Source organism: Anaerococcus senegalensis JC48 (assembly GCF_000321005.1).
Classification (GTDB): domain Bacteria; phylum Bacillota; class Clostridia; order Tissierellales; family Peptoniphilaceae; genus Anaerococcus; species Anaerococcus senegalensis.
In genome coordinates, this window is record NZ_HE578907.1 from 501,272 (window position 1) to 547,544 (window position 46,273).

Sequence of the window (46,273 nt, forward strand, 5' to 3'; positions counted from 1 at the left end):
TTGTATCACGGTATAAAGAACCAAAATCTTTCATATTTTCTATCATAAATTTTCCTGTTGTTTCTATTAACTTTTCTTTATCATAAGAATCATCAAGAAAATCATCCCAAATTTTTCTTGGTGGATAGCCAAGATAAGATTTTGGATCAAGATTTGGCTTTTTTATTTTATATTCTTTTAGGGTTTGGTAAAATGCTTTTTCGTAAATTTTATCACTTTTATGGATAGTTCCATCAAAGTCAAAAATTATTTTCATATAAGATCCATTAAATTTGCCATTTCAATTGCTGATATTGCAGCATCACTTCCCTTATTTCCTGCTTTTGTTCCTGCTCTTTGAACAGCTTGTTCTATTGTATCTGTTGTAACAACTCCAAAAATAATTGGCTTTCCGCTTTCAAGTGATACATTTGCAATTCCTTTTGAAACTTCTGAGCAAACATAATCATAATGAGAAGTATCTCCTCTTATAACTGCTCCCAAACAAATTACAGCATCATAATCCTTACGTGCTAGTTTTTTGGCTGCAAGAGGAATTTCAAAAGCACCTGGAACTCTAACAAGTTCTATTTCTTCATCTTTTACATCATGTCTTTTTAGTGTATCAAGGCAACCTTCTACTAGCCTATCTGTTATAAAATGATTAAATCTTGCAACAACAATTGCATATTTTTTTCCATTTGATACTAAATTTGCACTGTACTCTTTCATTTAAATCTCCTTAAATTCTCTTAAATCATGTCCCATTCTATCAGCTTTTGTTTTTAAATAAACCCTATCAATATGGTTTGAATGAATTTCTATTGGTACTCTTTTATTTACTTTTATATTGTATTTTTCAACTTGTTCGATTTTATCAGGATTATTTGTCAACAAATCAATTGATTTTACTCCTAATTCCTTTAACATAAGACAAGCAATTTTATAATTTCTCAAATCAGGTGCAAAACCAAGTTTTATATTTGCATCTACAGTATCGTAGCCTTCTTCTTGAAGGTGATAGGCTTTTATTTTATTAAATAAACCAATTCCTCTTCCTTCTTGTCTAAGATAAAGGATTATTCCTGATCCATTTTCATCAATCATCTCCATTGCCTTATGAAGTTGATTTCCACAATCACACCTATTTGATGAAAATACATCTCCAGTTAAGCATTCTGAATGAATTCTAGTTAGTATATTTTCACCATCAACCTTTCCTTTTATCAAGGCTAAATGCTCTTTGTTTTCAATTTTGTCATAAAAACTTATAGCTTTAAATTTTCCATGGTCTGTTGGAAGGTTAATTATATTTGTTTTTTCCAAAAAATCTTCTTCAGTTTTCGAAAAGTCTATCTTATTTTCTTTTATATATTTTTTAATTTCAGCAACACTGGTCATTTTCATACCAAGTTTTTTTGCAAGTTCAATTACTCCTTTACCTTTAAGCATGTGGCCATCATCAGCCATAATTTCACAGCATAGGCCTATTTCTTTTAAATTTGCGATTTTCATCAAATCTATCGTAGCTTCAGTGTGACCTTCTCTAACTAATACTCCCCCATCTTTTGCAATTAATGGAAATACGTGACCTGGCCTTCTAAAATCACTAGGTTTTGTATTATCATTTGCAAGAGCTCTAACGGTTTTAGCTCTTTCAAATGCTGATATTCCGGTTTCTGTACTAACATGGTCAATTGAAACTGTAAAAGCTGTTTCGTGATTATCTGTATTATTTTTAACCATCATATCAAGGTCAAATTGTTTGGCAATATTTTTTCCTATTGGTGTACAGATTAAACCTCTAGCATATTTCGCCATAATATTTATCATCTCACCAGTTACATTTTCACCGGCACAAATCATATCGGCTTCATTTTCCCTATTTTCATCATCAGTTACTATAATTATCTCGTTATTTTGTAATGCTTTTATTATTTCTTCCATAATTTTTTAAAAACCATTTTCTAACAAAAAGTTTTTATCCAACCTTTCTTCTTTTTTATAAGCCATAGATTTTTGTATAAACCTATTTATGATGTCCGTTTCAATATTTATTTCATCGCCTATTTTTTTGTATTTAAAATTTGTTCTTTCTATTGTTTCAGGTATAAGCGCAACCTCAAAACTCGTATTATTATCATCAGAAACTGTAAGAGAAATTCCATCAAGAGCAACTGAGCCCTTCTTTACAATCAAAGAGCAAATTTCTGGACTTGCTGAAATTGTAAATATATTTTTTCTTATATTTTTAATCTTACCAACTCCATCAACATGACCTTGAACTATATGGCCATCAAGCCTATCTGAAAGTCTTAAAGCTCTTTCTAGATTTACTTTTTTATTTAAGTATGAACTATCAAATTTAGTCATCTTCAAACTTTCATTCATAAGATCCGCCTTGTAAGTTTTATCAGTAATTTCTGTTACTGTAAGACAAACTCCATCAGTCATAATTGAATCCCCAAGTTTTGTATCTTTTAATACAACACTCGCCTCAATTTCAATTTGTACATGATCATTTATCTTTTTAAAAGATAAAATCTTACCCATTTCTTCAGATATTCCAGTGAACATTTTTAGCCTCAATCATAATATCATCATCAAATCTTTTTACATCTTCAATTTCAAACTTATATCCATCTTTAATTTTATCAACACCTCTTCCATAAAAAGGTGATTTTGAATTAAAGCCACCAATTATTTTGGGTGAAATAAATTCATAAATTTTATCAACTATATCTTCTTCTAAAAAACCGTAATTTAGAATTGATCCACCTTCAATCAAAATTGATCCTATATTCATTTCGTATAATTTATTTACTAAATCTTCTAGGTCAACATGATTATTTTTCATCTTGCATTTAATTAAATTTAAATCAGGATTGTCAGTGTCTTTACAAGTCGCTATATAAGTTTTTTTATCACTATTTAAATAAAAAATCTTGTAATCCTTATAATTTTTTTCTATTTCTAGATTTGTATCAACAATAACTCTAACAGGATCAATTCCATTTTCTATCCTTGAATTTAAGGAAGGATTATCGTGAATCAAGGTGTTTTTTCCTACAATTATTGCATCATAATCATTTCTTAGTCTATGGACATATTCTCTAGAAAATTCATTTGATATCCATTTTGAATCATTTGTATTTGAAGAAATTTTTCCATCCAAAGTTTGGGCATATTTTAATGCTATAAGAGGTCTATTATATTTTATGTTAAAGAAAAATTTTTCATTTAGTTTTTTACCTTCATCTTCAAGTAAACCAGTAACAACTTCAATATTATTATCTCTTAACTCTTTAAGACCATCGACTTTTGGATTTGTATCAACATTTGAAATTATAACTTTTTTTATATTTCTTTTAATAATTTCCAAAGTGCAAGGACCTTGTTTGCCCCAATGAGAACAAGGCTCCAAATTTACATACAAAATCGCTCCATCACAATCACTTTTTAAATTATTAAAACAATCAACTTCTGCATGAGTTTTTCCATATTCATGATGAAAACCCGTAGAAATAATCTCGTTATTTTTTACAAGTACTGCACCAACTAAAGGATTTGTTAAGGTTTTTCCTCTTGCTTTTTTAGCAAGTTCGAAACACTTTCTCATATAATATTTATCATTCATCTTGCCTCCTCCACAATTCTAGGCAAAAGAAAAAGTCCCCTTTCAGGGACTTAAATTATTCAAAAGAAAAATCAAAATATCTTCTCTCATCCAGACTATACTGTCGGTATAGGAATTTCACCTATTCAGCAAAAAGCTCGCGGACTTTACCGCCGGTGGGGAATCACACCCCGCCCTGAAGAATTGTGTTATTTTATTTACATTTTTATTATAATACAAATTTTATTTTTGTCAATCGTTTACATGATTTTTTTTAAAAACTTTTAAGCCAATAAAAAAAGACCCTATTGGGTCTTAAATTACTATTTTCTTCTTTTTTTTCTCTTTGCTGCCTCAGATTTCTTTTTTCTCTTAAGGCTTGGCTTTTCGTAGTGTTCTCTTTTTCTGTATTCTGTTAGAACACCGGATCTTGCGCATTGTCTTTTGAATCTTTTAATTGCACTATCAATTGATTCGTTTTCTCCAACTCTGATCTCTGTCATTTCTATCCCCCCTCTCGTATCACACATTAAGTTTGAAATCAACCTGGTGGCCATTGTAAGGACCTTTGTGCTAAAACATGAAAATGCATGTGTTTAACAGTTTGTCCTCCATCTTCTCCTGTATTGTTGACTATTCTATAGCCATCTTCGGCTACATTTAGATTTTCAGTTATTTTTTTAATAACCATAAAGATATGAGAAACAATATCTTTATCTTCTTCATCTAACTTCGCCAAACTTTCTATGTGTTTTTTTGGTATTACAAGAAAATGGATAGGTGCTTGTGGATCTAGATCATTAAATGCAATTACTTTTTCATCTTCATAGATTACATCTGATGGTATTTCTCCATCAGCGATCTTGCAAAATACACAGTCCATACTTCACCCCCATTGATAAATATAATATCATATTTTAATAAAAAGGTAAAATTTTTTTATAATTTTTACAAACTTATTTGTTTTATCTTATCTTTTTTTATAACAATTATTATTAAAGCTAAAATAAATCCTATAATTACTGGCATCACCCAGCCGAACCCTAGATTAAATCCTGGTAATATTGACTTAGCAAAGTTCAAAATATTTTGAATATAAATGGTTTTTGTAATATTTGCTGGTAGTGCTTTCAAAAAGTCAAAAATAGCAAAAATTGATGTAAAAAATATTGTAAAATTAAAAATAATCTTATTTCTACCTATTAAAGGATATAATAATGATAAAAATATCAATACTATAGCAAGCGGATATAAATACATTAATACTGGTATTGAAAGACTAATAATATTTTGTAAACCTAAATTTGCTATTAAAAATGAAATTGAGGTGAAAATAATAGCGTAAATTTTATATGATAATGAATTTGGATACATTTGTATAAAAATTTCAGAACACGCTATAATTAGGCCAATTGCAGTTTTTAAGCAAGCTATTATTACAATTGCTGCAAGTAAAATTTTCCCAAAATTTCCTAAATAATAAAAAGAAATATTAGATAAAATAATTCCACCATTATTTCCTAATTTCATAATTTTTACTGATGAAGATGACATAAAAGCTAATGATACATAAACAGTACTCATTGCAAATAGACAAATTATTCCACTTTTTAATGTTTCTTTTGCAATTTGATTTGAATCCTTTACTCCTAGTTTTCTAATACTAGAAATAATAATTATTGCAAACGCAAGGCTTGCCAAGGCATCCATTGTATTATAGCCGTCAAGAATTCCAACAAATAATGGATTATTTTGATATTTTTGTCTAGGTTTAATTTGTCCTAGTGGTCCCATAGGTTTTACAATTGCAAGAATAACTAAAACTGAAAGCAAAATCAAAAAAGTTGGTGTCAAAATTTTTCCTATATTATCCATTACTTTTCCTGGTTTTAGAGCAAAAGCTAAAACTGTTATAAAAAATACTAAAGAAAAGATAAGCAAAAATAATTTAGTATTTTTTTCCGAAATATTTGGCGTGATTCCAACTTCGAAAGCAACAGTAGATGTTCTAGGAATTGCAAAGAATGGTCCTATTGTTAAATACAAAGCTGTAGTAAATATATAAGCAAATTTATCACTAACTGTCTTTCCCATTTCAAATAAACTATCATTTTTTGATATTGCACTAGCTACAACTCCTAATAACGGAAGTCCTACTCCACTTATAATAAATCCTAAAACAACTTTGTATAAATTATATCCGGAATTTTGTCCAAGTTCTATTGGAAAAATTAAATTACCCGCTCCAAAATATAATCCGAAAAGAAGTGAACCTATAAGTAATGTTTGACTAAAATTTAGTTTCTTTTTCATAATATTCCCCTATTTTTTTATTAATATTTATATAAAATTTCCTAAATTTATACAAAATGTTTATATGAGAGATTATAACATAATATAAAAAATATTAAAATCAAATTTTTTAATAAATATAAAATTTTTATAATTAAAAATGCTGATAAAGATCAGCATTCAAAGAATTTAATATTAAGATTTATTTTTAACTATAATTTCTAAAAGTGATTCATAGATTGGTTCATTATGAAAATTCTCAGCCACTAGATATGAAATAAATGATACTATAACAATTGGCAAGAAAAAGTCTATTCTTCCACCAGTCATCTCTATAATTAAAAACATTCCTGTAAGCGGAGCGCGTACAATAGATGAAAAATGTGCAGCCATAGCAAGCATTGAAAAAATAATTATTTCACTTTCCCCAACCAAATTCAAATCAAATAAAACAGATCCAAAAAAATTTCCTAACAAAGAACCCATAGCAAGTAGTGGGAAAAATATTCCTCCAGGAATACCAGAACAAAAAGCTATTAACAAAAGTAATAATTTCATGAAATAAAAATAAATTATAACAGAAATACCAACATTTTCTCCTCCTGCAAGAGATATAAAATTTTCACCACTTCCCAAAAGTCTTTTATCAAAAAGTAAAAATAAGCTTGTAATAAAAAAAGGTATAACAGATTTTATTGTTTGACTTACTGGTAATTTTTTATACATTTTTTTACCATACAATATTCCCTTATTGAATAATATAGATGAAAAACCTACCAATATTCCTAAAAAAATTAAAAATATCCAAAATTTTAAAGATAAGTTTAAGGAATTTTTTACTATTATAACAGGATCATTTCCAATAACTAGACTAGTTACAATACTTGATGAAATAATAGTACTGGTTATGTAAATAAAATTATACCTAGAAGTTTTTTTCATTAATTCCTCAAGCGCAAAAGCCATTGCTGAAATCGGTGCAGTAAAAGCACTTGTTATACCACAAGCAGAAGATGCAATAATCATAGTTTTAGTATCTTCTTGATCTAATTTAAATTTTTTTGCCAATACTTCTCCTAGAGATCCACCAATTTGAACAGATGGGCCTTCTCTTCCTAAAGTTAAACCTGAGCCTATAGAAACAAGTCCTCCAATTATTTTATTTATCAAACAAGAAAGAGCACTATAATCTAATTTATTATGTAATTTTCCAGCTATTTGAGGTATGCCGCTGCCTCCGATCATTGGCTCTTTATTAACAGAAATTGATACAAAAAATCCAAGAAAAATAAAAATTAATACAAAAATTATAGAATTGATTATATTTTCTTGACCAAAAATTATAAGATTTCTTATCAAACTCATAATTTTTGGAATAATAAGCCTAAATAAACTAATAACCAATCCAGAACAAGCACCAATAATAATGGATATTAATAATAATTTATAAGATATTTTTTTTATCATTTTAACCCCTTTAATAAACTAACCAAATATTTACAATCTGATCCTTAATTCTCCCATAAGACCAAGTTTTTTCAGAATTTTTCATAGAATTAGGATCATTAATAATAAATCTACCAAACTGATAAGAATCTATTACTAAAATATGACCAAACAAAGTAAAATTACCTTTTTTTACTGAAACTATTAAACTACCTGTATCCAAAGCATCTAAAATTGAACTTTTATTATTTTCTATGCTTTGAATATTATATCCATACCTTTTCGCTTCATCAGAAAAAAATTTCCACTCAATTCCACTTGAGCTCATATAAGATTGAGCATCATTAGCTATATCGATTGGACTTATATCTAAATTTGGATCTAATCTTTTTAATACCATTGTCATAGAGGTAGGTCCACAACCAGCAAATCCAATATTAGAATCACCTAGCATATTATAAGCCCACCTGTTATCCCATTGAAGAAAGTATGGAGTCTTTCTACCATAATCAACACTTACACCTGGATAATAATCAAAATTTACTTTATTATTTCTTAAATTGTAAATAAATTCGCTAGCATCTATATCATTTCCAACAAGATACTTGTCTTTATCTTCTAAATTTTCAAAATTTTCGTACATCCACATAGTTTTTTCATTGTCGTCTTTATGTTTTTCAACATTTCTATAAAGAATTTCCATATCATCTGTTTTTTCTTTAGTAAAAATATTATCAAAAAAATTCAAACCTCCACCTTCATTAGAAAAAGATTTAAATGAAAATAAGAGCATTACTACAAAAATTATAGAAAATATAATATTAATTAACTTTTTCATATAGTAATGATATCATAAAATAAGAAATAAAAAAAAGTCGTAAAAATTTACGACTTTTTTAATAATCTTTTAAATCTTCAATTGAATCAATTTCCATATATGATGGAACTACAAATCCAATTTTTGCATTTTTTAAGTTTGGACCTAAATCATCAACCATATCGCCATATTTATCCATATAATTTTTATGAGTTAAAGGAAGCCAGGCTGACGCTGTTACATCTGCTGATCCATAAGCAATAGCTGCAAATAAAGGACCAACTTCTACTGCCATCATTCTAACTTCAAATCCATAATCTTCTAAGATAGCTTTTAAAACATATGCACTACAAAGTTCACTATCCCAAATAACATGAGCAAGGCTTATAACTTCACCATTGGATCTGTCAACTCCCTCATACATTTTTTTAACTTCATCTTGATGACTATCTACCCATTTTCTGGCTGCATCTTTTACATCCATTCCATCATTTAAATCTACTAATACTTCTTGCATATCATCAACTGTCCAATTAAAATTATCAAGTAATTTATATGCATTAGGCTTATCTTCTTTTAGTCCCTTTCTTGCAAGAGTATGAATTTCTTCAGGTTTTCCAAATGAACCTTTTGGATCATCTAAAAATTTCAAATCATATTTTGCAAATTTCCAATGGGGTGTCCAACCTGTTACAACAATTGATGCTTTTTCTTTTATAGCATCTCCCAACATTTGAGTCATAACAGCAGAAGAGCCTGAAGTCAATTTTTGTTTTAATCCATAATCTTTCATAGCGTTATTTGCCGCATCCATTGCTCCAGCTCCAGGTTCAATGCCAATAATATAATCATTTGGAGCATAATCAAAATCAACTTCTTCTTTCTCATTATCTTTTTGATTAGAACTGCATCCTACAAGTACAAAAGCAAGTATAGTTATTATAGAAAATAATTTTTTCTTAATCACTTTATCACCTACTTATCTATTATTTTTTTTACTTAGAGCTTGAGTTAATCTATCAAGAATAACAGCTAAAATAACAATAGCAATTCCTGATGCAAATCCTACTCCTACATCATTTCTTGAAACTGAAGTATAAATTACATTTCCAAGTCCTGGTGCTCCTATCATTGATGCAACTACAACCATTGAAAGAGTAAGCATTAATGTTTGGTTAATTCCAGCCATTATTGATGGTTTTGCCATAGGAAGTTCAAGTTCAAATAATTTTTGTCTTGGAGTTGATCCGAATGAATCAGCTGCTTCAACTAAATCATTAGGAACTTCTTTTATTCCTAAATTTGTCATCCTAACAGCCGGTGGCATGGCAAAAATAACTGAAGAAATTACTCCAGGCGCCATTCCTATTCCAAAAAATGAAACTGCTGGTATTAAATATACAAAAGCAGGCATTGTTTGCATAAAATCAAGTAATGGCATAATTACTTTTTCTACTCTTTTACTTTTAGAAGTCCAGATTCCAAGAGGAACTCCAATTATTATTGCTATTAATGCTGATGTTACAACTATAGAAAGTGTAATAATCATATCATCCCAATAACCTAAATTCCATATTAGCAATAAGGAAAGAATTGAAAATATTGTTATTCCTTTTATTTTTTTTGTTAAATAATAAGCCAAAAATGCAATAATAACAATAAAAAGTAATGGTGGAAAAATTGAAAATATTTTTATAAATAGTTCAACAGTGAAATTTATAAAATCTCTTATTGGATTAAATATGAAACTTGCGTGAACTCTTAACCATTCTACTAAATTATCAATAAAATTAACTAAGGGTATAGTAGGTATATTATTCATCTTCCACCTCGTCTTTCGATAATGCTGCAAGAACTGTACCTTTTATTATAATTCCTTTAAATACATCTCCATCTACTACACAAATAGGAATTTTAGCATCTTGAATATCACTAACAATATCTTCTAATGGATAATCCATATTAATCTTTAGCATATCATTTCTCATTATTTCTTCAAGATTTTTTTGTCCTTTTGCATATGCATTTGAAGCATCTTCTGCAAGAACATATCCTAAAAGTTCTCTTTTATTATTTACAACGAAAATACTTGAATTTCCACTCCTTAGCATTTTTGATAAAGCAGCTTTTGGTCCGTGTCTATGAATATTAATAGTATCTGGTCTTATCATTACATTTTCTGCCGTTAATACTTTTGACCTATCAACATCTTGAACAAACTCTCTAATAAATTCATTTTTAGGATGTGATAGAAGTCTTTCAGGAGTGTCTACTTGAAGAAGGGATCCATCTTTCATAACTGCAATTTTATCACCAATTTTTAAAGCCTCATTTAAATCGTGAGTGATAAATAATACAGTTTTTTTCATCTCACTTTGTAAATACACAAGTTCATCTTGCATTTCTTTTCTAATTAAAGGATCAAGTGCAGAAAAAGCTTCATCCATTATTAATATATCTGTATCAGTTGCAAGAGCACGAGCAAGGCCTACTCTTTGTTGCATACCACCAGATAATTGATCAGGATATTGATCTTCATACCCTTCAAGACCAACAAGTTTTAATGCTTCCATAGCTTTCTTATTTGCTTTTTCACTTTTACCATTTTTAATTGTCAATCCATAAGCTGCATTTTCCAAAATTGTATAATGAGGAAAAAGTGCAAAATTTTGAAAAACCATAGACATTTTTTCACGTCTAGCATTTCTCAAATCTTCTTCATTTAGGTCAGAAATATTTTCATCATCAATAAAAATATCTCCATATGTAGGCTCTATCATCCTATTAATTAATCTAATTAATGTTGATTTTCCTGAACCTGATAGTCCCATTATTACAAATAATTCACCATCTTCAACTTCAAATGAACATCTATTAACCCCAACAGTCAAACCAGTTTGATCCAAAATTTCTTTTTTAGATTTTCCTTCTTTTAAAAGCTTAACTGCTCTTTTTGGATTATGTCCAAAAATTTTTGTCAATTCTCTAACTTTTATTTTTTTAGACAAAATACCTCCTAACATTTATTTATGTCACATATTACATTTTAGTTATACTATTTATAATTAATAATCGCAAGATATTTTATAATCTATTAATTTTATTTTATAACTAATTACTAGCTTTTGGTAGATAAATTTCTATATGTTTTTTCAATATTTCTATATCACATGGAAGTTTTCCATTTACTTCCCCATCCATATCTAGCTCAATTTCCTTATCTTCTAAATTTTTAATTGATATTTTTTTACAAGTAAATGATTTTACATTTTCATTTTCATCAACTTTCCCAAAAAGCATATCTTTTGCTGCATTTACTTTTGACATTAAACCTTCTTCGGTCATTATAAAAACATTTAAATCTCCATCGCTAAGATCTCCGTCATCGTTTGAAAATTCTAAATTCCCAATCTTATTTACAGTCATTATATAAACTAATGATGCATTACATTCAAAAGTATTATCTTCATAAGATATTTCTATTTTTACATTTTCATCATTTGGAATAGTTTTTAAAACATTTTTTACATATGCAAATCCACCTAACTTTTCTTTTTCTGATGAATCTGTTGATGTTGTAGCTTCTATTAATTTTCCAAAACATACATAATAAGAAAAATAACTGTCATTGCATTTTCCAATATCAACTTTTTTTGTCTTTTCAAATGATAAATTATCTATTGCCTCTTTTAAATCATTGGAACCACCTATTAATTGCATATAAGTATTATTTGTTCCGCCAGGCAATAAACCTACTTTTGGTCTATAATCCATCTTAGATATACCATTTATTACCTCATTAAATGTTCCATCTCCTCCAACTACAAAAATAGAATCAAATTTTTCATCACATGCTCTTTTAGAAAAATTTTCACCATCATTTTCTTTTTCTGTCTTTTCATGAACTACTTGGTCAAATTCTTGGTTTAATTTTTTGTTTAATATATCCATAAATTCATCATTATTAGCTTTTCCTGAATTTGGATTTTCAATAATCATACATTTTTTCATAATATCTCCTAGTAAAATAAAAATGGTACTTAACAAGTAAATACCAAATCGTTTGAATTTTAAAATTTATCTTCAATAATTTTATACCCAAACAGAATAAAAAAGAACAGATTTTTCTGTTCTTTTTTTAATAAATTATATATCAATACTCATAAAAATTGGAGTATGATCTTGTCTATCTCCAGAATCTATCATATCTGATTCTTTAATTTTTTCCTTTAATCTATCAGAAACAATAAAATAATCAATTCTCCAGCCAGAATTATTTATTTTACTTGTTTTTACTCTTTGGGCCCACCAAGTATATTTACCCTCAATATCACCATGTAAATATCTAAATGTATCGACAAAGCCTTTATTTAATAAATTTGTGAATCCATTTCTTTCTTCATCAGTAAAACCAGCTGATCTATGATTATTTTCCGGATGTTTAAGATCTATTTCTTTGTGTGCGACATTGAAATCCCCACAAGCAATTACTGCTTTATCTTGATCTAATCCTTCTAGATAACTCGCAAATTTTTCATCCCAAATTTGCCTTAAAGCAAGTCTATTAAGTCCACTACCAGCATTTGGAGTATAAACTTGTGTTAAATAAAAATCATTAAATTCTAATGTAATTATTCTCGCTTCATTATCCATTGTATCTGGTGCACCTAAAATTGGAAAAGTAATTTTTGGTTCAAGTTCTTTTTTATAAATTGTTAAACATCCAGCATAAGATTTTCTTGCAGGTTCTTGAGAACTTACCCAAGAATAATCATATTGTGGAAAATATTTTTCTAGTATTTCTTTGTGTTTTTTACTAGGACCTGTTCTTGGTAATTTTGTCTCTTGCAAACAAATTATATCTGCATTCTCATCAATTATGGTATTTAAAACATCTCTAGACATTTTCGCCCTATTAGAATCACTTGTCAAGGCTGCATTTAGAGAATCTATATTCCATGAAATAAATTTCATTTTAACTCCTTTACGTTCTTATCATTAAAAATACTTTACCAATTTTAATATTTTTAGCAATTGTTGGAAAATTTAAATTGATTTAGGGTATCATAAGAATAGAAAATAATTTGGAGGTTAAAATGAAATGGAAAAATAGACGTAAAAGTTCTAACGTAAATAGAGGTTCAAGTGCACCAGTTGTTTTTGGCGGCGGAATCGGTGGTTTAGTATTGATGTTAATATTTTATTTCTTAGGAGCAGATCCTTCTGTAATTAATGATAGAAATATTGATCAAAAACAAAATAGCCAATATGAAGAAAAAATTTCAGAAGGTCAAAAAGAATTAGAAGATTTTTTATCAGTTGTACTTGCTGATACCGAAGATATGTGGCATGAAAAATTTAACGAATATAATAAAACTTATACTGAACCAAAAATGACTCTTTATACTGGATCCACAAAATCTGCATGTGGAGTTGCTCAATCTGGTATGGGACCATTTTATTGCCCGCTAGATCAAGCTGTGTATATTGATGTTTCTTTTTATGATGAATTAAAAAATACCTTTGGAGCTGGAGGAGATTTTGCTTTTGCATATGTTTTAGCTCATGAGATTGGTCACCATGTACAAAATGAATTGGGAATACTAAACCAAACTCAACAATTACAAAAACAATTATCAAAAACTGAATATAATAAATATTCTGTAGCACAAGAATTACAAGCAGATTACTTTGCAGGTGTATATGCATATTACTCAAAAGAAAAGGGATATCTAGAAGCTGGCGATATTGAAGAAGCAATGAAAGCAGCTTCATCCATAGGCGATGATAAAATTCAACAAATGTCTGGTTCAAATATAAATCCAGATAAATTTACTCATGGATCAAGTAAAGATAGAAAAAATGCATTTGATATGGGATATAAATATCATGATATAGAGCATTCTATGGAATTCTTTGAAAATCTTGATTACAAAATAAAAATAAATATATAAAATAAATTGGTGCAAAAAGAAGATTTTTGCACCTTTTTTTACAAATTTTTCCCCTTTAAAATTACATTATATAAAAATTCACTCAGCTTATTTTCATCTGCCTCATAAAACATTTCTTTTCCCTCTCTTTTAGATTTAATTATCCCTGAAATTTTTAGTATTTTTAAATGATGACTAACAGCTGGTGATGACATATCCATGATTGCAGCAATATTTAATACGCATTCTTTTCTATGGCACAATAGCCAAAAAATTTGAAGTCTTTTGGGATCTCCTAATTGTTTAAAAGCTTTTGAAATATTATCAGATATTTCTTCTTCTAATAAAAAATCAATTTTGTCATCATCTTTATAATGTTTATGTGGTAATTTCATATTTCTCTCCTTGTATATACTTTACCACAAATTGTTGTTAATTTAATAAATGTTTAATCGTTGACTTTTCTTTAAAATAATTGTATTATGATTTTAGAACAATTAAATATATGTTTAATCGAAAATTTAAAGGAGTTAATTATGAAAAAATCTTATAAAATCGAAGTAGATTGTCCATCTTGTGCAAACAAAATGGAAATTGAAGCAAAAAATACTCAAGGAGTTATCGACTGTAGTATAAATTTTATGATGTTAAAAATGAAAGTTAATTTTGAAGATGGTGTAGATGAAAAAGAAGTTATGGAAAATGTTTTGAAAAACTGCAGAAAAATCGAAAAAGATTGTGAAATTTATTTTTAGGTAAAATTATGAATAAAAAACAAAAAAAATCTTTAACCAAAATTTCTATTTCTGCTCTACTTTTAATTATTTTACATTTTGTTAGCTTTAATAGATACATTGACTTTATCTTATATATGATTTCTTATCTTTTAGTTGGATATGAAGTTTTACTTGAAGCTTTTAATGGAATCAAGAATAAACAAGCATTTGACGAATCATTACTAATTTCAATTGCAACTATTGGAGCAATAATTCTTGGACTTTATACAAACAGTGGTGATTATGTTGAAGCCGTTGCTGTTATGCTTTTTTATCAAATTGGAGAATTTTTCCAATCCTACGCTGTAGGAAAAAGCAGAAAGTCAATCGCAGATCTTATGGATATAGCTCCAGACTATGCTAATTTAGAAGATGAAAATGGAAAAATAATAGAAGTCGACCCAGATGAAGTAGAGATTGGATCTATTATTGTAATCAAACCTGGTGAAAAAGTTCCTTTGGATGGAGAAGTTGTTGAAGGTAAATCTTCTCTTGATACCAAGGCTTTAACTGGTGAATCAATTCCAAAAGATGTAAATGAAGGATCTATGATTTATTCAGGTTCTATTAATCTAAATGGTTTAATAAAAGTTAAAACAACAAAGGAATTTGGAGAATCCACTGTAACAAAAGTCTTGGAATTAATAGAGGATGCATCAGAAAGAAAATCCAAGTCAGAAAATTTTATTACAAAATTCGCAAGAATATATACACCTATAGTAGTGTATTTAGCCTTAGCACTTGCAATATTACCACCAATTATCTCATTACTAATTGGAAGTAATGCTAATTTTTCTACATGGATATATAGGGCTTTGATATTTTTAATCATATCTTGTCCTTGTGCTCTTGTAATTTCTGTTCCCCTATCATTTTTTGCTGGAATAGGTTCAGCAAGTAAAAAAGGTGTCTTAATCAAAGGATCAAATTTCTTGGAAGTTTTATCAAATGTAGATCAAATTATTTTTGATAAGACTGGAACATTAACAAAAGGAACTTTTGAAGTTACAGCTATTCACCCAGAAGTTTTATCAGAAAAGGAATTACTTCATATAGCAAGTCATGTTGAAAGATATTCAACTCACCCAATAGCAGAATCTTTGAAAAAAGCTTATAAAAATGAAAATGATGATTGTAAAGTTGAAGATATTAAAGAAATTTCTGGTTATGGAATAAGCGCAAAAGTTAATGATGACCTAGTCTATGTAGGAAATACAAAAATGATGGATAAATTTAATATAAATTGGAAATCTTGTGATAAAACTGGAACCATCATACATGTAGCAGTAAATGATTCCTACCAAGGCCATATTGTAATTTCTGATACAATAAAAGAAAATTCTAAAAAAGCTATTGAAAATTTAAAAAATAATCACATAAGTAAAACTATAATGCTTACTGGAGATAGTAAAAAAGTTGGTCAAGACGTTTCAAATACTCTAGGATTAGACAATTTTTATAGCGATCTTCTTCCTCAAGATAAGGTTAAAATTTTAGAAGAAATACTAGAAAAAAATACCAATGAAAATAAAAAAATTGCCTTTGTTGGAGATGGAATTAACGATGCCCCATCACTTACAAGAGCAGATGTAGGAATTGCAATGGGAGCTATGGGATCAGATGCAGCGATAGAAGCTGCAGATGTAATTTTAATGGACGATGATCCATTAAAAATTTCCACAGCAATAAAAATTTCAAAAAAATGTCTAACTATTGTGAAAGAAAATATTTATTTTTCAATTGGAGTAAAAATTATTGTTCTAACACTTGGTGCATTTGGAATGGCTTCTATGTGGGCTGCTATTTTTGCAGATGTAGGTGTTACGGTTATAGCTGTGTTAAATGCTATGAGATGCATGTATTTAAATGATAAAAATGATTAAAGCTGTTTTAATTGATATTGATGATACAATTTTTGATTTTGAAAAATGCTCAAAAAATTCCTTTAAAAATACTTTGGAAAAATTAGATTTAAGCTATAAAGATAAAGATTTTTCTTATTTTAATTTTGTTAATGATATTTTGTGGACCAAACAAAAATTAGGCACGTTAAATATAAATGAAGTATTTATGAAAAGATCTGAAATAATGAGTAAGTATTTTAAAATGAATATTGAATATGAAAATTTTAATGATTTATTTGTAAAATATTTATATGATGAGATAGTGCTGGTCGATAAAATTGAAGATTTACTATCCTATTTATCTAATAAATACCAAATTTATGCTGCAAGTAATGGAATTTATGATATGCAAGTAAATAGATTAAGAAAATCAAATCTTGATAAATATTTCGAAGGTATTTTTGTATCAGATAAAATAGGATATGAAAAACCAGATAAAAGATTCTTTGAAAAAATCATGAACTTAACAAAATATTCAAATAATGATTTAATTATGGTTGGAGATAGCATAAAATCAGACATAATAGGTGCAAAAAATTCAAAAATCAAATCTATTTATTTTAATAAAGAAGACAAAAAAATTACAGATAAAAATTTCACTTACCAAGTAAAAAATTTATCTGAAATTAAAAAAATATTGTAAAAAGTGCGAAAATTAAATTCGCACTTTTTTAATTTTATAATTTTATATCTTTTCCTTCAAGAATTAAATTCATGTTTCTAGCTGAGCACATTGCTCCACACATGGTGCAAGTTTCTTCCTCTTCTGGATTAGAAGATGCTCTATATTTTCTACATTTTTCAGGATCAATTGCAAGTTCAAACATTCCTTCCCAATCAAGTTTTTGTCTTCTCTTACTCATTTCAAGATCCCATTTTCTTGCATCTTTTAATTTTGCAATATCTCCTGCATGAGCTGCAATTTTTGCTGCAACAATCCCTTCTTTTACATCATTCACATCTGGAAGTTTCAAATGTTCTGCTGGAGTTACATAGCAAAGGAAATCTGCTCCATGACTTGCTGCAATTGCTCCTCCTATTGCACTTGTAATATGGTCATATCCTGGAGCAATATCACAAACCAAAGGTCCCAAAACATAAAATGGCGCGTTATGACATAATTTCTTTTCAAGTTTCATGTTCATTTCTATATCATTGATTGGAACGTGTCCTGGTCCTTCAATTATTACTTGAACGTCTTTCTCCCACGCTCTTTTTGTAAGCTCACCTAGAGTAATCAATTCTGCAATTTGAGCAGGATCTGTTGCATCGTGAATTCCACCTGGTCTTAAAGAATCTCCAAGTGATAAGGTAACATCATATTCTCTTAAAATATCCAAAAGTTCATCGTAATATTCGTAGAATGGATTTTCCCTATCATTCATTTTCATCCAACCAAATAAAAGTGAACCACCACGAGAGACAATTTCATTTACCCTTCTATTTCTCATAAAAATTTCTGCATTAGCCCTATTAATTCCACAATGAATTGTAACAAAATCAACTCCATTTTCCGCATGATTTCTTACCACATCCAAAAATTCACGAGCTTTTATAAAACTTAACCCCTTATCCAAAAATCCAACTGCATCATACATAGGAACAGTTCCTATCATGGCTGTAGATTTTTCAATCAATCTTTTCCTAAATTCTTGAGTTTTACCATAATTTGACAAGTCCATAATTGATTCAGCACCCATTTTAAGAGCCATATCAACTTTTTGCATCTCAAGATCAAGGTCATTTAAATCTTTTGAAATTCCTAAATTTACATTAATTTTTGTCTTTAAACCTGATCCAATTCCTTCTGGAGAAATAGAATTGTGATTTTTATTTCTAGGAATTACAATTTCGCCTTTTGCAATTTTTTCTAAAAGAAATTCTTCACTAACATTTTCTTTTTTAGCAACAATTTTCATTTCATCAGTTACAAAACCATGTTTTGCAGCTTCCATCTGTGTCTTATATTTCATAAATTAAAAAAACCTCCTAAAATTACTTATAGGAGAATAAATATGCTTCATCCCTTGCAGGCATTATCCTGTCCGGTTTGATGGTCGAAGTCGAACTTCCTCTCAGCACATAGCTCCCATAGATCATTAATTTACATCTTTCATTATAGTAGAAAAATCACATTAAGTAAAATAAAGCTTTAAATTTATAAAAAAATAGAGTCATAATGATATGACCCTATCCTATTTATTTAAATAATTTTCCAAATTTTTAATAGCTTTGTTTATTTTTTCTGCTTTAAATCCCTTATTTTCATTTCTAAGAAGAATTTTTAAATCATATTCATCCATTTTACAAATATCTAATAATTCTTTGAAACTTAAATTAGAGTTTTGTGCTAAAGTTTTAAACTTATCTATACTCTTATAAAAGGATTTTTCATAAAATGCCTTAGACATATTAGATAAAAATAAGCCAAGAAGTCCAGCATAAATATTTATCATTTTATATAGAGCAAAGCAAATTATTATATCACAAATTCCATAAAGAAAATACTTATAATATAATTTATTCATCCAAAACCTCTTGGGCAAGTTTATAATTTTCTTCAAGATCTTTACATGATTTATCAAACATTTCTTGTTCTTTTTCTGAAATTTCCATTTCAAGAATTTTTTCACATCCATTTGCTCCAATAACTGTAGGAACTCCTGTATAAAGACCCTTATTATTATATTCACCATCAAGATAAGCAGATGCCATTATTATTCTTTTTTCATCAAGTAAAATTGCCCTTGTAAAATCAACCAAGCAATTTGCAATCCCAAAATGAGTTGCGCCCTTGCCCTTAATTATTTTAAAAGCCTTATCTCTTATTTTTTCAAGAACATCTTCTTTGAATTTTTCTTCATCCCCAACATTTTTTAAAAATTTATCAATAGAAATTCCTTTTATTCTTGCATTTGACCAAAGAGCAACAGAAGAATTTCCATGTTCTCCCAAAACATAAGCTTCAACATCTTTAGGATTACAAGAAACTTCTTGAGCTAAATATTGGATAAATCTTGCTGTATCTAGATTGGTTCCACTACCAACAATTTTATTATGATCTAGTCCTGAAACTTCTTGAACAACTCTTGAAATTACATCAACAGGATTTGTAGCAAGTAAAATTATTCCATCATATCCATTTTCCATAACTTTTGGAATTGTATCCAAAACCATTTTTGTTGCAATTTTTATATCATCAAGTCTATTTGTAAGATTTTTTTGACTATTTCCATAGCATAAAACGACTAAATCTGCATCTTTGCAATCTTCATATGATCCTTCTTTAACCAATGTAGGACATTCAGTTTTACAACTTGCATCCATTAAATCATTTACATCAGCTATTGATTTATCCTCATCAATATCAATTATTGAAAGTTTTGTAGCAAGTCCTAAGTTAACCAAAGCATAAGCATATGATGAACCAACAAAACCACTACCAATTAAAACAACATTTCTACCTAACTTATTCATAAACTCCTCCAGTATATTTATTTGCATATTTATTATACTTTTAATGACAAAAATTTAAATTTTTAAACAAAAAAACTGTTACAAAATATTTTGTAACAGCTTTATATTTTACATTTTAAAATTATTATAATCTCCACGGTCAGTATAAAGACTATTATTTTCTTTATCCCAAACAGGTTTTTTACCCGCCTGTTTTTGATCTTCATAATCATCTAAAACAACTTTTACAGACTTAAATAAAAACACAAGAGTAATAACATTAATAAATACCAAGATACCTACAAAAACATCTATCAATCCCCACACAATGTCAAGAGACATTTTGGTAGAAACTATAAACATTATTGCCGCAAAAATTCTATAAATCCAAAGTGGTATTTTGTACTTATCTTTAAAAATATGGATTATATTTGCTTCTCCATAAAATAAATCTGCAATTAAAGTTGTAAAGCCAAAAAATGCCATAGATAAAGCAACTACCCATCTTCCTATATAACCAATTTGTGCAGAAAAAGCATCTTGAACAAGATTTATACCATCAGAACCATTTCCTAAAACTCCAGTTAATAAAATAGCAAAAGCAGTTAATGAACAAATTATGCATGTTGTAACAAATGTACCAAACATTCCTAAAAATCCTTGTTCAGCTGGGTGATCAACGTCTGCTGATGAATGCATAATTCCTGCAATTCCATTTCCTGCATCATTTGAAAATAATCCTCTGGCTACACCATTTCTAAAAGCATCCATTATACTATGACCAATTATTCCACCTACAGCTGCTTGAGCGCTAAAAGCTGATTTAAAAATCAAGGCTATAACTGAAGGAAGTTTTGTTATATTTGTAATTATAATAACAAATACAATAAGTACATAAAATGCTGCCATTATTGGTACCAAATAACCAGTAACTTTTGTAAGTCTTTTTACACCACCTATAGTAATTATTCCTGCAAGTATTGTTACAACAACTCCAACTATAATTGGATTAAATTCGATAACTCCTTGAAATCCCTTAGCAATTGAATTTGTTTGCATAAAAGCAATACAAAGGCCAACTCCAATTATGTACAAAAAGGCAGTTATTATACCTAAAACTTTTTTCCCTAAACCATTTCTAATATAGTAAGCTGGGCCTCCTCTATAAGTACCATCAGATAATTTAACTCTATAAACTTGACCCAAAACAGTTTCTGCAAATGTAATTACCATACCTAAAATTGAAGTAATCCACATCCAAAATATAGCTCCAGGGCCACCAGCTACAAGAGCTGAAGCAACTCCTACAAGAGATCCTGTTCCAACTTGTCCACCAACAGCAGCCGCTAAGGCCCCAAATCCTGAAACATTATCATCGCTTTTTAAATTCTTTTTTAAAACATCCTTGATATCTTTAGCATATTTTATTTGAGGAAAACCTAATCTTAAAGTATAAAATAAACCTACCCCTAATAAAACATAACCTATTATATTGCTCCATAAAAAATCTGCAATATTAAGTATGTTATCTAATAAAAACATAAATCCTCTCTTTCTAATAAATATCTATTTTTGTGTGTCTTTATTATATTTTAAAATCTTGAGATATTATTATACTAGTAATTTAGAAAAAGTAAACTAATTTAGTTAATTTTTTATCATTTATAAAAACTAAAAAAGCAAAATGTTTTCTTTTTATTAAAAACATCTTGCTTTATCTTAATTACTTTTATTTTTTAAAACTATCATAAAAATAAAGATTGCTATTACACCAAATATTAATGGAATAATTGGAGATTTAGTGTAACCTGCAATTATAAATGATATTGTCGATATCGTTGCAACTGTAATACCATATGGAAGCTGAGTTCTAACATGATCTACGTGAACACATCCAGCTCCTGCTGATGACATTATAGTAGTATCTGAAATTGGTGAAATATGATCACCACAGACAGCTCCTGAAAGGCAAGCTGAAATTCCAATAAAAAATATTGGATCTGTTGGCTTAAACATAGAAGCAACTATAGGAATTAAAATTCCAAATGTTCCCCAACTAGTTCCAGTTGCAAATGCTAATAAAACTGCTACTACAAATATTACTGCTGGTAAAAATGTACTTAAACCCTTTGCAGCATTAGCCATAAGATTTCCTACAAACTCGGTTGAACCTAGTAAATCATTTGAAATATTTTTAAGACTTGTTGCCATAGTTAAAATCAAAATAGCAGGGACCATTGATTGAAATCCTTCAGGTATTGCATCCATTGATTTTTCAAAACTAATAACACCACGCCCGACAAAATATATAATTGTAAGGATTAATGTGGCTATAGCACCCATTGGAAGAGCTACAGTTGAATCTGTATTTGCAAAAGCATTTACAAAGTCCAAATAATATTCACTAGACTTATCAAAAAATCCACCTATATGGATAAGTGAAACTACAGAAATAATTATTAAAGTCAAAATTGGTAAAACCAAATCTCTAACTTTACCATCAGGATTTCCATCTTCGGCGCTTACTTTTGATTTAGCAATATTTCCTAAGTCTCCATTATTAATTGCATTATCTTCAAACTCTTTCATTGGACCATAATCATTTCCAAATAAAATAAGTGATACTACAAAAAATAAAGTTAATATCGAATAAAAATTATAAGGAATAGCTTTGATAAATAATTCAATACCAGAAAGACCAGTTCCTTGAGCATATCCTGATACTGCAGCTGCCCACGATGAAATTGGTGCTATCATACAAATTGGAGCAGCAGTTGCATCTATAAGATAAGCTAATTTTGCCCTAGAAATTTTATGTGAATCTGTAATTGGTTTCATTACAGATCCTGATGTAAGACAATTAAAATAATCATCAATAAAAAGCATCAAACATAGACAATATGTTGCAAGTTGTGATCCCTTTCTTGACTTAATTCTTTTATCTGCCCAATTTCCAAAGGCTCTTGATCCTCCAGAATGATTTATTAAAACAACCATTATTCCCAAAACTATTAGGAAAATAAAAATTCCTGAAGTTTGTGAAATTGAATTTGTTAGACCTTTAACAACTATATTATCTAATACTTTTGCAAAAGATCTTTTTGATGCAAGTATAGCTCCTATTACAATTCCTAAAAAAAGTGAAGAGTAAACTTCCTTAGTTAATAATGCCATTACAATAGCAACTACTGGAGGAAGTAAAGCCCAAATACTTGCATATGTTTCAACACCACTTGCTACAATGTATATTGAAACTAATATTGGTACTAAAGAAATTACCAAAATCGATGGTAATTTTCTTTTTTCGTTCATTTTTAAACTCCTCTCAAAAATTTTTTACAAAAAAAGCCATGACAAATGCCATGACTTAAATATTAAACTATATAAAATATATAATAATTATAAACCACGACAGCTCACCATTTATTAATGGCAGTACGATAGATTTTATCAAATCGTACCAGAAATTTTAAATCTTGGGTAGGTTTAAAATCCCTCACTGGAAGACCCTTTCAAATATTTTCAATTCCCCAAAAAAATATTTTACTAATGTTTTCCATACCTCTATCACGCTTTTCAATTGCACTAAAAATACTACCATTACTGAGTTTTTTTGTCAAATTATATGATTATTTAAATATTTTATAATTTTATTTTATTAATTTTTTTGTAATTAATTCCAATAATCAAGTTTATCCATAATTCCTATGTGATCTGATTTAAAAATAGGATTCTTTCCTTCACTTCTTTGTTTTTCATAATCTTTTAAGCAATCAATAGCTTTTTTTGATAAAACTAAAATTGAAGGTAAGTTTATCAAAGCCATTATTCCCATTAAAAAATCTGAAATATCCCAAGCTAGCTTTACTTCGCTCATTGCTCCAAGAAGGATTACCAAAACTGCAAATATTCTAAATATTAACATAAATCTTTTTGATGGTGTTTTTTTATGAATATAAGATAGATTACTATCTACATAAAAAAGATTTCCAATTAAAGTTGTAAATGTAAATAAGGCTAGTGAAAATGAAATAAAATAATTTCCAAATCCACCCAAAAGTGTCGATAAACTTTCTTGCACATATGGAGCTCCACTTAAAGCTTCACTAGGTTCAATTCCTGAAGATAAACACATAAATGCTGTAGCTGTACAAATTAAAAGCGTATCTATAAAAACTGATAGCATTTGAACTAAGCCTTGTTTTGCTGGGTGAGAAATATTTGCACTAGCAGCCGCATTTGGTGCTGAACCAATACCCGCTTCATTTGAATATAATCCTCTTTTAATACCATACATCATTGAAGATGAAGCAAGACCTGCAAATATTGCTCTAAAATTAAAAGCATCTCTAAAAATATTTGCAAAAACTGTTGGTATATAATTTATATTTACAATAATCATAATAATTGCAACTAGAATATAAATTACTCCCATAAATGGAACAATGGTTGATGTAAATTTAATAATCCTATCTCCTCCACCAAATACACAAATACCTGTAATTGTTGCTAGAATTAATCCAACAATAAAAGGAGTTATATTAGGATCATAGAAATCATAAGTCATAAATGATGTTTGTAAGTTAAAAGATGCAAGCATATTAAAACCTATTGCATATGTTAAAATTAAACTAATTGCAAAAATAACACCAAGTTTTCTAGATTTTAGGCCTTGTTCTATATAATAAGCAGGTCCTCCGTATGACTTATTATTTTCATCTCGTTTTTTATAAATTTGAGCAAGAGTAGATTCAATAAATGCACTTGCCCCTCCAATAATTGCAACAATCCACATCCAAAAAACTGAACCATATCCACCTAAGCAAATTGCTGTAGAAATACCGACAATATTTCCAGATCCTACTCTAGATGCAGTTGATACCATCAAAGCTTGAAAAGATGATACTGATCCTTTTTCTTCTGGTTTTTCCATTACTACTTTAATAGATTCTTTCAGTAATCTTACTTGTAAAAAATTAGTTCTAACTGTAAAAAATATTCCTATTGTAAGAAGTAAAATTATTAAAATTGGATAATATAAGATTCCATTAATTGGACCTAAAAAATTACTAATTTTTTCTAACATATTCTCTCCTTTAATTTAATACAATAATGCTAAGTTGTATTAAAGTTCTATGATTTAGTAAAATTATATCATAAAAAATATTTTAAGTAAATTTACGATAAAATTAATAAATATATTAAAATAGTTCATTTTTTCTTTTCAAATTTAAAAACATTTTAATTTAATTAATACTTTTCACATAAATTTGGCAAGGATTATCTTTCGACCAAATTTCTTCAATTACTTCAAATTTTCTAAATCCCAAAGCTTGATAAAATTTATTTGTTTTATCATATCCATCGTCTATTCCTTCTTTTAAAGTTTTTACTTGAACAAATTCATAATTATACTTTTTTAAAAATTCAATAGATTTTTTAAATAAATTTCTTCCTATATTTTTTCTGTGATATTTTTTCAAAACTCCCATTACAAATATTTCAACAGTATAGTCTGATGTTTTTTTATAAACGATAAATCCGAGATTATTTGTTTTTTCACTTGCTTTAAAAAAATAATAATCTTTAGATTTTTCTATATAATTTTTTACAGCATTCTCATCTTCAAACCATGAACTTAAATCATTTAATATGTAAGATGAAATATTTTCTTTTTCTAATTTATTTTCAACTAAACTAACTTTCATAAGTTCCCCTTTATTTATTATATGTCATTTTAAATTTATTTAACATAAAAAATCTGTTAAAATTAGTAAGAAAGGATGTCTTATGTATATAATTAGAAATATTAAAATTCCATACGATTTGGATAATGATAAAAAATTAAAGAAGGCTATTGAAGAAAAAATCAATAGAAAAATTAATTCTTTTAAGATTTATAAAAAATCAATCGATGCAAGGCGTGGTATTTTTTACGTTTATCAAGTCTTACTTGATTGTGAAATTGATAAAAAAACTAGGAAAAAATTAAAAAATGATATTGGGGAATTTGTTGAAGAAGATTTAGATTTATCAAATAAAAATAGAATAAATTCTGCCGTTATTGTAGGTTCTGGGCCATCTGGACTTTTTTGTGCCTATGCTCTTTGTAAAAATGGTGTTAAAGTTACTATTATTGAAAGAGGAGAAAAAATTGAAGATAGGGTAAAAACTATCGACAATTTTATTAAAAATTTAAAATTAAATCTCGAATCGAATATTCAATTTGGCGAAGGTGGTGCTGGAACATTTTCTGATGGTAAACTTACTTCAAGGTCTAAGGATAAAAGATCTAGGGAAGTTTTTAAAATTTTGGTTGAAAATGGTGCTCCAGAAGATATTTTATATACTCAAATGCCACATGTTGGAACAGATCTTTTAAGAAAAGTCATTATAAATATTAGGAAAAAAATAATTGAAATGGGCGGAGATTTTCATTTTAATGAAATTTTTACTGATTTAAAAATGAAAGATGATAAAATTAATTCTATTCTTACAAATAAAAATGAATATCAAGCAGACGAATATGTTCTTGCCTTAGGAAATTCTTCTCGTGATACTTTTATAATGCTTGATAAATATATAGATATTAGTCAAAAGAATTTCGCAGTTGGTTTTAGGATTGAGCATTTGCAAAATGATATTAATTTAAGTCAATATAAAATTATTGATGATAGACTTCCGCAGGCTTCCTACGCCCTTAAATATTTTGATAAAAAGAAAAATATTTCTGTTTATACTTTTTGTATGTGCCCAGGTGGCTATGTTGTTCCTGCATCAAGCGAAGAAAATCGACTTTGTGTAAATGGAATGAGCTATCATGACAGAGGAAATTATAATTCAAATTCTGCAATTGTTTGTGCGATTGATTCAGAAATTTTGGGAGATGATAATCTTGCTGGCATTAAATTTCAAAGAGAAATTGAAGAGAAAGCTTACAAGCTTGGTGGTGGAAATTATATAGCTCCTGTTCAAAAAGTTGGTGATTATATTAAAGGACTTGTATCAAAAGATTTTGGTAAAATCCAACCAACTTATAGACCCAGTTATAAGTTTGCTGACTTAAACAAAATTTATCCTGAAAAAATAAACAAGGCAATAAAATTTGCCCTAATTGATTTTTCAAAAAAAATTGATGCTTTTTCAGATGATGATGCAATATTAACAGGCGTTGAAACAAGAACTTCTTGCCCAATTAGAATTGAAAGAAATAAAAATTATTCCACTTTAAAATTTAAAAATTTAAGACCAATTGGCGAAGGTGCAGGTTACGCTGGAGGAATAATTTCATCAGCTCTTGATGGTTTAAAATGTGCAATAGAAATATTAGAAAATTAAGATGATTTTTACCATCTAAAAGCGTAAACAAAGTCAGTTTAGTAATTCATTATTAATTTAAATAAATTACGATTATAACCCATCTCGACTAGATGATTGTGCCTTGATTTGGCACAATCATCCCTAAAAACAAGTGCGAGAGCACGAAAAAATTTGTGGAGCAAACGTGTTTTAGTGTGAGTGAAACGAACGCATGGAGAGATCTCATGAGATTTCTCGACTCACTACGTTCGCTCGAAATGGGAGAAAATTTAGTTTGTTAACAGCCTAAGATGGTTTTACAATCTTTTTTTGACTTCATTAAATTAAATTGCTAATATTAAATTAGCATTAAAGAAAGGAGAAGAAAAATGAACAGTAATATTAATAATAAAGAGGAGATTTGTAACTTGTAAGTGAGGAAAAGCTCCTTGACTTACTACAAACAAGGAGGATGCCGTTTAGGCTTTTTATGAAAGAATTAAAATATATTTTTAAATCAATGGCTAAGTATGAGCCAAGCATGTATTTATTAATCATACTTTACTCCATATTTATAGGCTTAAAACCATTTATATGGATTATTTCGCCTGCCTACATATTGAAAAATTATCAAAATGGACTTGATTTTATGTTTGGCTTTTTTATTTTATTATTAGTCCTATCAACGATTATAAGTTTTTTTGAATCTTATATCATGGGTAATTACCGTATGAAAATGAATAATATTAGGTATAAATATATGAATATGGTAACAAAATACGCCCTCTACCTTCCCTATGAAGAAAAAATGAAAAAATCTGAATCCGAAAAAATAAATAGTGCCAATAAGGCTGTCGACAGTCCATTTTTAGGAGCAGGTGCTGTAATGATGACTATGCCAGAATTTTTAGCATCCCTAACTTCTATTGCAGGATTTTTGTGGATTTTTTTAAAAATTGGTGGAATTTTTTTGGATTTGATAATAATTTTGACAATTATTTCAACCTTTATTGCAAATAAAATTCCTAGAGAATTTTCTAAATTTTGGAACGACCAAAATGAAAACTACAATAAATTTGCAAAATTAAATAATGAACTTAGGTCTCCCTTGTCAAAACAAGATATACTTATTTTCGATTTTATAAATGTCTTTAAAAGTTTTTACAAAAAAACCAACCAAGATAGAATAGCCTACCTAGTTAGAACAGATAAAAAAACTTTTAAAATTTATAGTCTTGTAAGACTTATTAATTTTATTAGAGATGCTTTTATTATGTATTGGCTTATTACAAATCTTATGAGCGGAAATCTTGACCTTGGTGATTTTTATATTTATTTTACAGCAATTTTAGCTTTTGTTAATTTTAACAATTTGTTTATGTGGATCTTCAATGATTTTTTTGATAATCTTACAAGATTTAAAGCATTTTTTAAAATTATAAATCCTTATCAAAAACAATTTGAAAATAGTAATTTACCAAAAAATTTGAAAATTGAACTAGTAAATTTATCATTTAAATATCCAAACTCTGATAAATATGTCCTAAAAAATATAAATCTAACAATTAATAATAATGAATCAATAGCCTTAGTTGGAGAAAATGGAGCTGGAAAATCTACTCTAGCTCTTATTCTTGCAGGTTTTTATAAGTCTTATGAAGGGGAAATTTTTATTAATGATAAAAATTTCAAAAAACTAGATTATGATTATAATAGCTTGGTTTCAGCTGTCTTTCAAGATTCTCAAATTTTTCCATTTTCTATTAAAGAAAATATTTTGTTAAATTATTCTAATAAAAATCTAGAAAAAACCTATGAGCTTACTCATTTGAATAAAATTATAGAGTCTTATGACAAAAAAGATAAGCAAACTCTTCTTAGAATTTTAGATGATGATGGAGTTGATCTTTCTGGTGGACAAAAGCAAAAATTATATTTGGCAAGAAGTATTGAAAAAAATTCTTCAAAACTTTTAATTTTAGACGAACCCACTGCCCAACTTGATGCTCTTGCAGAAAGAGAATTATATACCTTGTATAATGATCTAACCAAGAACAAATCTTCAATTTTTATATCTCATCGTCTAGCATCAACAAAATTTTGCAACAGAATAGTCTATCTAAAAGACGGAGAAATAAAATCTACCGGAAGTCACGAAGAGCTTATGAAAAGCGATTCTGATTACAAAGATTTATACAATCTTCAAGCAAAAAATTATAAGGAGGAAGTATGAATAATATTTTAAAATTATTAAAAAAAATAAATGAAATACACAAAAATTTCATCAAAAAATTTGTAATTTTTTCTCTTCTTATGGGAATACTTCCTCTTTTTTCTATTATTGCACCAAAATTAATAATTGATGAAATATACGGACAAAAAAGATTAAAAATAATTTTTATAATCGCTTTTTTAGTTTTAATTTTTGATTTGATTAGGGGATTAGTTAATAAGTTAAATGCAAATTTACTCACGGAATCTTTTGAATCATTTTTTGATGTCTATACTTTTAAATTAAGTGAGAAAGCTATTAAGCTTCCAATAGAAAAATCTGATAGTAAAAAAGTTCAAGATGAAATGGAAAAAGCTCATTATGCTATTTTCGAAATTTTTAAAATATATGATTTATTTGCAATAACAATAAACTCCACAATTACAGGTGTTTTTTCTTTAGTAGTTCTTATGAACTTATCAGTTTTTGTTGTACTTATAGTACTTATTTTAATTCTTTTAAATAAAAAAATTGTAAAGCTAATTAAGAAAAATGAATTAGACTACCAAAAAAATGATATACCAAAACTAAGGGCTTACAGATTTTTTATAAATTTTTCTCAAGATCACAGGTATTTTAAAGATATAAAAATTTATAATGGAGAAGATTTTATTTTAAAAAAATCTGAAATTTTTCACCAAAAATTGGTCAAAAATTCAAGCGTTTATTATACAAAAAATGGGATTTATGTTGGGCTTATGAATGTATTTTCTAATTTTTCTATACTTGCATCTTTGTTTTTTCTTGTAGTTAAGCTTATAGAAAAAGCTATAAGCCTTGCTGATTTTACTTTATATTTTAACTCATTAATAAGTTTAATAAATGCAAGCAAGGAAATACAAAAAAATTATGCCCAAGTAATTGCCTTTAATGAGCAACTACAAAGTTTATTTGATTTTTTAAATCAAAAAGAAGAAAATTTTGATGAAGGAAAAATAACAAAAATAAACACAGAAAAAATCACTATTAAATTTGATAATGTTAGCTTTAAATATCCAAAATCTAAGGAAAATATTTTGGAAAATTGCTCTTTTGAAATTAAAAATGGAGAAACCGTAGCTCTTGTTGGGAAAAATGGTGCTGGAAAATCTACAATTGTAAAACTTTTGTGTAAATTTTATAAACCCACAAAAGGAAATATTTATATAAATGGGATCAATATAAATGATATTGATACAAAAACATATTACAAAATCCTCTCCCCAACTTTTCAAGATTTTAGATTATTTCCATTTAGAATTTCTGAAAATATTTCAGCAAATTTATTAGATGAGATTACAAATTATCAAAGAGAAAAAATGGATGAATCTTTTTATCTTTTAAATTTGAAATCTTGGATAGAAAAGCTTGTAAATAAAGAAGATACATTCTTAACTTTTCTTTTTTCAAAAGATTCTGTCGAGCCTTCTGGTGGAATTGGGCAAAAACTTGCTCTTTCAAGGTCTATGGTACACGAAGGAAAATTTTTTATAATGGATGAGCCAACAAGTGCTCTTGATCCAAGAAGTGAACAAGAAATTTTTGAAAAAATGCTGGATATTTCAAAAGGACAAACTTCGCTTTTTATTTCTCACAGGCTTTCATCAACAAAATATGCTGATAGGATTATTGTTTGTGATAATAAAAAAATTACAGAAAATGGGAATCATGAAAAGCTAATGAAAGATGATGGACTTTATAAAAAAATGTATTTAAGCCAAGCAAAACTTTATGATTAATATAATTTATTACAATAAGAGACTATTCTGGTATTGTAATTTTGTTGAATTAATGTAGTATCTTATTAAGAAAAATGAAAGAGGTATGAAAAATGAAAAAGAAAAGCTTTTTCAATTCATTAGTTTTTAAACTAGCAATGGGAATTATTGTAGGAATTTTTGTTGGACAAATTTCAAATGAATCTGCAAGTTTGGTAGTTAGTTCTATAAAAACAATTCATGGTGATTTGATTGGCTATATTGTCCCTTTGATTATTCTAGGTTTTGTTACACCTGCAATTGTTTCACTGAAAGAAAATGCAGGATAAATATTAACTGCAACACTTTTAATCTGCTATATTTCATCAGTTGGTGCAGGAACTTTTAGTTTTTTGGCTGGAAAAGTTATTATTCCTCATTTAAATATAGCATCAAATGTAGTAGGAGCAAAAGAAATTCCAGAATCTATTTTTAAATTAACAATAGATCCGATAATGCCAGTAATGACTGCTCTTGTTACATCAATAATTTTTGGAATTGCTGTAATCCTAACTAATTCTCAAACTTGAGAAAATTTACTATTAGAGTTTAACAATATAGTTTTAAAAATAGTAGATCTTATTGTAATTAATATGCTACCTTTTTATATAGTATCAACTTTTGCGGTTTTATCTTATGAATGAGTAGTTTTACAAGAATTGCCAGTATTTTTAAAAATAATTCTAATAGTAATTGTTGGCCACCTTATTTGGTTGACGCTTTTATATTCTTTGGGAGGATTATTTTCAAAAACAAATCTAAAAGAAGTTTTTGGTAATTATTTTCCAGCATACCTAACAGCTTTAGGAACAATGTCATCAGCAGCAAGCCTTTCAGTTGCTTTAAAATGTGCTAGAAAATCAAAAACATTAGATCCTAAAATTAGAGATTTTGTAATACCACTTTGCTCTAATACTCATCTTTGTGGGTCAGTACTGACAGAAGTATTTTTTGTAATGACAGTTTCACAAATTCTAACAGGACAGTTGCCATCAACTGCAAACATGATTGTATTTATTGACCTACTAGGAATTTTTGCGATAGCAGCTCCTGGAGTTCCTGGAGGAACAGTAGTTGCTAGTTTAGGATTAATTATTTCTGTTTTAGGATTCAATGATACAGGAACAGCCCTAATGCTTTCTATCTTTGTTCTTCAAGATTCTTTCGGGACAGCTTGTAATGTTACAGGTGATGGAGCAATTGCACTTATTGTTACAGGAATTTTTGATAGAGTTCCTAATAAAGAAAAAAATTAGATTTAATATTATTGATTCTAAATAAATATAGTAAGATTAAAAAAACACTAGGTAAAATTATATTTCATCTAGTGTTTAATTTTTTTATTTAATATTATGTTTTTCCATTTTTTCTCTAAAAAGATTAGTTATAATTTCTCTAAGCTCTTCTTTCTCTTTTTCTGGTAAATCTCCAGGTTTTTTTGCTATTTCATAAAGATCAGGATGTTCATTTGCAATTTTTTCTACTGCTTTTGTTGTAGAATGTTTCCTAACAAAAAAAGGAATCTTTTTAATCCATTCTTCTGGAACAAGAGAAAGTATTTTATCTCCTGCTTCCTTATCGCTAATTTGAGCAGTAGAAAGTCCTTTTTCTATTTGAGCTTGGTCTTTTTCCTTAAAATCTTTTAATTTCATTATTACTCCTTTATCCACGCTATTTTAAATTCCATTTAAAATTATAAATTTAAAAATTTCAAAGTATCTACAAGTAATTTATAATTAAAATATACTTTAATAAAATTAATATATCAAATTTATTAAATAATTCTCAAATCACTATAAAAACTTACCTTATTCTAAAATTATTTAGAAATATTAGGAGCTTTACCTTCAAGTCTCATTTTATTTAATCGCGAAACTGCATATTTTTCTATTTCCTTAGGACACCTAGCTTTCTTTTTCATTTTTGTTTTACCAAAAATATTAGTGTATGATCCATCTGCCCAAAATATATTTCTTTTAAAATATGCTGTTAAAAGAGCGTAAAGTGGATTTAATAGATTTACAAATGCAAAAGGAAAATAATATATAGGGCTAACTCCTAAAGTTTTCATTTGATATGCACCACAAGCAGTCCATGGAAACATTACTGCCCACAATGTACCGGCATCTTCCAAAGTTCTTGAAAGATAATTTCTTGAAAGACCCATCTCATCATACTTATCTTCATAAAGTGGAGCTGGAACCCCTATTCCTAAAAATTGATCACACATAGTTGCATCGCAAAAAATTGAAGTTGTCATAGTTGTAAATACAAGTCCACCAATGGAATTGATTTTTTCTTTTAATTTTGAAAATAGTTTTTCTATAACTCCTGATTTTTCCAAAGCTCCTCCAAAAGAAACAGCCAATAAAATCAAATTTATAGTCCACATTTGATTGTCCATTCCACCTTTAGCAAGCGCTTGATCTACAAAATTATTTCCAGTTTCAATTTCAGGTCCATAGTGTAGGATAGAAAATATTTCGGCAAGTGTCTTTGTTTCTTGAAAAATTTGAGAAAAAATAATTCCAACAAATACAGATATCATTACACCAGCCAGTCCTTCAATTCTTAGTACACATACAAAGACTATTATTAAAATAGGAAGTAAAACTAAAGGATTTAAATTGAAATTATTTGCGAGTGATGTTTTTATTCCTTCAGCAACTGAAGGATCATAATTAATAACATTTGCTCTTAGTCCTAACATTGTGTATATAAAAAGTGAAATTATAAAAACAGGACCAGTTGAAGAAACCATTGCTCTTACGTGGTCAAATAAATCAGTTTTAGAAACTGCTGCAGCTAGATTTGTAGTATCAGATAAAGGAGAAAATTTATCTCCTATATATGCACCTGAAATTACCATTCCTGCAGTAATTGCAGGATTTATTCCAAGACCTTGACCAATAGTCATAAAAGCTATTCCAATAGTTGCTGTAGCAGTCCAAGAAGAACCACATGCAAGACCAACAATTCCCGTAATAATACAACCAATCGGTAAAAATAATTTTGGATTTAAAAATTCTAGTCCATAATAAATTAAAGCAGGAATAGTTCCACTAATCATAAATGAAGAAATTAATAAACCAACAGTCAATAAAATTAAAATTGCGTCTAAAGTTGTAGTAATTCTATCAATCATTCCTGAAAGCATTTCTTTAAATGAATAACCACATTTCATTCCAACTAAACACGATATAATAATTCCACAAATTAAAGGCATATGGGCACTATCATAGATAGACTCTAATTTTCCATTAACTTCTTTTTTTGCAAAAACAAATATATAAATCATTAATGAAACCATAGTAATAATTGGTAAAATAGCTTCAATATATGAAGGAAGTCTAATTGATTTATTTTTTTTCATTATTTTCTCCTTTTTGTTAATTATTTAAATAAAATTAAATGTTAATTTTTATCATAGAATTATTCTATAATATAATAAATAATTTGTCAATTTATCCTCTATTTAATTTTATATATTATTATGATAAAGTAAATACAAATAATAGACTATTTTATTAAATTTTAACAAAAAACACCTAAAACATTTTTTTGTTATAGGTGTTTAATAATTTTTAGTATTCTAATACAAATATTTTAAAGATCAAGGTCTGCTACAATTTGTATTGTATAATCAGGATAAAGTTTCCCTATTTCTTTTTTGATTTTTTTTATAGCATCTTCCGATTTTATATCAAAACTCAATACTACATCAAATCTCATTGTTTTTATTTTTGTATCTGCATAAAAACCATGCACTTGTAATGCCCAATCATTTTTTAAAATTTCCTTTTCAACTGTATTTCTAATTTTGCTTGCTTGTTTATTTTTTGTATTAAATGAATAAATACCAAGTGCTATTAAAATAATTCCTGTTTTTTTATATATCTCATATTGTAATTTTCTTGTTAATTCATCAACTTCGTCTACCTGCATTGTATCTTCAAGTTCAACGTATGCTGAAGCATAATATTTATTTGGACCATAATTAAATAAAGCTAAATCATATACTCCAATAACTACCTCTTCTCTACTTATAATATTTTTTAATGTTTTTACTTTATTACTATCTGCTCTATGTCCGATTAAATCATCGATTGTTGATCCAATCATCTCAAATCCAGCTTTTATCATAAATATTGAAATTATTATTCCTACATATGCTTCTAAAGAAATATTAAAAACAATGTAAATTATAGCTGAAACAAAAACTGAAAATGATAAAATAGAGTCAAACATTGAGTCTTTTCCAGAAGCTATTAATGCTGTAGAGTTTACTTTCTCCCCTTGTTCTTTGACATATTTCCCTAGTATATATTTTACAATTACTGCCAAAGCTATTATAAAAATTGAAAGTTTAGTATAAGAAGCTTGACTTGGATTAATTATTTTTTTTATACATTCAACTAGGGATGTTATACCTGCATAAAGAACAAGTGCAGATATAACCATAGATTACAAATACTCTATTCTACCATAACCCATTGGATGCTTTTTGTCAGGAGATTTGCTTGCAAATTTTTCACCTATAATAGTAACAATTGATGATAAAGCATCTGATAAATTATTTACTGCATCCAAAGTCAAAGCAATTGAATTTACAAAGACTCCTAGTATAGCTTTAAAAACCGCCAAGAAAACATTAGTTAAAATTCCAATAATACTTGTTTTTACAATTACTTCTCCACGGTTTTTAGCAAATGATGTAATATCATTATTTTCATTAGACATTTTTGACCTCACTTTAGATTAGTTTTTTTATAAATATTTATTAAATTTTAACTTAGAAATAATTAAAATAAAAAATTTAACTTTATTTAAGAATAAAATATATTTTTACTAATTATTTCTAATTATTTATTAATAATTTACTCTATATCAATATATATACAATTAATGATCAAAAATTTACAGGTATCAATAAATTAATAAGTTTAAATATTTTTTTAATTTTTATTTTACAATAACTTTTAAAGATTTAAATAAAAAGTAAAATCCTAATGCCATCAATATATGAAATACTCCTGCAATTCCTGAAATTGACATATCCATTGCTTTTGTCAATTGGCTTATATTAACTTGTGTTAAATCGCCTATATATTTTAAATAATTTTCAAAAAATATAGGCGGGTTTATTTTACATATTATCTTTTACTGCTACTGCAACCATTTTTGCTTTTGCTCGAATTTCTCCCTTGGCTATCATTTCCATATTTACAATTGCTTTTCTTTGTCCAAGTTCTTCAAGTTTTGCTATCACTTCAATTTCTTCATTCATAGGAGTTGGCTTTTTAAAATCAACTTCAAGTCTTGCTGTTATAAATCTTCCAATTATCGTATTCTTATCAAATACCAACCCTTTATTGATATGAGCAAAATATGCCGCTGATGCTGTTCCATGACAATCAAAAATCATTGCAATCATTCCTCCAAATAAATTTTGAGGAACTCCTCCTGTATAGATTTCATATGGAATAATTTTTGCCATAACAGTTTTTTTATCCTCGCTTGGAAAAGATTTTAAATGTAAACCATGGTCATTTTTGGGACCACATCCCCAACAATATTGAAATCTTTCACCATAAGTTTCTTGTATAGAAATTTTTTTTACATCTTTCATAAAAACTCCTTAATTTAAATTTTCTTTTAAAATACTATATAAGCTTATATCTTTTTTACCCTTATTATTTAATTTTTCTTGCCAATTTTTAACTTCAATCCTATCCAAATATTGGCACAAAAGTGCTCCAGATTCGTAAACTATTTTTTCTCCGATTATACTTTGATTAATTTCTCCTTTTTTTATTGTAGGAACTATTTGGTCAAATTTTACATTTTTTGTATTATCAAAATACAAAATCCCATAATCATATTCAACAATTTTTGCTGGCTTTATCGATACATAATTTGCAGTCCCTTCCATTGTTTCTTCAAAAATTTCAGCTTGGGCTTTTTAAGGATCAGTTTTTTCAAACCTTTCATCCATTACCTTTAAATATTCTTTACCCAAATTTTTTAAAGTATTTTTATTAGCATTATCATCAAGAGCATTTTTAATTTTTCCTAAAACTTTATACTCTTTATCCAACAAATCCAATTGCTCATCTTTATAAGAATATCCCTTAAAAGTTAAATCCTCCCAATCTTTTTGCATATAATAATGCAAAGCCTCATGACTTAAAAAAGTTAAAAAATGATAAGATGAATATTTTTTACTAATAGAATCTTGATCATATTTTACATAAAAATATTATCTTTTCCCAAAATATTATAATTTTTGTCTTCAGTATTAAAATTTCCAATCTAATACTCAAATCTTTTTGGATGAATTTTGCTTATTCTATATACATTTATTTTACTATTATCAGTTTTAATTTTTTTGACAAATAGTCAATTAATATTTCTATCTTTAGTAAGCAAATATAAATTTCCTAGAATGTTCTTATTAAATATTAATACATCCTTCTCTTCAAGTTTATAATCTTTCCAAAATTTATTATCACTTTTTTGAAATTTACAATATTCTTTTATAACTTGTCTATATAATTTTGGCAAATCATTAAAGTCAGTTTTCAAAAATTTATTAGAACCCAAACTTATAATAAAACAAGTGAAAACTAATAGAATAATATATTTTAAATTTCTATATCTTTTAACTTTCTTCTCCATTTTTCATCTTTTCATAAAAACTAGATTTTTTAAAACCAATTTTATATTACAAAAAATCCATAAAATAATGAAATTATTTAAAATAAAGAAATAAAAAGCATTTAAGTACAGATGCCTTTAAGCTATAATTCTATAATATTTACTTCATATCCTATATTATCTAAAAATTTATACAAATCTTTTGTTTTTATAAATAAAGTTTTTTGTTTGTATTTGGATGAAAAGTCATTATTTCTTGATCTGAAATTTCTTTATCAATATAAAATTTAATATAATTGTCTTCATTATTTAATAAACCAAAAGAAGAATTTAATAAACCAAAAGAAGAAACTGTTCCTGATGGAAGTTTATTTTTTCCATCAAAGAATTTTCAGATGCCATTTTTATTTTTTTTCATCAACTATACCTTTAAAAAGATCCATGTCTAATCTTTTATAATCATCTAAAATAACTAAATAAAAATTTCTTTTTTTTCTGTCAGTTAAAAACATTGATTTAGTACGAACACCCTCGTGTCCTTCTATAAATTTATCAGCTTCTTCTGTTGTCAAAGCAGGTGGATGCTCAACTATTTAAATTCAATATTTAATTCATCTAATTTATCCTTAACCATTTTGTATTGGTTCATTATATCCCCCTTTCAAATTCTTACCAATACTATACCCATAAGAAAAAAAGGCAAGCAATTTCATTCATTGATAAATAATTTTTATAATATAGAATAATCAAATATTAAATCAAAATAAAATAAAAGTTTTGACATTATTAATAAGGTCAAAACTTTTATTTTTAAATTATTCAAGTAAATAATATTATTTATTTAAAACTTCTTTCCCTAATGCATCAGTTGCAATTATTGCGGCGTACAACTCATCTGGAGTAACATCTCCTGCTAAATTGTGAATTGTTTCTCCTTCAACGCATGCATTTTTTGCTATAGTTTTAATTTCTTCATCAGTGCTAACTCCAAGTTCTTCTAAAGTAACTGGAAGACCTACTTCTAGGCAAAATCCTTGAACATCTTCAAATTCTTCTTTTGAAACGCCTTCTAAAACTAATTGAACTAGTGTACCAAAAGCAACACAAGATCCATGATATGCTTCGTGTCCACCTAATGATGTTAAACCATTATAAAATGAGTGTGCTGCTGCACAATTTACATTATCTGCACCTACTCCTGACATATATGTATTTGCTTCAATTATTGCATCTAAAGCTGGTGTTACAACATTATTTTCACATGCTTTTATAGCTTGTGATCCATATGCTCTTAAAGTTTCATAGCACAATTTTGCAATTGCAAGGCCTGTTCTTGTAATTCCTGTTCCTTCCAAACTTGGTGATTCCGTTCTTATAGATGCTCTTCCTTCAAAATAAGTTCCCAAAGCATCACCCATTCCTGCTATTAAAAATTTTACGGGTGCGTTTGCTATAACTTGGCTATCAACCAAAACTGCATCAGGATTTGTAGGATAAAATAAATAAGAATCAAAAGATCCATCATCATTATAGATTACAGAAAGTCCAGTACAAGGAGCATCTGTAGCAACTACTGTTGGAACTATTACTATATGTTTTTTTGCATAATAAGCTGTAGCCTTTGCAGTATCAACTGCAGATCCACCACCAACTGCAACAACTGTATCAATCTTGTCATCTTCGACAATTTTCTTCATTTTTTCAATCTCGCCCTTACTAGAAATTCCACCAAAAATTTCATAGCGTCTAAAGTCATCTAATCCTTCGAAAGATTTTTCTATCTTATCATGACAAGATTTATACCCACTATTAGAACAAATAAATAACCATCTTTTTCCCATATATTCCATTTCTTCGTGAAATTTTAACAAAGCATCCTTACCTTGTACATACTTTAGTGGTTCGCGCATGGCTCTTAATAATTTCATAAATTTCTCCTTTTAAATTTTTTATTTCCTTTACACTTATATTATATACTTGTGTATATTTTTTAACAAGTAAATTATATTTGAAAAAGATTTTTAATAAAAATATATCATGATTCGAAAATATGAAATCATTTTAATTATAAAATTTTCCAATAAATTTTAATAAAATAATATTTAAGGCCCATTACGATTATCCATATATAAGAGCATGTTTTTGGTATCATTAGCATACCAATTTTGGGATATTTTTTACTAAATAAGGTTACTGGTAAATAACAAGCAAATGAAATAATTATTGCCCAAACCATCCTGTACATCCTCAAACCAAATATGTTTCCAGATATAGTATAGAGGATTATTATTCCAAGTCCACAGATTAAAAATACTGAGTTTCTAATTATAGAAAGAGTCTTATTTTCATTTCCACTGGTCCAATTATTTTGGGGTAATAAACAAATAAATATCCTAATAAGTGCGCTAAGCCATATTAAAATTTCTATTATGGTTGGAGCTTTTAAATTTTTAAAAGTTTCTTTCCATATATATAAGAGCAAAATATAAAATATTGTCATAGTAATAGATGAAACTTGGAGGCCAAAGCCCATTTGTTTTTTAGTTTTTTCATCTATGCCAAATAAGGATTTTTTTACCCTTGGAATAAGGTGAAAGGCATCCCCAAAGCATAGGATAAGAGTTAAAATCCCATATAGAATAAATAATTTTTCACCCTTTGAAAATATAAAAAATAAAATTCCTCCAATTAGGTCAAAAATTAAGTATCCTATATCAAAAATCACTTCAAAAATATCAAAAATTTTCATTTTATAATTTTTTTCTTTCATTTTTATCTCTCCTTTATTATTGAAAAATAATTTTTTATAAAAATAAGTCCTGCGAGTGCCAAAGAAAAGCCAAGTCCTGTATAGAAAAATCCAATGAAATAATCTGGCAAAATTTTCATTGACCTGAGTCCTATGCCTCCTCCCATCATAAAGGCCATTATTAAATAAGATTTTTTATCAAAAAATTTCCAAAAATATATTTTTCTCTTATAAGCCAATATCCTCTTTGTATGTTTTTTAGTCATCTTATAAAACATAAATCCAAATAAAATAAATATAATAAGGGAAAAAATATATAAATTAAATTTTTTCTCTATTGTAAAAAATGAAATTAGCCCAAGTCTTGCAACATTAAATCCAGCTATTAACCAAACAAGACCTGCAATAATTAGTAAGCTTTTGCTTTTAACCTTAAACATAATATCTCCTAGCTTTTTAAATGAAAATCTGCATTTTTGCAAATCTTATCAAAAACTTTTTTAAAAATCACCATATCATCTTCACTTATTCCTTCAAACAAGTCTTCTATAAATTGCTCTTGTATCTTTTTGCCATTTTGGATTATTATATTTGCTTTTTCTAAAAGAAAAATTTCATAATATTTTCTGTTTTCTTTGTTTTGTTTTTTAAAAATCAATTTTTTATTTTCCAAATTTTTTAATGATGTAGAAACATGTGATTTGGTAGATTTTCTAATTCTTACTATATCGCTTGCTGTATTATATTTTGGATTATTATATAAAAACATTAAAATATCATATTCCAATTGGGTTAGTTTATATTGTTGGCAAATTGAACTCGTTAATTTTTCATAATAATTTGTAATATTTTTATGCTGATCCCAAAAGTGCATATAATCCTCCTTATAGTTCTATTTAGAACTATAATACTTTCATATAAATTTTTGTCAATTAAAAAAGCGAAAGAAATTCTTTCGCTCAAATTATTTTTTCTTATTTTTATTATAAACAAACCTACATTTAGGAAAATTGGAACAAGCTATAAATTTTCCATATTTCCCTTCTTTTTCAACTAATTTTCCCCCACACCTTGGACATATATTATTTTCTATTTTTTTCTTATTTTCTTTTTTTAGCTTTTTTATATCCCTGGTGTGAGAAAAATCTGATTGGTATGATTTATTTTCCTTTATTAAGATTTCAATCTTGTCCAAGTCTTCTTCTTTTAGAATTTCATCTTTGGATAAGTCTTTTATTAAATCATTCACCTTTGAAATTTTACAAATTTTTGCTTTTTTTACTTCAATTGAATCTGGATTTGCCTCTGCAGAAAAGGCTATTATTGAAAAATACCTCATATTTGGATAAGAATTTTTTAAAATATTTTCAACAGCCTTTATATGACCATAATTTTGTAAAACTGGATTCATAAAGTGATTTTTCTGTTTTGATAAATATTGTACCCAATCCTTAGAAAATTCTTTGCCATATATTTTTCCCTTATATCCCTTTGTCTCTATACAAAAAATTCCATAAGTTGAAATAATCAAATGATCAATTTGGCTAGTTTTTGTATGATTAGATGTATTTTTTAATTTTATATCATTTATTTTTCTGTATTTATTTTTATCAAGATCTTTAACATTTAAGGCAAGGGCAATCTCCCCTATATCCCCCTTAAATTTAGACTTAAAAACAGTAACAAGTAAGATTGAAAAAATTAAAAATCCAAGTGAAATTTTTAGTTCCATAGCCTTCTCCTAAAATATTACTTTATTAATTTCTTATCCTTTAGATAATCTCTTGCAACATCTTTTGCTGACTTTCCCTCTACATCTACAAGGTAGTTCATTTTTGTCATCTCCTCTGATGTAATTTTTCCAGAAAGTTTTTCCAAAATTTCCTTCAATTCTGGATGATTTTCTATTGTTTCTTTTCTTAAAAGAGGAGCCGCTTGATAAGGTGGGAATAAATTTTTGTCATCTTCTAATACCCTTAATTTGTTAGTGATAATTTGACTGTCGGTTGAATATACGTCTGTTAAATTAATTGATCCATTAGAAATTGCTGTATATCTTAGGGCAGGCTCCATTGTTTTTACATCAAAATTTAAACCATACAAGGATTTTAAACCCTTATTTCCATCTTCTCTGTCATTAAATTCTAAAGTAAATCCAGCAATAACATTATTTTCTACCTTTTTTAAATCAGAAATTTTTTCTATATTGTTTTCTTTTGCATAATCTTCTTTTATAGCTAAGGCATAAGTGTTTTGAAATTTGCTAGGCTTTAAATATACTAATTTATCTTGGTCATATATCTTATCTCTCGCTTTTTTATAAACTTTTTCAGGATTGTTAGATATTTTACCCACATCTTCTTTTAATAAAGAATTAGTAATTGTACCAGTAAATTCTGGATACATATCTATACTTCCGTTTTTCAAAGCCTCATACAAAAAGCTAGTTTTTCCAAAATTCGCCTTAACTTCTACCTTAATATCAGAATTTTCTTCAATTAATTCTTTGTACATATTAATTAAAATTTCTGGTTCAGCTCCTAATTTTCCTGCAATTGTGAGCTTATTATCTTTTTTACCAAAGGAAAACAAGCTCATTATCGTAATAATTATAGTAACAATTAAGGACATCAAAATATTTATTGGCTTTTTATTTACTAATGATTTAATTAAATATCCAAATAAAATTGCAAGTAAGGCTGAAGAAATAGCTCCTAATAAAATTAGGGCTGAATCATTCCTATCAATTCCTAAAAGAATAAAAGATCCAAGTCCTCCTGCTCCAACTAGGGCAGCAAGAGTAGCTGTTCCAATTATCATTATGGCAGAAGTTCTAACTCCTGACATAATTATTGGCATAGCTAAGCTTAGCTTGTATTTTTTTAACTTTTCCCATTTACTCATCCCAAAGGCTGTTGCTGCCTCTTCTAGTGATGGATCAATTTCAGAAAATCCTGTAATTGTCGCTTGATAAATTGGAAAAAGTGCATAGATTACAAGGGCTGTAATTGCAGGAACTTTTCCAATTCCCATAAAGGGAATAAAAAGACCTAGTAGGGCCAAGGAAGGTATTGTTTGAAAAACTCCCGTAATTTGTAAAACCCACTCATTCAATTTTTTTCTATGAGATAAAAAAATAGCTAGAGGTACTGCAATTAAAATAGATACTATTAGGGAAATCATAGAAATTTGTAAATGTTCAAATAAGGCCTCAAGCCAGTCTGATTTTCTTTCTATAAAGGTATTAACTAAATTGTTCATCATTTATCCTTTTTTCATTATCAAAAAATTCACTAACAAAATTATTTTCTGGATTATTAATTATCTCTGATGGGCTTGCAATTTGAATAACCTTACCATCCTTCATTACACAAATCCTATCAGCAAGTTTTAGGGCCTCATCCATATCGTGAGTTACAAAAACTGTTGTAATTTTAAAATCATCATGGATTTTTTTAATCAAATCTTGAAGACTGGTTTTGCTGATTGGATCTAGGGCAGAAAAAGGCTCATCCATTAATAAAACTTTTGGATTTGCAGCAATTGCCCTCAATATTCCTATCCTTTGTTTTTCACCACCGGATAGATCTTCTGGAAGTCTATTTTTATAATCTTTTGGATCTAAATCTACACTTTTCAAAAGCCTTTCTACAATTTCTTTTATTTTCTTCTTATCCATCTTTTTCATCTCTGGAATAAGAGAAATATTTTCTCCAACTGTCATATTAGGAAAAAGTGCAATTTGCTGAAGAACATATCCCATATCAAGTCTTAGATCTCTTAAAGGATAATCTTTTAATCTTTTTTCATTAAAATATATATGGCCTTCACTTTGTTCTATTAACCTATTTATAAGTTTTAATGTAGTTGTTTTCCCACTACCACTGGGACCAACAATTACAAAAAATTCTCCTTCTTTAATTTCAAAATTTAAATTATCTAATACCTTAACATCGCCTGTATAGGACATAGATACATTTTCATATTTTATCAATTTATCTACCTTTCTTTTTTTATAATTATCAAAGAATATATCAAGTTTATTAGTTTTTATACCCATAAATAGCTTGTAACTGATAAAATTTCTAATAAAAAAAACAGCCTAGTTATCTCTAAGCTGTTTTATAATCTAAAGACTATTTATAAATCCTTCAAATACATGAATGAAAATCATTGAAGAAGTAGCCACAACTAACCAGGTTAAACTACCTGTGATAATTGGTTTTAGTCCTTTTGTAAATAAATCTTTAAATTTAATTTTAAAACCTACACCTGCTAAGGCAACTGTTACAAAAAATTTGTAAGCAGGTCCAAAAATTGCTCCCTTATATGGTAAAATTTCAAAAACTCCCATTGTATTTAAAAGAGCCATAAGTAAAAATCCTACAATAAAAAGTGGGAAAGATCTTTTAAAACTTTCTCCAATAGATATATTTTCTGAATTATGTGAAGATTCTTTAACTTGTAGGGCTGTAATTACCAAAGCTAATGGTATAAGTACAGTTGTACGAGCAAGTTTTACTGTTATAGCATTATTTAAATTTACTCCATTTAATGCGTTATAAGTTGATTCAGCTGCCGCTACTGATGAAGTATCATTGATTGCAGTTCCTGCCAAAAATGCAAATTGATTTTGTGAAAGACCAATTGCACCTGCAAGGTAAGGGTAAGATAAGGCAGCTATAACGTCAAATAAGAAAATAGCTGTCATCGCATAGGCAATTTCTTCCTCTTTTGCCTTTAAAATTCCGGAAAGAGTAGCGATTGCTGTTCCTCCACAAATTGTAGTACCTGATCCAACCAAAATTTTTGTATTTCTTGATAATTCAAATTTTTTACCAACAAAATTTGCAACAGTAAAAGCAAGACATAAGTTTGTTAAAATTAGTGGCATAGCCTTTACCCCAAATCCTAAAACTTGAGCAAAATCTAATGTTCCTCCTGCCAAAATAATACCGAAATTTAAAAATTTCTTACCAACAAAACTTGTTCCAGCTTTAAATTCAGAATCTATTTTAGGCATAAGATTTACAATAACCATACCAATTAAAAGACCTATCATAGGTCCTCCAACAAAATTTTGTAATCCAGCTAAAAAAGTTGCAACTATTCCTATAAGAATACATACTATAATTGCACTTGTTTTTTTATTTATATTTCCTCCTATTAAAATTAATCTTTTTAAAAGACATGATAGATATAGTATAACAAATAATTCAATTAAAAGATATAAATGAGTATAAATAAATCAATTAATTTAATAAGTGAAATATAATAGATTAATATTTTCTTTATTTATTATTACATGACGATACTTAGATAATAATATTGAACTATATTT

45 protein-coding genes, 2 pseudogenes and 2 riboswitches (1 of these 49 only partly in view) are annotated in these 46,273 nt (G+C 27.6%); of the genes and pseudogenes, 8 read left to right on the forward strand and 39 right to left on the reverse strand.

Annotation, left to right across the window (positions count from 1 at the left end; genetic code table 11):
- The 15 genes from ASHG_RS02605 to ASHG_RS02675 all read right to left on the reverse strand — a co-directional run.
- Window positions 1–256, reverse strand: the beginning of a protein-coding gene (locus tag ASHG_RS02605; protein ID WP_040397346.1) for an HAD family hydrolase. Its footprint begins 350 nt before the window's first position; the window shows 256 of its 606 coding nt (coding positions 1–256); it begins with the start codon at window positions 254–256; its stop codon lies beyond the left edge, outside the window.
- Window positions 253–711, reverse strand: a complete 459-nt coding sequence (gene ribH / locus ASHG_RS02610; RefSeq protein ID WP_040397348.1) for a 6,7-dimethyl-8-ribityllumazine synthase — start codon at window positions 709–711, stop codon at window positions 253–255. Before ribH ends, ASHG_RS02605 begins: the two co-directional genes overlap by 4 nt.
- Window positions 712–1,926, reverse strand: coding sequence for a bifunctional 3,4-dihydroxy-2-butanone-4-phosphate synthase/GTP cyclohydrolase II (locus tag ASHG_RS02615; protein ID WP_040397350.1), 1,215 nt, complete (start codon window positions 1,924–1,926; stop codon window positions 712–714). It lies immediately after the preceding gene.
- 6 nt (window positions 1,927–1,932) lie between these two features.
- Complete coding sequence (locus tag ASHG_RS02620; RefSeq protein ID WP_040397351.1) at window positions 1,933–2,556, reverse strand: riboflavin synthase; 624 nt, start codon at window positions 2,554–2,556, stop codon at window positions 1,933–1,935.
- Window positions 2,537–3,616 carry a bifunctional diaminohydroxyphosphoribosylaminopyrimidine deaminase/5-amino-6-(5-phosphoribosylamino)uracil reductase RibD gene (gene ribD / locus ASHG_RS02625; protein WP_040397352.1) on the reverse strand — a complete coding sequence of 360 codons (1,080 nt, stop codon included), beginning with the start codon at window positions 3,614–3,616 and terminating at the stop codon, window positions 2,537–2,539. Before ribD ends, ASHG_RS02620 begins: the two co-directional genes overlap by 20 nt.
- A 74-nt stretch (window positions 3,617–3,690) precedes the next feature.
- Window positions 3,691–3,803: riboswitch (FMN riboswitch) on the reverse strand.
- A 115-nt stretch (window positions 3,804–3,918) separates the two neighbouring features.
- Window positions 3,919–4,098, reverse strand: coding sequence for a 30S ribosomal protein S21 (gene rpsU / locus ASHG_RS02630; protein WP_040397353.1), 180 nt, complete (start codon window positions 4,096–4,098; stop codon window positions 3,919–3,921).
- Between the two features lie 38 nt (window positions 4,099–4,136).
- A complete protein-coding gene (locus ASHG_RS02635) occupies window positions 4,137–4,478 on the reverse strand; it encodes a histidine triad nucleotide-binding protein (RefSeq protein WP_040397354.1) in 342 nt (113 codons plus the stop codon).
- A gap of 65 nt (window positions 4,479–4,543) precedes the next feature.
- Entirely contained in the window at window positions 4,544–5,908 is a 1,365-nt protein-coding gene (gene brnQ / locus ASHG_RS02640; RefSeq protein WP_040397355.1) for a branched-chain amino acid transport system II carrier protein, read from the reverse strand.
- A 174-nt stretch (window positions 5,909–6,082) separates the two neighbouring features.
- Entirely contained in the window at window positions 6,083–7,354 is a 1,272-nt protein-coding gene (locus tag ASHG_RS02645) for a ClC family H(+)/Cl(-) exchange transporter (protein ID WP_040397356.1), read from the reverse strand.
- A gap of 10 nt (window positions 7,355–7,364) precedes the next feature.
- A complete protein-coding gene (locus ASHG_RS02650; RefSeq protein ID WP_244264233.1) occupies window positions 7,365–8,081 on the reverse strand; it encodes a C39 family peptidase in 717 nt (238 codons plus the stop codon).
- 148 nt (window positions 8,082–8,229) lie between these two features.
- Complete coding sequence (locus tag ASHG_RS02655; protein ID WP_040397360.1) at window positions 8,230–9,117, reverse strand: glycine betaine ABC transporter substrate-binding protein; 888 nt, start codon at window positions 9,115–9,117, stop codon at window positions 8,230–8,232.
- Between the two features lie 12 nt (window positions 9,118–9,129).
- The gene (locus tag ASHG_RS02660) at window positions 9,130–9,972 is read right to left on the reverse strand and encodes an ABC transporter permease (RefSeq protein WP_040397361.1); all 843 of its coding nucleotides are present in this window, start codon (window positions 9,970–9,972) and stop codon (window positions 9,130–9,132) included.
- On the reverse strand, window positions 9,965–11,158 hold the full coding sequence (locus tag ASHG_RS02665) for a quaternary amine ABC transporter ATP-binding protein (protein WP_244264234.1): 1,194 nt from the start codon (window positions 11,156–11,158) through the stop codon (window positions 9,965–9,967). Before ASHG_RS02665 ends, ASHG_RS02660 begins: the two co-directional genes overlap by 8 nt.
- Before the next feature lie 103 nt (window positions 11,159–11,261).
- Window positions 11,262–12,161, reverse strand: coding sequence for a diacylglycerol/lipid kinase family protein (locus ASHG_RS02670; RefSeq protein ID WP_040397365.1), 900 nt, complete (start codon window positions 12,159–12,161; stop codon window positions 11,262–11,264).
- Window positions 12,162–12,296: 135 nt separating this feature from the next.
- Window positions 12,297–13,124: an exodeoxyribonuclease III gene (locus tag ASHG_RS02675; protein WP_040397366.1), complete on the reverse strand. Its 828-nt coding sequence runs from the start codon at window positions 13,122–13,124 to the stop codon at window positions 12,297–12,299.
- Window positions 13,125–13,246: 122 nt separating this feature from the next.
- Here ASHG_RS02675 and ypfJ point away from each other — a divergent pair, with 122 nt between their 5' ends.
- Window positions 13,247–14,104, forward strand: a complete 858-nt coding sequence (gene ypfJ / locus ASHG_RS02680) for a KPN_02809 family neutral zinc metallopeptidase (protein WP_040397367.1) — start codon at window positions 13,247–13,249, stop codon at window positions 14,102–14,104.
- A gap of 38 nt (window positions 14,105–14,142) precedes the next feature.
- Here the strand turns inward: ypfJ and ASHG_RS02685 are convergent, their stop codons facing one another.
- On the reverse strand, window positions 14,143–14,478 hold the full coding sequence (locus tag ASHG_RS02685) for an ArsR/SmtB family transcription factor (RefSeq protein ID WP_040397368.1): 336 nt from the start codon (window positions 14,476–14,478) through the stop codon (window positions 14,143–14,145).
- 141 nt (window positions 14,479–14,619) lie between these two features.
- Here ASHG_RS02685 and ASHG_RS02690 point away from each other — a divergent pair, with 141 nt between their 5' ends.
- From ASHG_RS02690 to ASHG_RS02700, 3 genes are read left to right on the forward strand one after another with little or no spacing between them, the layout of a single operon-like run.
- Complete coding sequence (locus tag ASHG_RS02690; RefSeq protein ID WP_040397370.1) at window positions 14,620–14,838, forward strand: cadmium ABC transporter ATPase; 219 nt, start codon at window positions 14,620–14,622, stop codon at window positions 14,836–14,838.
- Between the two features lie 8 nt (window positions 14,839–14,846).
- Window positions 14,847–16,742 (forward strand): heavy metal translocating P-type ATPase, encoded by a 1,896-nt coding sequence (locus ASHG_RS02695; protein ID WP_040397372.1) that lies wholly within the window; start codon window positions 14,847–14,849, stop codon window positions 16,740–16,742.
- Window positions 16,726–17,406: an HAD family hydrolase gene (locus ASHG_RS02700; protein WP_244264235.1), complete on the forward strand. Its 681-nt coding sequence runs from the start codon at window positions 16,726–16,728 to the stop codon at window positions 17,404–17,406. Before ASHG_RS02695 ends, ASHG_RS02700 begins: the two co-directional genes overlap by 17 nt.
- Window positions 17,407–17,440: 34 nt before the next feature.
- On the opposite strand, the gene thiC is transcribed toward ASHG_RS02700, so the two are convergent.
- The 7 genes from thiC to ASHG_RS02735 all read right to left on the reverse strand — a co-directional run bounded on the left by thiC (window position 17,441) and on the right by ASHG_RS02735 (window position 25,927).
- Entirely contained in the window at window positions 17,441–18,736 is a 1,296-nt protein-coding gene (thiC, locus tag ASHG_RS02705; protein ID WP_040397374.1) for a phosphomethylpyrimidine synthase ThiC, read from the reverse strand.
- A 222-nt stretch (window positions 18,737–18,958) separates the two neighbouring features.
- The gene (locus tag ASHG_RS02710; protein ID WP_040397375.1) at window positions 18,959–19,291 is read right to left on the reverse strand and encodes a hypothetical protein; all 333 of its coding nucleotides are present in this window, start codon (window positions 19,289–19,291) and stop codon (window positions 18,959–18,961) included.
- Window positions 19,284–20,240, reverse strand: a complete 957-nt coding sequence (locus ASHG_RS02715; RefSeq protein ID WP_040397381.1) for an L-lactate dehydrogenase — start codon at window positions 20,238–20,240, stop codon at window positions 19,284–19,286. The genes ASHG_RS02710 and ASHG_RS02715 overlap by 8 nt, the downstream gene beginning before the upstream one ends.
- Window positions 20,241–20,348: 108 nt before the next feature.
- On the reverse strand, window positions 20,349–21,761 hold the full coding sequence (locus tag ASHG_RS02720; RefSeq protein ID WP_040397387.1) for an alanine/glycine:cation symporter family protein: 1,413 nt from the start codon (window positions 21,759–21,761) through the stop codon (window positions 20,349–20,351).
- Window positions 21,762–21,938: 177 nt separating this feature from the next.
- Window positions 21,939–23,531, reverse strand: coding sequence for a Na+/H+ antiporter NhaC family protein (locus tag ASHG_RS02725; RefSeq protein ID WP_040397388.1), 1,593 nt, complete (start codon window positions 23,529–23,531; stop codon window positions 21,939–21,941).
- A 92-nt stretch (window positions 23,532–23,623) separates the two neighbouring features.
- A riboswitch (Lysine riboswitch) is annotated at window positions 23,624–23,794 on the reverse strand.
- Window positions 23,795–23,892: 98 nt separating this feature from the next.
- Window positions 23,893–25,305 carry an alanine/glycine:cation symporter family protein gene (locus ASHG_RS02730; RefSeq protein WP_040397390.1) on the reverse strand — a complete coding sequence of 471 codons (1,413 nt, stop codon included), beginning with the start codon at window positions 25,303–25,305 and terminating at the stop codon, window positions 23,893–23,895.
- 160 nt (window positions 25,306–25,465) lie between these two features.
- A complete protein-coding gene (locus ASHG_RS02735) occupies window positions 25,466–25,927 on the reverse strand; it encodes a GNAT family N-acetyltransferase (RefSeq protein WP_040397392.1) in 462 nt (153 codons plus the stop codon).
- A gap of 82 nt (window positions 25,928–26,009) precedes the next feature.
- Between ASHG_RS02735 and ASHG_RS02740 the strand changes: the two genes are divergently transcribed.
- From ASHG_RS02740 to ASHG_RS02755, 4 genes and pseudogenes are all read left to right on the forward strand, one after another.
- Complete coding sequence (locus ASHG_RS02740) at window positions 26,010–27,557, forward strand: NAD(P)/FAD-dependent oxidoreductase (protein ID WP_040397393.1); 1,548 nt, start codon at window positions 26,010–26,012, stop codon at window positions 27,555–27,557.
- A gap of 451 nt (window positions 27,558–28,008) precedes the next feature.
- Window positions 28,009–29,751 (forward strand): ATP-binding cassette domain-containing protein, encoded by a 1,743-nt coding sequence (locus ASHG_RS02745; protein WP_040397395.1) that lies wholly within the window; start codon window positions 28,009–28,011, stop codon window positions 29,749–29,751.
- Entirely contained in the window at window positions 29,748–31,508 is a 1,761-nt protein-coding gene (locus tag ASHG_RS02750) for an ATP-binding cassette domain-containing protein (protein ID WP_040397397.1), read from the forward strand. The genes ASHG_RS02745 and ASHG_RS02750 overlap by 4 nt, the downstream gene beginning before the upstream one ends.
- A gap of 92 nt (window positions 31,509–31,600) precedes the next feature.
- Window positions 31,601–32,782, forward strand: a pseudogene (locus ASHG_RS02755) (dicarboxylate/amino acid:cation symporter).
- An 84-nt stretch (window positions 32,783–32,866) separates the two neighbouring features.
- Here the strand turns inward: ASHG_RS02755 and ASHG_RS02760 are convergent.
- From ASHG_RS02760 to ASHG_RS02830, 16 genes and pseudogenes are all read right to left on the reverse strand, one after another.
- Complete coding sequence (locus tag ASHG_RS02760; RefSeq protein WP_040397398.1) at window positions 32,867–33,178, reverse strand: hypothetical protein; 312 nt, start codon at window positions 33,176–33,178, stop codon at window positions 32,867–32,869.
- A gap of 167 nt (window positions 33,179–33,345) precedes the next feature.
- Window positions 33,346–34,899, reverse strand: coding sequence for a Na+/H+ antiporter NhaC (gene nhaC, locus ASHG_RS02765; RefSeq protein ID WP_040397400.1), 1,554 nt, complete (start codon window positions 34,897–34,899; stop codon window positions 33,346–33,348).
- 233 nt (window positions 34,900–35,132) lie between these two features.
- Window positions 35,133–36,266, reverse strand: a pseudogene (locus ASHG_RS02770) (cation diffusion facilitator family transporter).
- 406 nt (window positions 36,267–36,672) lie between these two features.
- On the reverse strand, window positions 36,673–37,155 hold the full coding sequence (locus ASHG_RS02780) for a hotdog domain-containing protein (protein WP_040397401.1): 483 nt from the start codon (window positions 37,153–37,155) through the stop codon (window positions 36,673–36,675).
- 9 nt (window positions 37,156–37,164) lie between these two features.
- Complete coding sequence (locus ASHG_RS09295; protein ID WP_244264236.1) at window positions 37,165–37,458, reverse strand: hypothetical protein; 294 nt, start codon at window positions 37,456–37,458, stop codon at window positions 37,165–37,167.
- A gap of 30 nt (window positions 37,459–37,488) precedes the next feature.
- A complete protein-coding gene (locus tag ASHG_RS09300) occupies window positions 37,489–37,689 on the reverse strand; it encodes a hypothetical protein (protein WP_244264237.1) in 201 nt (66 codons plus the stop codon).
- Window positions 37,690–37,925: 236 nt separating this feature from the next.
- Entirely contained in the window at window positions 37,926–38,204 is a 279-nt protein-coding gene (locus ASHG_RS09305; protein ID WP_244264238.1) for a hypothetical protein, read from the reverse strand.
- Window positions 38,205–38,587: 383 nt separating this feature from the next.
- Window positions 38,588–38,755, reverse strand: coding sequence for a YbaK/EbsC family protein (locus ASHG_RS09310; protein ID WP_244264239.1), 168 nt, complete (start codon window positions 38,753–38,755; stop codon window positions 38,588–38,590).
- A 261-nt stretch (window positions 38,756–39,016) separates the two neighbouring features.
- Window positions 39,017–40,111 (reverse strand): glycerol dehydrogenase, encoded by a 1,095-nt coding sequence (locus ASHG_RS02795; RefSeq protein ID WP_040397402.1) that lies wholly within the window; start codon window positions 40,109–40,111, stop codon window positions 39,017–39,019.
- A 137-nt stretch (window positions 40,112–40,248) separates the two neighbouring features.
- Window positions 40,249–40,953, reverse strand: a complete 705-nt coding sequence (locus ASHG_RS02800; RefSeq protein ID WP_051145865.1) for a hypothetical protein — start codon at window positions 40,951–40,953, stop codon at window positions 40,249–40,251.
- 2 nt (window positions 40,954–40,955) lie between these two features.
- Window positions 40,956–41,372, reverse strand: coding sequence for a hypothetical protein (locus tag ASHG_RS02805; RefSeq protein ID WP_040397403.1), 417 nt, complete (start codon window positions 41,370–41,372; stop codon window positions 40,956–40,958).
- A gap of 8 nt (window positions 41,373–41,380) precedes the next feature.
- Entirely contained in the window at window positions 41,381–41,806 is a 426-nt protein-coding gene (locus ASHG_RS02810; protein WP_040397405.1) for a MarR family winged helix-turn-helix transcriptional regulator, read from the reverse strand.
- Window positions 41,807–41,896: 90 nt separating this feature from the next.
- Window positions 41,897–42,664, reverse strand: a complete 768-nt coding sequence (locus ASHG_RS02815; protein ID WP_040397406.1) for an NERD domain-containing protein — start codon at window positions 42,662–42,664, stop codon at window positions 41,897–41,899.
- Window positions 42,665–42,681: 17 nt separating this feature from the next.
- Entirely contained in the window at window positions 42,682–44,193 is a 1,512-nt protein-coding gene (locus ASHG_RS02820) for an ABC transporter permease/substrate-binding protein (RefSeq protein WP_040397408.1), read from the reverse strand.
- On the reverse strand, window positions 44,177–44,992 hold the full coding sequence (locus tag ASHG_RS02825; protein WP_244264240.1) for an ATP-binding cassette domain-containing protein: 816 nt from the start codon (window positions 44,990–44,992) through the stop codon (window positions 44,177–44,179). Before ASHG_RS02825 ends, ASHG_RS02820 begins: the two co-directional genes overlap by 17 nt.
- Window positions 44,993–45,061: 69 nt before the next feature.
- The gene (locus ASHG_RS02830) at window positions 45,062–46,138 is read right to left on the reverse strand and encodes a YeiH family protein (protein ID WP_316244687.1); all 1,077 of its coding nucleotides are present in this window, start codon (window positions 46,136–46,138) and stop codon (window positions 45,062–45,064) included.
- Window positions 46,139–46,273 lie beyond the last annotated feature (135 nt).

Coding starts and splice junctions, on each gene's coding strand:
- ribH (WP_040397348.1), bottom strand. CDS start 711: ATGAAAGAGTACAGTGCAAATTTAGTATCAAATGGAAAAAAATATGCA.
- ASHG_RS02615 (WP_040397350.1), bottom strand. CDS start 1,926: ATGGAAGAAATAATAAAAGCATTACAAAATAACGAGATAATTATAGTA.
- ASHG_RS02620 (WP_040397351.1), bottom strand. CDS start 2,556: ATGTTCACTGGAATATCTGAAGAAATGGGTAAGATTTTATCTTTTAAA.
- ribD (WP_040397352.1), bottom strand. CDS start 3,616: ATGAATGATAAATATTATATGAGAAAGTGTTTCGAACTTGCTAAAAAA.
- rpsU (WP_040397353.1), bottom strand. CDS start 4,098: ATGACAGAGATCAGAGTTGGAGAAAACGAATCAATTGATAGTGCAATT.
- ASHG_RS02635 (WP_040397354.1), bottom strand. CDS start 4,478: ATGGACTGTGTATTTTGCAAGATCGCTGATGGAGAAATACCATCAGAT.
- brnQ (WP_040397355.1), bottom strand. CDS start 5,908: ATGAAAAAGAAACTAAATTTTAGTCAAACATTACTTATAGGTTCACTT.
- ASHG_RS02645 (WP_040397356.1), bottom strand. CDS start 7,354: ATGATAAAAAAAATATCTTATAAATTATTATTAATATCCATTATTATT.
- ASHG_RS02660 (WP_040397361.1), bottom strand. CDS start 9,972: ATGAATAATATACCTACTATACCCTTAGTTAATTTTATTGATAATTTA.
- ASHG_RS02670 (WP_040397365.1), bottom strand. CDS start 12,161: ATGAAAAAATGTATGATTATTGAAAATCCAAATTCAGGAAAAGCTAAT.
- ASHG_RS02675 (WP_040397366.1), bottom strand. CDS start 13,124: ATGAAATTTATTTCATGGAATATAGATTCTCTAAATGCAGCCTTGACA.
- ypfJ (WP_040397367.1), top strand. CDS start 13,247: ATGAAATGGAAAAATAGACGTAAAAGTTCTAACGTAAATAGAGGTTCA.
- ASHG_RS02685 (WP_040397368.1), bottom strand. CDS start 14,478: ATGAAATTACCACATAAACATTATAAAGATGATGACAAAATTGATTTT.
- ASHG_RS02690 (WP_040397370.1), top strand. CDS start 14,620: ATGAAAAAATCTTATAAAATCGAAGTAGATTGTCCATCTTGTGCAAAC.
- ASHG_RS02695 (WP_040397372.1), top strand. CDS start 14,847: ATGAATAAAAAACAAAAAAAATCTTTAACCAAAATTTCTATTTCTGCT.
- ASHG_RS02700 (WP_244264235.1), top strand. CDS start 16,726: ATGATAAAAATGATTAAAGCTGTTTTAATTGATATTGATGATACAATT.
- thiC (WP_040397374.1), bottom strand. CDS start 18,736: ATGAAATATAAGACACAGATGGAAGCTGCAAAACATGGTTTTGTAACT.
- ASHG_RS02710 (WP_040397375.1), bottom strand. CDS start 19,291: ATGAATAAATTATATTATAAGTATTTTCTTTATGGAATTTGTGATATA.
- ASHG_RS02715 (WP_040397381.1), bottom strand. CDS start 20,240: ATGAATAAGTTAGGTAGAAATGTTGTTTTAATTGGTAGTGGTTTTGTT.
- ASHG_RS02720 (WP_040397387.1), bottom strand. CDS start 21,761: ATGTTTTTATTAGATAACATACTTAATATTGCAGATTTTTTATGGAGC.
- ASHG_RS02725 (WP_040397388.1), bottom strand. CDS start 23,531: ATGAACGAAAAAAGAAAATTACCATCGATTTTGGTAATTTCTTTAGTA.
- ASHG_RS02730 (WP_040397390.1), bottom strand. CDS start 25,305: ATGTTAGAAAAAATTAGTAATTTTTTAGGTCCAATTAATGGAATCTTA.
- ASHG_RS02735 (WP_040397392.1), bottom strand. CDS start 25,927: ATGAAAGTTAGTTTAGTTGAAAATAAATTAGAAAAAGAAAATATTTCA.
- ASHG_RS02740 (WP_040397393.1), top strand. CDS start 26,010: ATGTATATAATTAGAAATATTAAAATTCCATACGATTTGGATAATGAT.
- ASHG_RS02745 (WP_040397395.1), top strand. CDS start 28,009: ATGAAAGAATTAAAATATATTTTTAAATCAATGGCTAAGTATGAGCCA.
- ASHG_RS02750 (WP_040397397.1), top strand. CDS start 29,748: ATGAATAATATTTTAAAATTATTAAAAAAAATAAATGAAATACACAAA.
- ASHG_RS02760 (WP_040397398.1), bottom strand. CDS start 33,178: ATGAAATTAAAAGATTTTAAGGAAAAAGACCAAGCTCAAATAGAAAAA.
- nhaC (WP_040397400.1), bottom strand. CDS start 34,899: ATGAAAAAAAATAAATCAATTAGACTTCCTTCATATATTGAAGCTATT.
- ASHG_RS02780 (WP_040397401.1), bottom strand. CDS start 37,155: ATGAAAGATGTAAAAAAAATTTCTATACAAGAAACTTATGGTGAAAGA.
- ASHG_RS09295 (WP_244264236.1), bottom strand. CDS start 37,458: ATGGAAGGGACTGCAAATTATGTATCGATAAAGCCAGCAAAAATTGTT.
- ASHG_RS09300 (WP_244264237.1), bottom strand. CDS start 37,689: ATGCAAAAAGATTGGGAGGATTTAACTTTTAAGGGATATTCTTATAAA.
- ASHG_RS09305 (WP_244264238.1), bottom strand. CDS start 38,204: ATGGAGAAGAAAGTTAAAAGATATAGAAATTTAAAATATATTATTCTA.
- ASHG_RS02795 (WP_040397402.1), bottom strand. CDS start 40,111: ATGAAATTATTAAGAGCCATGCGCGAACCACTAAAGTATGTACAAGGT.
- ASHG_RS02800 (WP_051145865.1), bottom strand. CDS start 40,953: ATGAAAGAAAAAAATTATAAAATGAAAATTTTTGATATTTTTGAAGTG.
- ASHG_RS02805 (WP_040397403.1), bottom strand. CDS start 41,372: ATGTTTAAGGTTAAAAGCAAAAGCTTACTAATTATTGCAGGTCTTGTT.
- ASHG_RS02810 (WP_040397405.1), bottom strand. CDS start 41,806: ATGCACTTTTGGGATCAGCATAAAAATATTACAAATTATTATGAAAAA.
- ASHG_RS02815 (WP_040397406.1), bottom strand. CDS start 42,664: ATGGAACTAAAAATTTCACTTGGATTTTTAATTTTTTCAATCTTACTT.
- ASHG_RS02820 (WP_040397408.1), bottom strand. CDS start 44,193: ATGAACAATTTAGTTAATACCTTTATAGAAAGAAAATCAGACTGGCTT.
- ASHG_RS02825 (WP_244264240.1), bottom strand. CDS start 44,992: ATGGGTATAAAAACTAATAAACTTGATATATTCTTTGATAATTATAAA.